47 protein-coding genes (2 of these 47 running past the window's edge) are annotated in these 57,671 nt (G+C 43.7%); 18 read left to right on the top strand and 29 right to left on the bottom strand.

Annotation, left to right across the window (positions count from 1 at the left end; translation table 11 throughout):
* The 4 genes from AB4154_RS07705 to AB4154_RS07690 all read right to left on the bottom strand — a co-directional run.
* Nucleotides 1-1,623, bottom strand: partial view of an error-prone DNA polymerase gene (locus AB4154_RS07705; protein ID WP_372122645.1) — the 5' portion only. 1,470 nt of this gene lie to the left of the window's left edge; only the first 1,623 of its 3,093 coding nucleotides appear in the window; its start codon is at nt 1,621-1,623; its stop codon lies beyond the left edge, outside the window.
* 113 nt (nt 1,624-1,736) lie between these two features.
* Nucleotides 1,737-3,206, bottom strand: a complete 1,470-nt coding sequence (locus AB4154_RS07700; RefSeq protein WP_102398091.1) for a DNA polymerase Y family protein — start codon at nt 3,204-3,206, stop codon at nt 1,737-1,739.
* A gap of 3 nt (nt 3,207-3,209) precedes the next feature.
* On the bottom strand, nt 3,210-3,917 hold the full coding sequence (imuA, locus tag AB4154_RS07695; protein WP_372122644.1) for a translesion DNA synthesis-associated protein ImuA: 708 nt from the start codon (nt 3,915-3,917) through the stop codon (nt 3,210-3,212).
* A 318-nt stretch (nt 3,918-4,235) separates the two neighbouring features.
* A complete protein-coding gene (locus AB4154_RS07690) occupies nt 4,236-4,976 on the bottom strand; it encodes a YciK family oxidoreductase (protein WP_017062135.1) in 741 nt (246 codons plus the stop codon).
* A 137-nt stretch (nt 4,977-5,113) separates the two neighbouring features.
* On the opposite strand from AB4154_RS07690, the gene sohB reads away from it, so the two are divergent.
* Nucleotides 5,114-6,181 carry a protease SohB gene (sohB, locus tag AB4154_RS07685; RefSeq protein ID WP_372122642.1) on the top strand — a complete coding sequence of 356 codons (1,068 nt, stop codon included), beginning with the start codon at nt 5,114-5,116 and terminating at the stop codon, nt 6,179-6,181.
* Between the two features lie 185 nt (nt 6,182-6,366).
* Here sohB and AB4154_RS07680 read toward each other — a convergent pair whose 3' ends face one another.
* From AB4154_RS07680 to AB4154_RS07640, 9 genes are all read right to left on the bottom strand, one after another.
* Nucleotides 6,367-7,929 carry a SpoVR family protein gene (locus AB4154_RS07680; RefSeq protein ID WP_017062134.1) on the bottom strand — a complete coding sequence of 521 codons (1,563 nt, stop codon included), beginning with the start codon at nt 7,927-7,929 and terminating at the stop codon, nt 6,367-6,369.
* Between the two features lie 11 nt (nt 7,930-7,940).
* Complete coding sequence (locus tag AB4154_RS07675; protein ID WP_372058184.1) at nt 7,941-9,212, bottom strand: YeaH/YhbH family protein; 1,272 nt, start codon at nt 9,210-9,212, stop codon at nt 7,941-7,943.
* A gap of 127 nt (nt 9,213-9,339) precedes the next feature.
* Complete coding sequence (locus tag AB4154_RS07670; RefSeq protein ID WP_017062132.1) at nt 9,340-11,274, bottom strand: PrkA family serine protein kinase; 1,935 nt, start codon at nt 11,272-11,274, stop codon at nt 9,340-9,342.
* A gap of 321 nt (nt 11,275-11,595) precedes the next feature.
* Nucleotides 11,596-11,874 carry a hypothetical protein gene (locus tag AB4154_RS07665; RefSeq protein ID WP_372122641.1) on the bottom strand — a complete coding sequence of 93 codons (279 nt, stop codon included), beginning with the start codon at nt 11,872-11,874 and terminating at the stop codon, nt 11,596-11,598.
* Nucleotides 11,875-11,931: 57 nt separating this feature from the next.
* The gene (locus AB4154_RS07660) at nt 11,932-12,432 is read right to left on the bottom strand and encodes a YfbU family protein (RefSeq protein WP_017066932.1); all 501 of its coding nucleotides are present in this window, start codon (nt 12,430-12,432) and stop codon (nt 11,932-11,934) included.
* 224 nt (nt 12,433-12,656) lie between these two features.
* Nucleotides 12,657-13,397: a pyruvate formate lyase 1-activating protein gene (pflA, locus tag AB4154_RS07655; RefSeq protein ID WP_010437353.1), complete on the bottom strand. Its 741-nt coding sequence runs from the start codon at nt 13,395-13,397 to the stop codon at nt 12,657-12,659.
* A 164-nt stretch (nt 13,398-13,561) separates the two neighbouring features.
* Nucleotides 13,562-14,563 carry a lipid A deacylase LpxR family protein gene (locus tag AB4154_RS07650; RefSeq protein WP_136973554.1) on the bottom strand — a complete coding sequence of 334 codons (1,002 nt, stop codon included), beginning with the start codon at nt 14,561-14,563 and terminating at the stop codon, nt 13,562-13,564.
* Between the two features lie 200 nt (nt 14,564-14,763).
* The gene (gene pflB, locus AB4154_RS07645) at nt 14,764-17,040 is read right to left on the bottom strand and encodes a formate C-acetyltransferase (protein ID WP_102427865.1); all 2,277 of its coding nucleotides are present in this window, start codon (nt 17,038-17,040) and stop codon (nt 14,764-14,766) included.
* A gap of 307 nt (nt 17,041-17,347) precedes the next feature.
* On the bottom strand, nt 17,348-18,889 hold the full coding sequence (locus tag AB4154_RS07640) for a DUF3360 family protein (RefSeq protein WP_372122639.1): 1,542 nt from the start codon (nt 18,887-18,889) through the stop codon (nt 17,348-17,350).
* Between the two features lie 791 nt (nt 18,890-19,680).
* Here AB4154_RS07640 and AB4154_RS07635 point away from each other — a divergent pair.
* The 4 genes from AB4154_RS07635 to AB4154_RS07620 all read left to right on the top strand — a co-directional run bounded on the left by AB4154_RS07635 (nt 19,681) and on the right by AB4154_RS07620 (nt 22,859).
* Nucleotides 19,681-20,451 carry an ABC transporter ATP-binding protein gene (locus AB4154_RS07635; protein ID WP_004736532.1) on the top strand — a complete coding sequence of 257 codons (771 nt, stop codon included), beginning with the start codon at nt 19,681-19,683 and terminating at the stop codon, nt 20,449-20,451.
* 137 nt (nt 20,452-20,588) lie between these two features.
* On the top strand, nt 20,589-21,359 hold the full coding sequence (locus AB4154_RS07630) for an ABC transporter substrate-binding protein (RefSeq protein ID WP_017062125.1): 771 nt from the start codon (nt 20,589-20,591) through the stop codon (nt 21,357-21,359).
* Nucleotides 21,360-21,438: 79 nt separating this feature from the next.
* A complete protein-coding gene (locus AB4154_RS07625; protein WP_017062124.1) occupies nt 21,439-22,179 on the top strand; it encodes an ABC transporter permease in 741 nt (246 codons plus the stop codon).
* A 2-nt stretch (nt 22,180-22,181) separates the two neighbouring features.
* Nucleotides 22,182-22,859, top strand: a complete 678-nt coding sequence (locus AB4154_RS07620) for an ABC transporter permease (RefSeq protein WP_017062123.1) — start codon at nt 22,182-22,184, stop codon at nt 22,857-22,859.
* Between the two features lie 71 nt (nt 22,860-22,930).
* Here the strand turns inward: AB4154_RS07620 and xthA are convergent, their stop codons facing one another.
* The 3 genes from xthA to emrD all read right to left on the bottom strand — a co-directional run bounded on the left by xthA (nt 22,931) and on the right by emrD (nt 27,537).
* Nucleotides 22,931-23,737 carry an exodeoxyribonuclease III gene (gene xthA, locus AB4154_RS07615; protein WP_017070028.1) on the bottom strand — a complete coding sequence of 269 codons (807 nt, stop codon included), beginning with the start codon at nt 23,735-23,737 and terminating at the stop codon, nt 22,931-22,933.
* Between the two features lie 169 nt (nt 23,738-23,906).
* On the bottom strand, nt 23,907-25,997 hold the full coding sequence (locus tag AB4154_RS07610; protein ID WP_372122720.1) for a S9 family peptidase: 2,091 nt from the start codon (nt 25,995-25,997) through the stop codon (nt 23,907-23,909).
* Between the two features lie 334 nt (nt 25,998-26,331).
* Nucleotides 26,332-27,537 (bottom strand): multidrug efflux MFS transporter EmrD, encoded by a 1,206-nt coding sequence (emrD, locus tag AB4154_RS07605; RefSeq protein WP_017065927.1) that lies wholly within the window; start codon nt 27,535-27,537, stop codon nt 26,332-26,334.
* Nucleotides 27,538-28,036: 499 nt separating this feature from the next.
* Here emrD and AB4154_RS07600 point away from each other — a divergent pair, with 499 nt between their 5' ends.
* Entirely contained in the window at nt 28,037-30,154 is a 2,118-nt protein-coding gene (locus AB4154_RS07600) for a methyl-accepting chemotaxis protein (protein ID WP_017070026.1), read from the top strand.
* Between the two features lie 112 nt (nt 30,155-30,266).
* Here the strand turns inward: AB4154_RS07600 and AB4154_RS07595 are convergent, their stop codons facing one another.
* From AB4154_RS07595 to dinG, 5 genes are all read right to left on the bottom strand, one after another.
* On the bottom strand, nt 30,267-31,400 hold the full coding sequence (locus AB4154_RS07595; RefSeq protein ID WP_017070025.1) for a cupin domain-containing protein: 1,134 nt from the start codon (nt 31,398-31,400) through the stop codon (nt 30,267-30,269).
* Between the two features lie 50 nt (nt 31,401-31,450).
* Complete coding sequence (rsmS, locus tag AB4154_RS07590) at nt 31,451-31,621, bottom strand: pleiotropic regulatory protein RsmS (protein ID WP_017055021.1); 171 nt, start codon at nt 31,619-31,621, stop codon at nt 31,451-31,453.
* The gene (locus tag AB4154_RS07585; RefSeq protein WP_017070024.1) at nt 31,611-32,159 is read right to left on the bottom strand and encodes a primosomal replication protein; all 549 of its coding nucleotides are present in this window, start codon (nt 32,157-32,159) and stop codon (nt 31,611-31,613) included. The genes rsmS and AB4154_RS07585 overlap by 11 nt, the downstream gene beginning before the upstream one ends.
* A 22-nt stretch (nt 32,160-32,181) precedes the next feature.
* On the bottom strand, nt 32,182-32,961 hold the full coding sequence (locus AB4154_RS07580; RefSeq protein WP_017062114.1) for a TSUP family transporter: 780 nt from the start codon (nt 32,959-32,961) through the stop codon (nt 32,182-32,184).
* 128 nt (nt 32,962-33,089) lie between these two features.
* Nucleotides 33,090-35,165, bottom strand: a complete 2,076-nt coding sequence (gene dinG, locus AB4154_RS07575; RefSeq protein WP_372122637.1) for an ATP-dependent DNA helicase DinG — start codon at nt 35,163-35,165, stop codon at nt 33,090-33,092.
* A 513-nt stretch (nt 35,166-35,678) separates the two neighbouring features.
* Here dinG and AB4154_RS07570 point away from each other — a divergent pair.
* Together AB4154_RS07570 and AB4154_RS07565 are read left to right on the top strand one after the other, a co-directional pair.
* On the top strand, nt 35,679-36,698 hold the full coding sequence (locus AB4154_RS07570; RefSeq protein ID WP_104216125.1) for a porin: 1,020 nt from the start codon (nt 35,679-35,681) through the stop codon (nt 36,696-36,698).
* A gap of 74 nt (nt 36,699-36,772) precedes the next feature.
* Nucleotides 36,773-37,420, top strand: coding sequence for a DUF2057 family protein (locus tag AB4154_RS07565; RefSeq protein WP_102398103.1), 648 nt, complete (start codon nt 36,773-36,775; stop codon nt 37,418-37,420).
* Nucleotides 37,421-37,478: 58 nt separating this feature from the next.
* On the opposite strand, the gene AB4154_RS07560 is transcribed toward AB4154_RS07565, so the two are convergent.
* The gene (locus AB4154_RS07560; protein WP_102319676.1) at nt 37,479-38,207 is read right to left on the bottom strand and encodes a pseudouridine synthase; all 729 of its coding nucleotides are present in this window, start codon (nt 38,205-38,207) and stop codon (nt 37,479-37,481) included.
* A 321-nt stretch (nt 38,208-38,528) separates the two neighbouring features.
* Here AB4154_RS07560 and AB4154_RS07555 point away from each other — a divergent pair, with 321 nt between their 5' ends.
* Nucleotides 38,529-40,754: an NADP-dependent isocitrate dehydrogenase gene (locus AB4154_RS07555; RefSeq protein ID WP_372122635.1), complete on the top strand. Its 2,226-nt coding sequence runs from the start codon at nt 38,529-38,531 to the stop codon at nt 40,752-40,754.
* A gap of 327 nt (nt 40,755-41,081) precedes the next feature.
* Here the strand turns inward: AB4154_RS07555 and cspD are convergent, their stop codons facing one another.
* Entirely contained in the window at nt 41,082-41,303 is a 222-nt protein-coding gene (gene cspD, locus AB4154_RS07550; RefSeq protein ID WP_004736548.1) for a cold shock domain-containing protein CspD, read from the bottom strand.
* A gap of 585 nt (nt 41,304-41,888) precedes the next feature.
* Between cspD and clpS the strand changes: the two genes are divergently transcribed.
* Together clpS and clpA are read left to right on the top strand one after the other, a co-directional pair.
* Nucleotides 41,889-42,209, top strand: coding sequence for an ATP-dependent Clp protease adapter ClpS (clpS, locus tag AB4154_RS07545; RefSeq protein WP_004737430.1), 321 nt, complete (start codon nt 41,889-41,891; stop codon nt 42,207-42,209).
* A gap of 39 nt (nt 42,210-42,248) precedes the next feature.
* On the top strand, nt 42,249-44,522 hold the full coding sequence (gene clpA / locus AB4154_RS07540; protein ID WP_017062108.1) for an ATP-dependent Clp protease ATP-binding subunit ClpA: 2,274 nt from the start codon (nt 42,249-42,251) through the stop codon (nt 44,520-44,522).
* A gap of 201 nt (nt 44,523-44,723) precedes the next feature.
* On the opposite strand, the gene infA is transcribed toward clpA, so the two are convergent.
* From infA to aat, 3 genes are all read right to left on the bottom strand, one after another.
* Complete coding sequence (gene infA, locus AB4154_RS07535; protein ID WP_001040192.1) at nt 44,724-44,942, bottom strand: translation initiation factor IF-1; 219 nt, start codon at nt 44,940-44,942, stop codon at nt 44,724-44,726.
* A gap of 81 nt (nt 44,943-45,023) precedes the next feature.
* On the bottom strand, nt 45,024-45,722 hold the full coding sequence (locus AB4154_RS07530; protein ID WP_017062107.1) for an arginyltransferase: 699 nt from the start codon (nt 45,720-45,722) through the stop codon (nt 45,024-45,026).
* On the bottom strand, nt 45,722-46,432 hold the full coding sequence (aat, locus tag AB4154_RS07525; protein WP_017063504.1) for a leucyl/phenylalanyl-tRNA--protein transferase: 711 nt from the start codon (nt 46,430-46,432) through the stop codon (nt 45,722-45,724). The genes AB4154_RS07530 and aat overlap by 1 nt, the downstream gene beginning before the upstream one ends.
* Nucleotides 46,433-46,485: 53 nt before the next feature.
* Here aat and AB4154_RS07520 point away from each other — a divergent pair, with 53 nt between their 5' ends.
* Entirely contained in the window at nt 46,486-46,941 is a 456-nt protein-coding gene (locus tag AB4154_RS07520) for a glycine zipper 2TM domain-containing protein (RefSeq protein WP_004736438.1), read from the top strand.
* Nucleotides 46,942-47,103: 162 nt separating this feature from the next.
* Nucleotides 47,104-48,384 (top strand): 3-phosphoshikimate 1-carboxyvinyltransferase, encoded by a 1,281-nt coding sequence (gene aroA / locus AB4154_RS07515; protein WP_017062105.1) that lies wholly within the window; start codon nt 47,104-47,106, stop codon nt 48,382-48,384.
* A gap of 61 nt (nt 48,385-48,445) precedes the next feature.
* Here the strand turns inward: aroA and AB4154_RS07510 are convergent, their stop codons facing one another.
* The gene (locus AB4154_RS07510) at nt 48,446-48,691 is read right to left on the bottom strand and encodes a YciN family protein (protein ID WP_017062104.1); all 246 of its coding nucleotides are present in this window, start codon (nt 48,689-48,691) and stop codon (nt 48,446-48,448) included.
* A 439-nt stretch (nt 48,692-49,130) separates the two neighbouring features.
* On the opposite strand from AB4154_RS07510, the gene topA reads away from it, so the two are divergent.
* From topA to AB4154_RS07490, 4 genes are all read left to right on the top strand, one after another.
* Entirely contained in the window at nt 49,131-51,761 is a 2,631-nt protein-coding gene (gene topA, locus AB4154_RS07505; protein ID WP_048612738.1) for a type I DNA topoisomerase, read from the top strand.
* 525 nt (nt 51,762-52,286) lie between these two features.
* Nucleotides 52,287-53,516, top strand: coding sequence for a glucose-1-phosphate adenylyltransferase (gene glgC, locus AB4154_RS07500; protein WP_080582251.1), 1,230 nt, complete (start codon nt 52,287-52,289; stop codon nt 53,514-53,516).
* Nucleotides 53,506-54,960, top strand: a complete 1,455-nt coding sequence (glgA, locus tag AB4154_RS07495) for a glycogen synthase GlgA (protein WP_017070017.1) — start codon at nt 53,506-53,508, stop codon at nt 54,958-54,960. The genes glgC and glgA overlap by 11 nt, the downstream gene beginning before the upstream one ends.
* Before the next feature lie 285 nt (nt 54,961-55,245).
* The gene (locus tag AB4154_RS07490; RefSeq protein ID WP_017062100.1) at nt 55,246-56,043 is read left to right on the top strand and encodes an alpha/beta fold hydrolase; all 798 of its coding nucleotides are present in this window, start codon (nt 55,246-55,248) and stop codon (nt 56,041-56,043) included.
* A gap of 131 nt (nt 56,044-56,174) precedes the next feature.
* On the opposite strand, the gene AB4154_RS07485 is transcribed toward AB4154_RS07490, so the two are convergent.
* Nucleotides 56,175-56,492 (bottom strand): DUF2007 domain-containing protein, encoded by a 318-nt coding sequence (locus AB4154_RS07485; protein ID WP_017062099.1) that lies wholly within the window; start codon nt 56,490-56,492, stop codon nt 56,175-56,177.
* Nucleotides 56,493-56,556: 64 nt separating this feature from the next.
* On the bottom strand, nt 56,557-57,237 hold the full coding sequence (locus AB4154_RS07480; protein WP_017062098.1) for a TVP38/TMEM64 family protein: 681 nt from the start codon (nt 57,235-57,237) through the stop codon (nt 56,557-56,559).
* Nucleotides 57,238-57,616: 379 nt separating this feature from the next.
* Between AB4154_RS07480 and AB4154_RS07475 the strand changes: the two genes are divergently transcribed.
* Nucleotides 57,617-57,671, top strand: the 5' end (the start) of a protein-coding gene (locus AB4154_RS07475; protein ID WP_017067843.1) for a DUF3316 domain-containing protein. 305 nt of this gene lie beyond the right edge of the window; the window shows 55 of its 360 coding nt (coding positions 1-55); the start codon lies at nt 57,617-57,619; its stop codon lies beyond the right edge, outside the window.

Here is a 57,671-nt window from a genome sequence, read left to right as displayed (position 1 = left end):
TTTGATCAGGTCGAAACATTTACGAATCGCAGAGAGCATACCCAACGCGAGCACATCAACTTTCAGCAAGCCTAAGGTTTCTAGATCATCCTTATCCCATTGGATAATGGTTCGATCGTGCATCGCTGCATTTTCGACGGGAACCAGCTCATACAAAGGCCCTGAGGATATGACAAAGCCACCGACATGTTGAGATAAGTGACGTGGGAAGCCGATAATCTCATTAACCAAGTGGATAAACTGCTGCCCCTTCAAATAATCAGGTTGTAGCCCTAATTGAGTGAGCTGAGCCTGCCAACCTAAGCTTTTGTCCCTGCGATTGGTGTTCTTGATGAAGTAGTCGAGCTGAGTTTCTTGTAGCCCTAATGCTTTCCCCACATCTCTCACCGCACTTTTGAAGCGATAAGAGATGACTGTTGCAGCAAGTGCAGCCCGTTCTCTACCGTATTTTTTATAGATGTATTGGATGACTTCTTCACGACGTTCGTGTTCAAAATCGACATCAATATCAGGCGGCTCATCGCGCTCTTTACTGATGAAACGCTCAAACAGCACCGAGATCTGTCTTGGGTCGACAGAGGTGATTTCTAAGCAGTAACAGACCACGGAATTGGCCGCTGAACCTCGACCTTGGTAAAGAATGCCTTGGCTTTTGGCAAACATCACGATGTCATGAATGGTGAGAAAAAAGAAAGGGTAGTCAAGCTCGTCAATTAATCCCAATTCTTTATCTATGATTTGTTGGATGTCGTTAGGTACACCTTGTGGGAAGCGAGTCTGTTTTCCTTTTTCGACCAACATGCGCAGATAACTCATGGGTGTCTCCCCTTGAGGAATCAGCTCACTGGGATATTCGTATCGCAAGCTATTTAAATCAAATTCACACAGCTCAGCGATACGGTTGCTCTCTTCTAGCCACTCCGCTTTGAAGATATGAGAGAGCTTATTGATACTCCGTAAACAGCGCTCGGCATTAGCGAGTAAGTGACTGCCCACTTCGGTAATGGGCTTTTGGTACTTTATCGCAGTGAGTGAGTGCTGTAAGGGTAAGCGGTTAGCATTGTGCATTAGCACGCCACCACAAGCTGTTATCGGCAGTTGATGATGTTGTGACAGCTCAACGCAGTAATCTGTGTACTGCTGGTCGGTTTGCTTTAGGTGTCTTTGTAAGCCGATCCAAAGCCGACCTGAATGGTGCTGGGAGAGCCATTTCCCCCAATGCGCGTCTTCATTTTTCTGTTGAGGAAGCCAAAGAATAAAGCAGTGCTTAGCCGACATGATATCCCACTCAGAGAGCTGATAATGTCCCTTACTGCTACGACGTCTCGCGTTGGTAATTATACGGCACAGCTCGGCGTAGGCTTGTCTGTTTGGGCATATCAAGATCACTTGGCACTCTTCATTTAACCAAAACATGCTCCCGACAATTTGCTTGAGTGACAGTTTATGTTGCTTGATTGCAGAGTGAACCTTAACGATGCCCGCGACTGAGCACTCATCAGTAACCGCGAGTGCTTTGTAACGTAAGAAGTCGGCCTGTAAAACAAGCTCTTCCGCATGCGAAGCTCCCTCTAGAAAGGAGTAATTACTTTGACAGAAAAGCTCTGAGTATTGCTGAGACATAACGTAATCTCACTTAACCATTGCGAGTGAACATGATTGAAAAGGGACGCTGAAATTGAATAAGTAGAACGGAGGAGCTAACAAAGTTTCTTGCTGACTTACGTTCTTACCGACTAGCTAAATAAGCCGTGCAAAAACCACTGTTTATCTGGCGTTTTAAATATCCAGAGCCACCGACCGTTTTCGCTGTGAGCAATAAAGTAGTCACGAATGACCTTCTCTCCGTCCCACCAGCCAGACACAATGCGCTCTGGGCCTTGAGATAAGGTGACGCTTTCGGTTAAGGCTTCGGGCTCTGGCAGTAAAATACTGGGCCTGAGCCGCTGTTGAACGACGCTGAGAGCTGTGGTTTGTTGCTCGCTCCTTGAGGGCGCTTGCCTTTTTGTCACAGACTTACTCAGTGTTGGGAGCGAATACTGATTGGCCTTTTCTGGCCTTGGGTCGTGCTGTATTTTTGGTGTTTGAATACAGGCTTGTCCAAGCTTTGCTTGGAGTAGTGAGAGCAAATCTAACGCGGCAAGTGTTCCGGTATTACCATCAAAAAGATCATGGTAGGCCATTTGGGGTTCTCCATGACGAACCAAGCTGAGGGTCAGTCCTTGAACCGGTGCGGTGAGCTTGAGTGACTCTAAGGTGAGATGAGTAAGGTTCGCCCATTTTTCAGCAAGGTAATCACCTTGTGCCGAATAAAAAGAGACAGGGTGATCGTCTTTATCTCTTAGGTGTAAAGTCAGAGTTAACTCGAAAGCCACTCGATCGCGTAGCTTCAAAAAACATTCGAGTTGATTCAGTAATTTCAGCAACGGCTTTTCGATAAATAGGATGTTTTCAATATCAAACAATAGCTCCAAATATTGCTGGAAATTCTCTGGTGGATGATAGAAATCAATCGGGTGCTTGAACTGGCCGTTAAGGCGACCGACATAATTCACCAAGTCGATATCAAAGCGGCGTGCGACCTCTTGCAAAGGCAGCTTCAATAACTCTTCAATGATATTAATGCCGACACGATTTAAGCGTTCAACTTGTTTAGGCGGCAGTTCGCTAGAACTTAGAGCTTGCTGATTAACCCAAGTCTTCATCTGTTGAACATTGTTTGTTGCTTGGTTGATCGCTTGCTTACCCAAAAGGATCGCAGAAAGCGGTGAATAACCCGTCGCAAAGTTGAACTGAATATTGAGCGTTTCTAAATGGCTTTTGAGTTCATGCCAATAGTTATCTAGCCCGTCGTAAAGTGACAGCATGTTAGAGGCTTTAATCAACAAACCATTAGGTGGCAATAACGCCATATCAGAAGTGACCAGATACGCCCATTGAGCTATCTCTTTCAGCTTACTTTTCTCCAGCTCAATACTGTAAGGGTGGACGTGTAAGTTATGGCAAAGCGCTGCCGCAGACCCTAGACCCATCTCCAGTGTAATGCCTGAGTCCAGTGCTGCTTGATTAGCCTGCAGCACACGATGATCTTTTTCATCCACGATGATAATAGGTTGTTCGCGTGAGTCTTCGCTCGAACCCAATTCATTAGAGTTAAATAAGGTATCCAACTGCAGAGATGGAAAGTGCAGATAAAGCCACAGCATGCGCTAACCTTGTTTCGCAATAGGAAAGGCCAATACAGTATTACCTGATAGACCGTGGTGTGAACTATCGATGTTGATGACTTTCTCTGTCAGTAACGGCCAATTTGGGGTCATGTCGAGAATAAAGCTGCCATACGACCAACTGCCTTTTCTCTTCGTCACTTCAACCTTTAACCCCTGCGCGTGAGAAGAGAGTTTCATGCTTAAAGAAACGGGTAGGGATAATTGATTATGGCTGGTGGCTTTAAAGTGAAATTGCAGGCACTTGCCCGTTTCGCTTGCTGCTTGTAGGCGTTTGGTTTGGTGAATTTCGAGATCGGTTCCCCATAACAATACAGAATGGCAAGCACCACTTTTGAGGCACTGCTCAGCTGCCCACAACGCATCGAGATCGCGTTGAGGCTGGATAACGAGAATGTTTTCTAATTCAATGCCTTGGCTGTTAAAAAACTCAGCACAGATCTTCCCTGGCGGGTTAATGAATATGGCCAGTTTTTGCGAGTTTTGTTGAGATAAATAGGGCGTCAGTAGGCGAAGCTCGCCGATCCCTTGTTGTGATTCAACTTCAATAACGCCGTGCGTCGGGAAGCCGCCATCAAGCTGTTTATCCAGTTGAGGATAGCCTGTTGAAGTGGTGCTTCCTTGCGTTGTTGATTGTAACCCTTTCCAGATTAGCTGGCGGTCTTGTAAGTTTTTTATTAGTTCATGCATAATTAAATACCTGTATATTTATACAGTATATTTAACAATGAAAAAGATGCAAAGCAAAATGACGAAAATTAGAGGAATAATACCAATCACAGTAAGTAAGTGATCATAAATAGCGCAGGAAAAATGCTTGAGAACAAGGCAGAAATTTTCGATAAGTAGTTATTCTACAATCAAAATTTCTAACGCCGTTATCGAGTGTTTTAACAAGCTAGGATGACCAGTTATTTACTACGATTGGTATCAGTGTTAGTTGATTGATTTAGATACAAAAAAAGCCGCTATGGAAGCGACTTTTTACTATTGGTCAATGATATCAAGTTACTTAGGTTGAGCATCGATACATTGGCCATTAATGTCTGTCACACTTGGGTTCATTAAGTGTAGGTACAGTGGGATGATGTCGAGTGGCGTTTTTAGCTTATTCGCATCTTCTCCTGGGTACGCTTTTGCACGCATACGTGTTTGAGTGCCGCCTGGATTGATTGCGTTAACACGGATGTTCGTGTCTTCAAGCTCGTCCGCTAGGATCTGCATCATACCTTCGGTAGCAAACTTAGAAATTGCGTAAGTGCCCCAGAATGCACGGCCAGAGTGACCAACCGTTGAAGAGGTAAATACGATACGACCTGCTTCTGCTTTTTTAAGTGCAGGTAGCAGAGCTTGAGTCATCAAGAACTCAGACTTCACATTGATCTGCATAACATCATCAAAGGTTTCTTCATCAATCTGCTCAAACGGGCTCAGAGTGCCAAGAACGCCAGCATTATGAAGTAGACCGTCTAAACGACCGAACTGTGATTGAATGGTTTCAGCCATATCAACGTAGTTCTGCTTTGTCGCACCTTTTAAATCCAATGGGATAATCGCAGGTTGTGGGTAACCAGCGCTTTCGATTTCATCGTAAATGAATTCAAGGTTTTTAACATTGCGGCCTAACAGAATGACAGTTGCACCATGTTGAGCGAAGCTTAGTGCTGCTTGGCGACCAATGCCAGCACCGGCACCTGTAACCAAAATTACTTTATCTTTGAGGGCATCTGTAGAGATTGGGTAATCCACTGTGCTTATCCTTCTTTCTTTTATTATGTTCGTCATTCCATTGATGTTTAATCACACAGATAACCGCAGGAATGATGAGAAATTCTTGGTAATCGTGACAAGATGGTTACAATACACTAATTCATACAATAGGGGATATGACATTGGAATTTTTGTTGGACTACGGCTTGTTTTTAGCCAAGATTGCGACCGTTGTAATCGCCATCATCGCAATTTTAGTGATTGCTAAATCTGTGGGTGGGAAATCAAGCGCGATTAAAGGTGAGCTGGAAATCACGAACCTATCTGAACATCATAAACAGACGATTGAACAACTAGAGCACCATCTACACGATGATGCTTTCATCAAAGCCCGTGATAAAGCAGAAAAGAAAGCGGAAAAAGAGAAAGTAAAATCACGCGGTAAAGAAGTGAAGAAAGCAGCGAAAGAGGGTGAGCTTGATAGTAAGCGTGAACCACATCTATTCGTTCTTGATTTTAACGGCAGCATTGATGCGAAAGAAGTGGCTTCATTACGTGAAGAGGTAACGGCGGTTCTGGCTGTGGCTCGTGAAGGTGATGAAGTATTGCTGAAACTTGAGTCTGGCGGTGGCATGGTTCACGGCTATGGTTTAGCGTCTTCTCAACTTGATCGTATCAAAGCGGCAGGTTTGCCTCTGACTATATCGGTAGACAAAGTGGCGGCAAGCGGCGGTTACATGATGGCATGTATCGCAGACAAAATTGTATCTACACCGTTTGCTATTGTTGGCTCTATTGGTGTTATCGCTCAACTGCCAAACTTCAACAAACTACTTAAAAAGCACGATATTGAGTTCGAGCAGCTAACGGCGGGTGAGTACAAACGCACGCTTACTATGTTTGGTGAGAACAGCGATAAAGCACGTGAGAAGTTTAAAGAAGAGCTAGAAGAGACACATGGCCTATTCAAAGACTTCATCCGTGACCATCGTCCTGCGTTAGATCTTGAAAAAGTAGCAACGGGTGAACACTGGTTTGGTACACAAGCACATGAACTTGGACTGGTGGATGAGATCAGCACTTCTGATGACTTAGTCGTAGCGGCATGTAAGGACAAAACGGTTCTAGCGATCCACTACGTACAGAAGAAAAAGCTTTCAGACAAACTAGCGGGCGTGGCAGGTAAATCTGCAGACAGCGTGTTGATGAAGCTGATTGAACGCGGTCAAAAGCCGATTGTTTAAGCTTATTGAGTTCTAGTTCTAGGCTTGGTGCCTTACGTTCATTTACAGACGTTTGAGCCTTAAAAAGAAAGCGCATAAGTCATCAGACTTATGCGCTTTTTTATTGCTCCACTTCCGAGCGGGTGACCACTATGTTGTAGGGGGAGCGGAGTTTTATACCAAACACTGACTTACTGTGATTGATATTAAATCTTGGCTCCATAATCATTACGTTTTGGACAAGTAGTCAGAATCTCTCTATGACCCGTATCTTTGAGCTCTTCCAAAATCACATCAAAGCCCCACAAGCGATAGAGATGCTTCATCACTTCGTCGTAGCCTTTATCAAGTGGGATGCGGTCGTGAGGCACATATTGCAGTGTCATTGAGCGGTCACCACGAACATCGACATTAAACACCTGAATGTTTGGTTCAAGGTTACTTAGGTTGTATTGCGCCGCAAGCTTCTCACGAATCAGGCGATAGCCCGGATCATCATGAATAGCACTCACCTCAATGGTATTTTTACGGTCGTCGTCGAGTACAGAGAACAGCTTAAAGTCTCGAATGATTTTTGGAGAAAGGTATTGGCTGATGAAACTTTCATCTTTGAAGTTGTGCATCGCAAAGTGCACCGCTTCTAACCAATCACTTCCGGCTAACTCAGGGAACCACTCTCTATCTTCATCGGTTGGCTCTTCACAGATGCGTCGGATGTCTCTAAACATCGCAAAGCCAAGCGCATAAGGGTTTATCCCGCTGAAATAAGGACTGTTGTAGGCAGGTTGTGCGACGACACTGGTATGGCTGTGTAGGAATTCTAAGATGAACTTATCACTCACCAAGCCTTCGTCGTAAAGGTGGTTAAGAATGGTGTAATGCCAGAAGGTTGCCCAGCCTTCGTTCATCACTTGAGTTTGTTTTTGAGGGTAGAAGTATTGGCTCACTTTGCGAACGATGCGAACACACTCTCGTTGCCAAGGTTCAAGCAGTGGTGCGTTCTTCTCGATAAAGTAGAGAATGTTTTCTTGAGGCTCGCTAGGAAAGCGGATCTTGGTCTCTTCTTCCTTACTTTTATTTTGAGGAACGGTTCGCCATAGCTCATTCACTTGAGATTGCAGATAAGCTTCGCGTTCTTCTTGTCTTGCTGTCTCTTCTGCAATGGAAATCTTCTCAGGGCGTTTGTATCGGTCTACGCCGTAATTCATCAGTGCGTGACAAGAATCAAGGAGCTGCTCGACTTCAGCAACACCATATTTCTCTTCACAACCACTGATGTACTTCTTAGCAAACAACAAGTAATCGATGATGGAACTGGCATCGGTCCATGTTTGGAACAGGTAGTTGCCTTTAAAGAAAGAGTTGTGGCCATAACAAGCGTGAGCCATTACCAGCGCCTGCATTGTGACCGTGTTCTCTTCCATCAGGTAAGCGATACAAGGATCGGAGTTGATTACGATTTCGTATGCCAAGCCCATTTGGCCATGCTTGTAGTTTTGCTCGGTTTGAATGAATTTCTTACCAAAAGACCAGTGGTTGTAATTGATAGGCATACCAATGCTCGAGTAGGCATCCATCATCTGTTCTGAAGTAATCACTTCAATCTGGTTTGGGTAAGTATCTAAACGGTAATGCTGCGCAACACGTTTGATTTCTACGTGGTATTTCTCCAAGAGGTTGAACGTCCAATCTGGACCATCAGGCAGCATCTTGTCGTTTTTCTTTTTTGCAGCTTTGTTTTTCTCTGCAACGTTTGATTTCGCTGTCATGGCAAACTCCCTTACGCTGTCTCTTTCTGGAACAGTTCTCTAAACACAGGAAAAATATCATCCACCGTTTTAATGTTTTTCATGGCGAAGTTGTCAAAGCTGCTCTCGAGTTTTTCGTATTCGTGCCAAAGTGTTTGATGAGAGCGGCGTGTTATTTCGATGTAAGAGTAATATTGGCAAGTTGGCAGAAGCGTATTGACCAGTAACTCTTTACAGCGAGGAGAGTCATCAGCCCAGTTATCGCCATCAGAGGCTTGTGCTGCATAGATGTTCCACTCATTAGCAGGGTAGCGGTCTGCGACAATTTCCTTCATCAGTTTCAGTGCGCTTGAAACAATGGTGCCACCCGTTTCTTGTGAGTAGAAAAACTCATGTTCGTCGACCTCTTTAGCCTGAGTATGGTGACGAATAAACACAACATCGACGTTTTCGTAGGTGCGATTTAGGAACAGATACAGAAGGACATAAAAGCGCTTCGCAATGTCTTTCGTGGCTTGATCCATTGAGCCAGATACATCCATTAGGCAGAACATAACGGCTTGGCTAGATGGAATAGGGCGCTTCTCGTAGTTTTTAAAACGCAGGTCGAAGGTGTCAATAAATGGCACGCTTTCAATTTTTTTACGTAACTCGGCAATCTCTTCTTTTAAACGACTTTCTTCAAAGGGTTGTGCGGGTTCCGTCATTTTAACTTGGTCAAGCTGCTCCATCAGTAGGTTAAGCTCGCGCTTTTTACCTGCTGTCATCGCGGTTCGACGAGCCAGAGATTGCTGCAGTGAACGAACGATAGCTATGTTAGATGGAATCCCGGCGCTTTGGTAACCAGAGCGGTGTGTTTTCCATTCGGTGATTTTGTTGACCTGATTCTTCTCTAGATTAGGCAGAGCTAAATCTTCAAAGAGAATATCAAGATATTCATCTTTTGAAATTTGGAATGTAAATTCATCTTGGCCTTCGCCATCAGGGCTTGCGTCGCCTTGGCCTGAGCCACCACCTTGACCACCACCTTTAGGGCGTTCGATTTTATCGCCAGTGATGAACTGATCATTACCTGGGTGAACGCGCTCTCTTACGCCGCCTTGACCTTGGTGAAAGTTCGGCTCTTTGATGTCTTTATGGGGAATAGTGACGTCTTCACCTGTTTCTGTATTGGTGATTGAGCGTCGGTTAACTGCATCGGCCACAGATTCTTTGATTTGCTCTTTATGGCGTCGTAAGAAACGCTGTCTATTCACAGCACTCTTATTTTTGCCATTGAGCCTCCGATCGATAAATTGTGCCATAAGAACTCCCTCTCAGCTGATGTCGCGATCCTACTTTTTATTCGGGTATAAGAGTTATTGATTTACTAAGGTATAAAAGTTATTGGTTTATACGAGCTGCTCAGTTGAGCAGCTCAATACCGTTTAGTTATGAGGATTTACGAACTCTTAGGTACCACTCAGATAGCAGTCTCACTTGCTTCTCGGTGTAGCCTTTTTCCATCATACGAGCAACGAAGTCGTCATGTTTTTTCTGATCATCCGTTGAGGTCTTAGCATTGAACGAAATAACAGGAAGTAGCTCTTCTGTGTTAGAGAACATTTTCTTCTCAATCACAGTGCGCAGTTTCTCGTAGCTCGTCCACACTGGGTTTTGACCGTTATTGTTGGCTTTGGCACGAAGCACAAAGTTCACAATCTCATTTCGGAAGTCTTTAGGGTTACTGATACCGGCTGTCTTCTCGATTTTCTCTAGTTCACCATTCAGAGAAGCACGGTCAAATAGTTGGCCTGTTTCTGGGTCGCGGTACTCTTGGTCTTGAATCCAGAAATCTGCGTAGGTGACATAGCGGTCGAAGATATTCTGACCGTACTCAGAGTAAGACTCTAGATAAGCGGTTTGAATTTCTTTACCGATGAACTCTACGTAGCGTGGCACTAGGTATCCTTTCAAGAACTCTAGGTACTTCTCGGCGGTCTCTTGAGGGAACTGCTCCCGTTCGATTTGCTGCTCAATAACGTAGAACAGGTGCACTGGGTTCGCGGCCACTTCGGCTTGGTCGAAGTTAAACACACGAGACAGGATCTTAAAGGCGAAACGCGTTGATAGCCCAGACATGCCTTCGTCAACGCCAGCATAATCTCGGTACTCTTGGTAGCTCTTCGCTTTTGGATCGGTGTCTTTTAGAGTCTCACCATCGTAAACACGCATCTTAGAGAATAGAGATGAGTTTTCAGGCTCTTTTAGTCTCGAAAGAATGCTGAATTGCGATAGCAGATCGAGTGTGCTTGGTGAGCAAGGCGCTTGGGATAGCTCACTGTGCTCAAGCAGTTTCTTGTAGATCTTAACTTCTTCAGACACACGCAGACAGTAAGGGACTTTTACAATGTACACACGGTCGAGGAATGCTTCGTTGTTTTTGTTGTTACGGAAGGTCTGCCACTCAGATTCGTTCGAGTGAGCGAGAATCATACCGTCAAATGGCAGTGCAGAAAGCCCTTCGGTACCGTTGAAGTTACCTTCTTGTGTTGCCGTAAGTAGAGGGTGTAATACTTTGATTGGCGCTTTGAACATCTCCACGAATTCCATCACACCTTGGTTGGCTTTACAAAGCGCACCAGAGTAGCTGTAGGCATCAGGATCATCTTGAGAGAAGTGTTCAAGTTTACGAATATCAACTTTACCAACCAGAGACGAGATATCTTGGTTGTTTTCATCACCTGGCTCCGTTTTCGCGATCGCAACTTGATCGAGAATAGAAGGGCGCAGTTTGATGACTTTGAATTTGGAAATATCACCGCCAAAATCGTGCAGACGTTTTGCTGCCCACGGAGACATAATTGAGCGAAGATAGCGTTTCTCAATGCCATATTCATTCTTCAATAAGTCGCCGTCTTCGTTAACGTCGAATAGACAGAATGGGTGATCGTTTACTGGGCTTCGTTCACCGTCAGCAGACAATACATAGATTGGTAGTTTCTGCATCAGGGCTTTGAGTTTTTCAGCGAGAGAAGATTTACCACCGCCCACAGGGCCAAGTAGGTAAAGGATTTGTTTACGTTCTTCTAAACCTTGCGCAGCATGTTTTAAGTAAGAAACAATCTGTTCAATCGCATCTTCCATACCGTAGAAATCTTTAAATTCGCTGTAGCGTGAGATGACACGGTTCGAGAAAATACGACTCAGTTGAGGGTCTTGAGCAGTGTCAATAACCTCTGGTTCGCCAATGGCTAGTAATAAGCGCTCGGCAGCATTAGCGTAAGCACTTTTATCGTCTTTACACAGCCCTAAGAACTCCTGCAATGTCAGCTCTTCTTCCTTGGCTGCTTCATAACGTGATTGATAGTGGTCAAAGATACTCATAGTCACATTCCCCTTGTTAACCAGTCAAAACTGACGAGCGATTGAAAAATAGGCTCTCCCTACATTTTAAGGTTAGACCGCTTCCACAATTTTGCTTAACAATTATGTATTTATTTACAATTTTGCGTGTGAAAAACGTGGCGAGCGCAATAGGCAACTTGAGGCGCGTAGAATCAAATTATTTTACATTCGAGGGGATCTGGCCGTTTGTTTTGAGATTTTAGGTCGCTTAACAATACTCACAATGGATTTATGTGCATTAGATGTATAACTGGGCTCTATTGATTTTTGGAATGGAGTACCATATAATGCGCGAAGTTATCAAAAATTGCTCAATAAATAGGTAGATGTAGTGAAGAATAATGGGTTCAAAATAGTGGCTATCTGCATGTTACGCCAAATGTTCGAGTAACTGGTGGCGTTCGTTATACCAACCTTGAAGGTGATATAGAGAATAGCCCAATACTTGAAGGTGATATAGAGAATAGCCCAATACTTGAAAGTGGTATCAACATGGCCGCGAACGTTGGTGTTGCTTACGTTTTCTAGTTGCTTTGGTTTTTCTCTTTGTGTGCGAACATTAAAAAAAGGGTTACTCATGATGAGTAACCCTTTTTCTTGAAACTTTTTAAAAGTTATCGCTGATCTATTAACGAATTAAGCGCTAAAGATTTGAGATAGCTCTGTCGCACATAGGTGGTACTGACGAGGGCAGTTGCGCCATGTTGTTAGCATGCGACGGTACTTCTCTAGCATTGGCATCTGGCTATTGAAGTGGTGATCGGCTTTGTCGAATTGAGGGTAAAGACCTTCAGAATCAACAAGGAAACGCACGTAGTGTACGATCTGCGCTTCAGAAGCGATATCAAAACCTAAGAACTGCAGGCGACGTTGGTCTACTTCAGCACGCTCTTGTTCTGCAAGCATTTTGTTCGACTCTTGCATTGCATGGTACATCTCCATGATGTCGATAATTTCGCGACATTCTGCTTCAGTCAAACAACCAAACTCTTTGTTAAGCTCACGCATTTGGAGTTCGTAACCACGTTCTACAATCGTTTGTAGACGTTGGTATTTAGCGGAGTTCTCAGGATCCATTTGAGACATTAGGTAGTATTGATTTGATAGAATCAGACGCTGAGCATTGGTCATTTCCATAGGAGGAGCCTCACTAAAAAACTAAATGTTGTATTCTTTTGTTGCAGTAAGAGTAACAGCATTCCTACGAGTGGAAACATGATCTCAACACGGATTTAATATGATTTTTTTAATTGATAAACAAAAGTTGTAAAGAAAAGTGAAAGGATAGTTAGCGCTAGAAAAGAAAACGCCCCAATCGAAATTGAGGCGTTTAAAATAGAGGTTGAGCATCGTCTGCAGTATTAGTATTTTACGTTTGAATGATACTGGCTAAGAACAGCAACAATCTCATCCATTTTCTCTTTGCTTGGCGGATTTGTACCTTCAAGAGGGTAGTCAAAACCAAGTGCTTCCCACTTATGTGCACCAAGCTTATGGTATGGAAGCAGTTCTACTTTCTCGATGTTATCCATGTCTTTGATGAATTCGCCTAGCAGATGAGCATCTTCAGGTGTGTCCGTGTAGCCAGGGACAATCACATAACGAATCCACGTCTTCTTACCGATTTTGTGTAAGTAGCGTGCGAAATCCAGAGTACGTCTGTTTGATACACCAATGAAATCGTGGTGAATCTCATCTCGCATGTGCTTAAGATCGAGCATCACTAGATCAGAGGCTTCTAGTACTTCGTCAACCACTTCAGTGTGCTTACGAATGTAGCCATTAGTATCAAGACAAGTGTGGATGCCTTCAGCTTGAGCTGCGCGGAAAAAATCACGAACAAACTCAGGTTGTAGCATCGCTTCACCACCAGAACAGGTGATACCACCGCCCGATGCTTTCATGAAATGACGGTATGATTTTGCTTCGTTGATGATCTCTTCGACCGTTACTTCCTTTCCGTCATGAAGATCCCATGTATCACGGTTATGACAGTACATACAACGCATTAAGCAGCCTTGAAGAAACACAATAAAGCGGATACCAGGGCCATCGACAGTACCACAAGATTCGAATGAGTGAATGCGACCAGTTGTAGACATGAGCTATTCTCGTAGAGGAATTTATACCGTTTATTTTATTACAAAAACGGTACATAAAATAGGGTCAAATGGTAACGAGACCTTTAAAAATAAAGGCAACCACCTGTGAAGATGATTGCCTTTATTAAACTTGAAAAGTAAAGGACGAAAGCCCTTACTGGTGGCTAGAAGAAAGCAAACATTGTGATACCGCCAGTGGTGTACACTGACTCTTTCGCTTCTTCGTAATCCGGTGTTTTTGCGGTTAGCGCGAAAGAGGCACCAACGTATCGGTTATACCAAGCGACACCCAATACAGCAGTTGCTTGAATGTTCTCTAAAGTCACATCGTAGATCGCTGGATCTTCGTTGTTTTTATTAGCGTACTCATCAACACCTGAGCGATCGCCTTCGATAGTCAGGTCGTTGAATCGGTAGCGACCTTCGAGGCCTGCATAGGTAAACCAACCAGCGTTTGATGCGCCGATCATGCCCGGTTTGAATGGGTTTTCTGTGGTGATGTTAGCTGCACCAAAGTTACCGCCTAAGTCTGTACCCCAACGAAACATGAAGCCCGTTGAAATGTCACTTCTAAAGTTACCGACGTTGATTTCAGAAACGTTAGAGATTTCGTAGTCAGTATTCGCAAGAGCTTGATTACGCATTAGGTTGAAATGGCTTAGGTAACCAACGCTTCCCGCCCATTCATCATCGACTTGGTATTCCCAACCCATCGGCTCATCCGACTTAGTGATTGAGTGAACCAGCTTTTGAGCATCTTCAGACAGTGCACGTTCGCCCGTAGTACCAAACGTGATATTAAAACGCTGGGCTTGCTGTGGGTTTAAGCTGATGTAATTGAATTCAGTGTGAAGGTAACCTGCGTATGGGCGATCATTAGGCGATGGCGTTTCTAACTCAATGTCAGAAGGCGTATACATCTTGTGGCCAATGGTGATTTCCCACTTGTCTAGAGAGCTTGCGCCCCAGTAGGAAAGACTCAATGGTTTTACCCAGTTATATGGCGTAATACTTGATGATGTGTAACCCAGAAATAAGCCGTTGGTATAGTCTTGGTCGACACCAAAAATACCATCATTATCTAAAGCAAAAGTTAACGTAGAACGCTCAGAGGCTAAAGATGAGAAAGAGAGAAGAATCAGGGGTAAACAACGCAGGTATCTCATGGAGCAGTTACTCTTAAATTATGAACCGCGATATTACCGTAATTTGACAGAATTTGTGGAAAAAAAGTGAATGGCAGGGTGCTTTTTTGCTCAACCTAACATTTCGCGGGATAGGTGAGTGTAGTGCGATTTATTTCAGATATAAAAAAGCCCCGCACATTGGCGAGGCTAATATTATTTACTGTCTATTGAGCGTGAGCTTATAGAGACTCAGTAAATGTACGTGCGATTACGTCAGCTTGTTGCTCTGCAGTTAGAGAGTTAAAGCGAACAGCGTAACCAGATACACGGATTGTTAGCTGAGGGTATTTCTCAGGGTGCTTAACTGCGTCTTCAAGAGTTTCGCGGTTAAGAACGTTAACGTTAAGGTGTTGACCACCTTCAATGCCAGCTTCGTGGTGGAAGTAACCATCCATTAGGCCTGCAAGGTTAGCACGTTGGCTGTCTTGTTCTTTACCTAGTGCGTTTGGCACGATAGAGAACGTGTAAGAGATACCATCTTGTGCGTCAGCAAACGGTAGTTTACCTACAGACGTTAGTGAAGCTACAGCGCCTTTCTCATCACGACCGTGCATTGGGTTTGCACCAGGAGCGAAAGGAGCGCCAGCACGACGACCGTCTGGAGTGTTACCTGTTTTCTTACCGTAAACCACGTTAGACGTGATAGTAAGAACTGACTGTGTAGGGATAGAGTTACGGTAAGTCTTAAGCTTACGGATCTTGTTCATGAACGTAGAAACTAGTTCACAAGCAATATCATCTACACGAGAGTCGTTGTTACCGTATTTAGGGTAATCGCCTTCGATTTCGAAGTCAGTTGCGATGCCATCTTCGTCACGGATTGGTTTAACAGTCGCGAACTTGATTGCAGATAGTGAGTCAGCTGCAACAGATAGACCAGCGATACCACAAGCCATAGTACGACGAACGTCACGGTCATGAAGAGCCATTAGAGACGCTTCGTAGCTGTACTTGTCGTGCATGTAGTGAATGCTGTTTAGTGCAGTCACGTATTGCTTAGCTAACCAGTCCATGAATGTGTCTAGGCGACCCATTACGTCATCGTAGTTAAGAACTTCGTCAGTGATCTTGTCTGAAACAGGACCAACTTGCATCTTAAGTTTCTCGTCCACACCGCCGTTGATTGCGTAAAGCATTGTTTTCGCAAGGTTAGCACGAGCACCGAAGAACTGCATTTGCTTACCAACGATCATTGGAGATACACAACAAGCGATAGCGTAATCATCAGACTCTAGGTCAGGACGCATTAGGTCATCATTTTCGTACTGGATAGAAGAAGTATCGATAGATACCTTCGCACAGAAACGCTTGAAGCCGTCAGGTAGTTGCTCAGACCAAAGAACAGTGATGTTTGGCTCTGGAGAAGGACCCATAGTGTATAGAGAGTTTAGGAAACGGAAGTTCGAACGCGTTACTAGCGTACGACCGTCGATACCCATACCACCCATAGACTCTGTTGCCCAGATTGGGTCGCCAGAGAACAGCTCATCGTACTCAGGAGTACGTAGGAAACGAACCATACGCAGTTTCATTACGAAGTGGTCGATCATTTCTTGTGCTTGTTCTTCAGTGATCTTGCCAGCAGCGATATCACGCTCGATGTAGATGTCTAGGAAAGTCGAAGTACGACCTAGAGACATTGCAGCACCGTTTTGAGATTTAACAGCAGCTAGGTAGCCGAAGTAAGTCCACTGGATAGCTTCTTGAGCTGTTTGAGCTGGCTCAGAGATATCGAAACCGTATTTCTCAGCCATTTGCTTGATTTGACCTAGAGCACGATGTTGCTCAGAGATCTCTTCACGCAATTGCATTGTTGCAGAAAGATCTTCGCCGTTCTCGAAACGCTCTTGTAGAGAAGCGAATTGAGCAGCTTTGTCTTTCATTAGGAAATCAATACCGTAAAGTGCAACACGACGGTAGTCACCAATGATACGACCACGGCCGTAAGCATCAGGAAGACCAGTCAGAACACCAGACTTACGACATTTTAGGATATCAGGAGTGTAGATATCGAAAACGCCAGCATTGTGTGTTTTGCGGTATTCTGAGTAGATTTTTGAAACCATTGGGTCAAGAGTTTCACCGTATGCTTTACAAGAACCTTCAACCATACGTACACCACCGTTAGGGATGATTGCACGTTTTAGTGGCTTCTCAGTTTGTAGACCAACGATAGTCTCAAGATCTTTCTCAATGTAACCTGCATCGTGAGCAGTAATGGTAGAGATAACAGAAGTATCGAAATCTACAGGTGCTTTAGTTGCGTTTTCCTGTTTGATACCTTCCATTACCGAAGACCAAAGCTTGTTAGTTGCTTCAGTACCCTCAGAAACTAGGAAAGACTCGTCGCCTTCATACGGCGTGTAGTTCTTTTGAATGAAATCACGAACGTTTACTTCGCTTTGCCACTCACCTGCAGCAAAATCTTCCCAAGCTTTAGCAAATTGCTCTGCCATGACATACCTACCTTTTTAGTAGAAAAAATACGTACATTAACACTGTTGAGCCAGCGCCCCTCGTAAGGGTAGTACACTCTTATTAATAACAATATATATGAGCATATAAGCGTCATATGGTTATATATATTGTCACTACCTTTTATATGTTGTCTTTACTCTATGAATTCAAGACTACGCTAAAAAATTTCTGCAAACCTTAAACTAAATCAATAAATGCCAAAAAAAGTTGAAAAAATTTGAGTGGCAGGGGTTGCCACCCAAACTTTTTTTTAATCCTAATACTACTTTTGTGTAGTAAGGACCATTATAGCCAAGCTTTTAGACCATATTGACTTTCTAGCATACCAACTGCAAGCATTGCTACTAGACAGATAACTAAAACGCCAACTGGGATAACAATCTTATCTACAAATGATAGACGCTTCGCACGCTCTTTATCACCAATTAGACCGTTATTATCTAGAAGCATAGTCAGTGCCCATGCTAATACTGGGTTAACAACCGCTGAACCGAAGATACAGATACCAGCTGCTTGAGAGTCTTTTGAATCTTTAACCATCTGCATACCCGCTTCAAGTAGAGGTAGAGATACACCTACAAGTAGCGCAACACGCATCACTGGTGGCCATACTGCTACGTCCATTGGGAAGCCAAGAATCGCAACAATAATACATAGAGAGCCAAGCAAGATTGCGCCGCCAGGGATTGGACGTTTCGCGATAGCCGCTGGGATCATGTAAGTACCCCAAGATGAAGTGATGTTACCCCCACCAACTGCTGTACCTACCATTTGACGAACTGAACACATAGTCATTGTGTCGTCTACGTCCATCAGTACTTTTTCAGACTTTTTAGGGTAGTTCAGTTCTTGGAAGATACGGTGACCTAGGAAGTCAGGTGACCACATTGCTACTGCTAGGATTGCAAATGGTAGAGAAGCGATGAAGTGCTCAACGTTTGGTAAACCAAGCATCCAACCTTCTTCAGTAGAACCCCACCAGTAGATTGGGTTTAGGTTTGGAATGCCTGTTTCAGTTACGAATTTGATATCGAAACCAGCACCAAGTACTAGAGCAATAGCTAGACCAGTGAAAGCACAAACAGGGATTGCTAACCAACGCTTGTTCACTTTAGCAAGGAATGCATATAGACCGATGGTAACGGCTAGAACAATCAAACCGATGTAACCCATGCTACCAGCAGCGACAGTGTCAGACTGAAGACCAACAGCCCAAGCTTGAATTGAGTTGATTTGGCTCATGGTACCGGTTAGACCCAAGAAGATGAGCAAGCCACCCGCCGTACCTTCAGAGGTAAGGTTAACAAGTTTAGACCCACCTTTTAGGAAGCTTAGGATAAGACCGAAGACACCGATAAGGATTGCCAATGCAAGAGGGTGAGCACCAGCGAGAGCGATGGTACCGATAAGAGGGATCATTGGGCCGTGGTTGCCGGCAAGGTTTGCTTTAGGGTTAAAGAAACCAGAAGCAAGGATACAAAACAGTAGTGCAGGAATAAGCATTTCTACACGAGCGACTTCAATTGCGAAGTCTTTACCTAGGTTTACGTGATCCCAAGCTTGAGTTAGGCCATCAGCCCACGACATCATTACTGCAGAGTACATCGCAATGATACCAATAGTACCAGCAAGTGCAGGAACAAGATCTTCAAGTTCAAAGCGGAAGTCACGACCTGGAAGGTTTAAACCGAAGCGGCGAGGCTTCATGATTTGAAGTTCGTGATCTAGATAATCTGAGCGGCTCTCAAATTCAGAAGCAGGACGGTGCAGCTCTTTATAGCTTTTCTCTTCTACTTCAGAGTTCGCATTATTGACAACGTCTGACATAGATTCCTCATATTTTTTGTTAGTAATTCTAAAATTGAATTCTATAAGTTCGCGTAATTGCGTTATTTCTTAGTTATAACTCATTAACATTATGTTGCACGGTTTTGCTGTGCTTTATGCAGCTAAGTTAAAAGAAATGTTTGGCATTTTTAATGCCTTATTCTTTGCTGAGGAGTCTAACAAGCTTACCCTTTAGGGTGATTGATCTTGATCACTTTATGAGTATATGTGAAAGAAAGCTACAAAACGCAGCGATTCATTAACTTCCCATTGATGAATCGTGTAATTAGTTTTCACAAATTGACGTTTACCTATCTTCTTCGAGCCTTTGTCGTCATGGCTCGAGTTCAATACTCAATTCTTACTGAGTTATTTCACTATTACTTGCTTCCCAACTGTTCCGAGTGAAATGCTTACAATGTAATAACCTTAAAATAATTGTGCCTTACGGTGTGTATGTAGTGTTGAGCGTGCAGATTATATTTTGCAGATCTCGGCGTATCTAAGTTCACAAAACTTGTTTTTCTTGTGAGACATCAAGCTACGTGAATCTCATTTTGATTAACTTTATTTAAACAATGTAAGGGGTGTAATTGCAGCTTATTGATAGAACTCATTCATTAAATTGAGGCGAAAACGCTACCTTTTGCATAATAAGTCAGAGTGAATCGCTATTTATTCCAATTTATCAGGTTAATAATTTGTTGCATGTTGTTTCGTGTGGTGCTAGTTTGTATCGCATGAAAAGGTCGGAGTACCTTGCATTTTCACAAACTTGGGAGAGAAAGCGCATGAAAGATGTACCAGCGCTGGACATAAAGGATCTACACAAAACGTTTGGTCAAAATGAAGTTTTAAAGGGAATTTCACTTTCTGCGCATAAAGGCGATGTTGTATCGATTATCGGATCTTCAGGGTCGGGTAAAAGTACTTTCCTTAGATGTATCAACCTTTTAGAGACACCAACTGCAGGCGAGATTTGGGTTAATGGCGAATTAATTCAAATGAAAAACAACCGCCAAGGCGTATCTGTTCCTGCCAACGAAAAACAAGTACAGCGTATCCGTTCACGCTTAGCGATGGTTTTTCAAGGCTTCAATCTTTGGTCTCACCTGACCGTTCTCGAAAATGTTATCGAAGCACCCGTTCACGTATTAGGTGTACCTAAAGCTCAAGCTATTGAAAATGCAGAACTACTACTTAAAAAAGTAGGCTTGTATGAGCGCAAAGATTACTACCCAGGTCATTTATCCGGTGGACAACAACAACGAGCGGCAATTGCTCGAGCGTTAGCGGTTGATCCGGAAGTGATGCTGTTTGATGAGCCAACATCAGCACTTGACCCTGAGTTAGTAGGGGAAGTACTCGGTGTAATGCGAGATCTAGCAGAAGAAGGAAGAACCATGCTTGTGGTAACACATGAAATGGCTTTTGCTCGTGACGTATCAAACCATGTGATGTTCCTGCACCAAGGTCTAGTGGAAGAACAGGGCGATCCAGCTAAACTGTTTACGGAACCTGAATCTGAACGTTTACAACAATTTATCTCATCGATTTACTAATCAGAATTGAAACGCCGTTGCCAACGGTAAACAGCGACGGTGTGAACAATAAAACACAACAAGTAAGTTAATAAGCAACAACAAACACAATATTAAAACTAGCAAAACATAAAAACCTAAATCACAGGAGTAGGGATATGAAAAAGTGGTTATTAGTCGCGGCACTTGCTGCAACTGCTGCAACGGGCGTAGCTCAAGCAAAAGAATGGAAAACAGTACGCTTTGGTATTGAAGGTGCTTACCCTCCATTTAGCTGGACAGAAGCTGACGGGTCACTGAAAGGCTTCGATGTCGATATGGCTAACGCACTTTGTACTGAAATGCAGGTGCAGTGTAAGATCGTTGCACAAGACTGGGATGGTATCATTCCTTCTCTACTTGCTCGTAAATATGATGCGATCATCGCGGCAATGTCTATCACGGAAGAGCGTAAGAAAAAAATCGACTTCACTGGTAAATACGCACTTATCCCAAACAAGTTCATCGCTAAGAAAGGTGCAGGCCTTAACTTTGATGATCTAAGCGGTCAAAAGATTGCAGTTCAACGTGCAACAACTCACGATAAATACCTAACAGACAACTACGGCGATACAGTAGAGATCGTTCGTTACGGTTCATTCGACGAAGCTTACCTTGATCTAGCAAACGGTCGTGTTGCTGCTGTACTAGGTGATGCATCTGCTCTAGAAGAAGGCGTGCTGAACAAAGCTGGTGGTGAAGACTACGAGTTTGTTGGCCCCTCTCTAACGGATCCTAAGTGGTTCGGTGAAGGTATGGGTATTGCTGTTCGTAAGCAAGACAAAGATCTGACTAAGCAATTAGATGCGGCAATCCTTTCACTACGTGAAAAAGGCATCTACCAAGATATCGCGGCTAAATACTTCAACTACGACGTATACGGTCAGTAATCTTTAGCGTCAATTCTTAAGGGAGAGGTTCTCCTCTCCCTGTCTTACCAACTTTTTCGCAGTTCTGTTGGAATCCATTATGTTTGATTTACAAGGATATGAAGCGTCGATCCTGAAAGGGGCGGTGCTCACAATCGAAGTTGCCTTGCTGTCGCTAATTTTAGCTATGGTTCTTGGTATGCTAGGTGCCTTAGCAAAACTCGCGCCTTATCGCTGGGCTCGTGCTATTGCAACCCTCTACACAACCGTCATTCGAGGCATTCCAGATCTCGTACTGATGATGCTGATTTTCTTTGGTGGACAAATCCTTTTAAACAACAGTTTGTATTCCATCAACGAGTGGCTCAACGAGTGGTTTGCATCCAGTGATCCTAACCACGAATGGACCGCTTACTTACCTGATTATATTGATGTCAGCCCATTTGTTGCTGGTGTCTTAACCATAGGCTTTATTTTCGGTGCCTATATGGCAGAAACGTTCCGTGGTGCCATCATGGCTGTCGACAGCGGTGAAATGGAAGCGGCAAAAGCTTATGGTATGAGCCCTGTAAAGGCGTTTCACCGCATACTGCTACCGCAGATGATTCGTCACGCATTACCGGGTTTTGGGAATAACTGGCTGGTATTACTTAAAACCACTGCGCTGGTTTCGATTATTGGCCTAGAAGACATGGTACGTGTTAGTGCACTGGCGGCGGGTTCAACCAAAATGCCATTCACTTTCTACATGACTGTGGCGATTATCTTCTTATTCTTCACCAGTGTTTCAACGGGCTTACTTAAGCTGGTTGAACGTAAATTCAGTATCCACGCGAGGTAGTTATGGACTTTTCATTGATAATTGAAAGCCTGCCGATTTACCTTGGTGGTTTATGGACAACGGCTTGGATGGTTTGCGTTGCTTTGATCATTGGCTTATTCGTCGCCATACCACTAGCTATCGCTCGTAACAGTCCAAATATGCTGATTAATGCTCCGGCTTGGTCATTCATCTATTTCTTCCGTGGTACGCCATTACTGGTTCAGCTGTACCTGATTTACTACGGTATGGACCAATTCTTCCCAGTGAAAGACACATTATGGGAAAACGCGTGGTTCTGTGCTTTGGTGGCATTCATTCTTAACACGTCAGCTTATACCGCAGAGATCATTCGTGGTGCGATTAACGGCTTACCTAAAGGTGAAGTCGAAGCAGCAAAAGCTTACGGCATGAGTACACCGAAGACTTACCGTCGTATCATTTTACCAAGTGCTCTGCGTCGCGCATTGCCGGCTTACAGTAACGAAGTCATCTTCATGCTTCACGGCTCTGCGGTAGCGGGTATCGTAACCATTATGGACTTAACCGGTGCAGCACGTTTGGTTAACTCACGTTACTACGCTCCATTCGAGTCTTTCCTAACGGCAGGTCTGTTCTACATGGCACTAACGTTCATCATCATCGCGATTTTCAAATTCGCAGAGAAGCGTTTCCTTGCTTATCTAAGACCCCTTAGCTAATTGCATTTTACATAGTTAACAAAACGGCGCTCATTGAGCGCCGTTTTTATTGAAAGTGTCTGTTTAACTCGTTACTTGAACGTCGACCAAATTGGCGCGTGATCAGACGGTTTTTCGATACCACGTAGCTCGTAATCGATGCCAGCTTCAGTACACTTATCGGCAAGCTTTTGAGTCGCTAGGACTACATCAATACGCAGGCCGCGGTTGTCTACGAAGCCTTTTGAGCGGTAATCAAACCACGAGTATTGATCATTCACTTCAGGGTGCAGCAAGCGGAAGCTGTCTACAAAGCCCCAGTCCATCAATGTTTTCAACCATTCTCGCTCTTCTGGTTGGAAAGAGCATTTACCTGTTTTTAACCAACGTTTCGCATTAGGTTCACCAATGCCGATGTCTGCGTCGATAGGGCTGATATTAATGTCGCCCATCACAATCACTTGCTCATCTTTGTTGTGATAATCGTTTAAGTAAGTCATTAAGTCTTTATAGAACTGGCGTTTGTACGGGTATTTTGTTTCATGCTTGATGTTATCCCCTTGAGGGAAGTAGCCATTTAGCACGGTAACCTTTTCACCATCTTCATCTTCAAACGTCGCCATGATCATGCGTTTTTGATGGTCTTCATTATCTGTTGGGAAACCCTTCTGCACAGAAATAGGCTCTTGCTTACACAACATTGCCACACCGTAGTGGGCTTTTTGACCGTGGAAGTAAACCTTATAGCCCATTGCTTCAACATCAGCAATTGGGAAGGCTTCATCGTGCACTTTTATCTCTTGCAGACCAATCACGTCGGGTTGGTGTTTGTCGATAATAGCTTGCAGTTGGTGAAGGCGGGCTCTAAGACCGTTGATGTTGAAGCTAATTACTTTCATTTGTTTTTATACCTCTCGTAAACCTTTGTCACTGCTTGTTTTTAAAGGTTTTTGATTTGGTGGATTTCATGGTTCATCGTATTTAACCATGCTTAATAATTTCTGTCGCCACTTTGTAGAGACAAAATGGCGACATTAAATGATGTGAATACTTACAGTTACGTAGAATCTATTGAGTCTTAAGTAAATCCAAAAAGAACGCGTATTCAAGTGCGTCTTCTTTTAATCGTTTAAATCGGCCAGAAGCGCCACCGTGACCGGCTTCCATATCGGTTTTGAACAGCAATACGTTGTTGTCTGTTTTCATTTCACGCAGCTTCGCAACCCATTTCATTGGCTCAAAGTACTGCACCTGTGAGTCATGCAGGCCTGTCGTTACCAACATGTTCGGGTAGTTTTGTACCTTAATGTTGTCGTACGGTGAGTACCCCAGCATGTAATCGTAGTAGGCTTTATCGTTCGGGTTACCCCATTCGTCATACTCATTGGTGGTTAGAGGGATCGATTCATCGAGCATGGTTGTCACAATGTCTACAAACGGAACATGTGCACCAATACCACGGTACAGTTCTGGTGCTTGGTTGATGATTGCTCCCATCAATAGACCGCCAGCAGACCCCCCAACGGCGAACACTTTATCTTTCGCGCCGTAGCCTTCTTCAACAAGCTCTTTGGTTACATCAATAAAGTCGTTGAACGTGTTTTGTTTGGTCAGTTTTTTGCCATCTTCATACCAAGGGCGACCAAGCATTTCTGAACCGCGGACATGTGCGATGGCATAAACAAAACCTCTATCCAGTAGGCTTAGGCGAGTTGAGCTGAAGGTAGGTTCAATCGTAGAGCCGTAAGACCCATAGCCGTATTGGTAGATTGGGTTAGTGCCGTCTTTCTTAAATAAGTCTTTACGATAAACCAAAGAGACAGGAACTTGCTTACCATCGCGAGCCGTAATCATGATTCGCTCTGATTGGTAGTTATCCGCTTCGAAATCACCTAATACGGGTGTTTGCTTCATGAGTTCGGATTCACCTGTACTTAGGTCGAAATCATAGTAAGTACCTGGCGTGGTTAAGCTGCTGTAATAGATACGAACTTTTGCGTTATCTAATTCATAGTTACTCGTTAGGTAAGCGGCAAATGCGGTGTCGTTAAATTCAAGTGGAAACTCGTGGCCTGTTGAGAGTTGGCGAACTTTCACTGTAGACAAGCCATCCGCGCGTTGCTCGTAGACAAGATGGTCATCAAACAACTCGAAATCTACAAGCTGAGTATTATCGTCCGCTGGGATGACATCGACCCATTTTGAGCGATCATGCATCTCTTCGGTTGTGACTTTCATTAAACGGAAGTTGACCGCTTGGTAGTTGGTGTAGATGTAATACAAATCACCTAGCTTAGCGATGCTGTACTCTATGCCGCTCTCTTTTGGGTAGAAAGCCTCAGCTGTAGCCTTTGGGTTGTTGGCATCGATGACTGAGACACCGCTGGTTTCTGTGCTCGAATGCCAAATGTAGACCTGTTCTCCATCTTTGCTTTTACTCAAAGAGGTGTAGTAAGCGCTATCGGCTTCTTCGTAGATTAACTGATCGCTTGCCTGAGCTGTGCCTAACACGTGGCGGTAAACTTGATAACCCAGCAATGTTTGTGGATTTTTTTTGATGTAGTAGAAGGCTTGGTTGTCGTTTTGCCACGCGATAGCACTTGAAGCGCCTTCAATTTCATCTTTTAGGTATTCACCTGTTGTGAGGTCTTTGATCTTGATGGTGTAAATGCGGCGGCTTAGCGTATCTTCGCCATAGGCCAACAAGTTTTCGTCTGGGCTGATCGTTAAGCCACCAATACTGAAGAATTCATGCTCTTTTGCTAGCTCGTTTACATCTAAGATGACTTGCTTGTCTGTGCCTAAAAAGTTTTTTTCACGCAGGTGAACTGGGTATTCGTTGTCGCCTGTGACCTTATTCGAGTAGTAGTAACTGCCTTTGCGAACCGGTACCGAATTGTCGTCTTTCGCGATTCGGCCTTTGATCTCTTGAAATAATTGTTTTTGTGCTGCTTCTGTATGTTTTAACACTGTATCTGCGTACTGATTCTCTTGCTCAAGCTGTTGCAAAATCTCTGGATCTTGGCGTGCATCATCGCGCATCCAGTAGTAATCATCGATTCGGGAGTCACCATGAATCGTCATTGCGTGAGGGACTTTCTTAGCAACGGGTGCTTGGGTTTGCTGAGCGACGAGCTGTGATTGAGAGTAGTGGTTCATGGTTGATATTCCTTGATTGCTGCATCCGGCGACAAGCGCTATTGATACGACTAATGTGGTTAAAGCGATACGCATCTATATATCCCTAGTGTGCACCTTACTCTTTTTGATGCCAGCATCCTTTGTTGGTTGGGTATCTTCCAGTGATATTATTTATAATTGGATTCTGGATATGCACCTTCATCGTAAGTGTCTGTTATTGTTTTCAAAAAATCAAAGTAATGTTAAATGAAATTACTGATACGTGAGAGTGGAAGGAATAAATGTGCAACAAAAAGGGACACACTTTTCAGTACGTCCCTTTCCTTTGTTTGGGCAGGATTCGAGCTTTACGTTAAATAGCCAATGGCATTTCATTTGAGTGGTCAGGTTTACGATTAACCCAACGTAAACCAAGCATAGCGATGAATGACATTGCAATCATCAAGCAACCGAGTGGCAGTTGGTCTTGAGCTGGGAAGAACGATGCCAATAGTGTTGCGATGCCAGCACCTAGATTTTGCATACCACCTAAAATCGCACCTCCAGTACCAGCGTGGTACGGGAATGGCGAAAGTGCCCCTGTTGTTGCTGCTGGGAATAATATGCCAGCGCCCAAGAAGTAAATTGTGGCACCGCCAATCAAAGTTAATGCTGTTGTTTGACCAAACAGACCCGGTATCAATACCACTGTTGAGCCTACCAATATCGCAACCAGACCAACATTCAATGCACGGCGCTCAGAGCGACGTTGTGCGATGTAACTAGATAAGCCTGCACCGACTAAGTAACCTGGAATAGGCAAGACAAACAGCAAGCTTACTGTGGTTGCCGGTAAGCCAAGTACGCCACCAAGCAACACACCTGCCGCTGCTTCAAATACGGCTACACCAGCAAAGGTTGCGACTAATACCAATAAGAAACCTTGGAAACGTTTATCAGACAGAACGAACTTGTAGCTGTTGGCAACCGATTCATGCTTGCGTCGTTCTTTCGGCAGTGTTTCCATCATGCTCGTCATCATAGTGATCACAACAGCAATACCAAACAGCGCAAGGAATAAGTAGCTAGAACGCCAGCCGAAAACTTCTGTTAGGTAACCACCCAGTACAGGAGCCATCAATGGTGAGAAAATCACACACATGCTAATCAAGCTGTTTGCACGGTGCAGCTCTGCGCCTTCAAAACAGTCGCGAGTCAATGTACGAGACATCGCACCACCACAACCGATGCCCAAACCTTGGATAAAGCTGCCCGCTAAGAACCATTCATATTCGTGAGCGAACAATGCTACCAAAGTACCGATGATGTAGATGATCAAACCAATCACGATGATCGGTTTACGACCTAGGCGATCTGAAAGTGGGCCGTAAACAAATTGCGACAGACCATAAGGGATCAAGTAACACGCCATCACTGCCTGCAGTGAAGATGCCGAAACTAAGAACTCACCTGCCATATGACCGATAGAAGGCACGTACATCGTTTGAGTCATTTGACCTACGGCAGTCAGAATAGCGATTAAAAAGGTAAGTTTCGCTAATGGAAACGAGGCGGACATTTGCGTATCTCTCCAAAAATTAAGACGTAAAAAGCCTTAGCGCTCCATTAAAGGAGAGCCAAATGAATAAAGTGTTCAGGGAATCTAGGCGTGAGATATTAGAGCTTGATTGCGGGCTTAGCAATCAAAAAGTGTGAAGTTGATCAAGATAAAAATCTATAACTTGGATTATAAAAACTAATCCGAAGTTGCTGCATTTTAAAGAGGGAGAGGGTGGAGTGGGCTTCCTTTAAATATCGATGTTCTGGCTATGTCCAAAGCGCTAAAACCTAAGCAACACAGCTAATGATTATATGAGTACATCATTTGAAATCACAGAAAAAAGGAAGAAAACACGCTCTATTAACATTTGTATAAACTTTCGTTTTATATGTAAGCAATTTGTGCTGTAATTATCCGCTAAGCTATTCGTCTAACTCATTTACATTGTGTACAGCAATTCGTTGTCGATGTGATAGTTATGGTTATGGAAGTCTTTTGGCTTAAATAAGGATATTAAATGCGCTCTCTATCGGTACAGTGGAAAATAACCCTCTTAGCAGGTTGTTGTTTAATCATTACGTCACTGTCTCTTATTGGTTTCTCGATCTACAACGCGACGAGCAATCAACAAGTCATCAAATCTCAAAGTTCAGAATCAGTTATCAATAAAACTCAGCAGTTGCTGGCGTCTGTTTCTCAGCTAAACGCTCAAGAAACTCAACGTTATGTAGACGAAGCTATTTACCGCGCAGAGATGCTTGCGGCCAGTGCTCAGTTTCTAAAAAACAATGCAGACGAAAACTTTACACCAAGTGAAGAGCTTCGCACCGCCTTGGATGAAATGGTTCGTCGCTCGGTTTTAAACTTCGACTCTATTCAAGGAGCGTATCTAGTTTTCAAGCCTGACTTGCTCGATAGTGAAGATGCGAATTATGTCGATGCTGATTATGTTGGTTCTAACGAAAAAGGTCGTTTTGCTCCTTACTGGAAGGTGGCAGATAACGGTGAAAATGTTCTAGCGAACGTTCTTTCAGAATCTATCTTGAATGATGACAGCAATAGCGAACGTTTTTACTGTCCTTTGTCTTCAGGGCAAACGTGTATTAGTACGCCGAGAGTCGTGAACAGCGGTGGTGTAGCACTACTTACGTCCTCTATTTCAGTCCCTATTTTGGTTGACGACGTTGCTATTGGTTTTCTTGGTATTGATCTAAGACTTGATGGTTTAACCAGTGTGATTACTCAATCTGACCAGAGCTTGTTTAACGGTGCGGGTAAAGCTTACGTGGTTAGTCTAGATGGTTCGGTCATCGCTTCTGATGATTCAAGCATTGCAGTCGGTTCAACTTTCCAAAGTGGCAATACAAACAGTGATTTAATGACCGACTTTATCTTTGGTGGTGAAGTGACAACGCAATGGAGCGAGAACGGTGAGTGGTTACTTGCCTTTGCACCTGTTGTTGCAGCTAACCAAACTTGGGGGGTGTTGTTTGAGATCCCAAGAGACAGTGTCGTCGCTGACGCAAATAAATTGGATTCCATCATTAGCACTAAGCTAAGTGAAGGCATCAAAACAGAAGTGATCGCCGGTACAGTGTTTATTATCTTTGGCTTAGCCATTATCGCGTTTGCCTCGTTGTCTATTGTGAAGCCGATTCGTCAGGTTGTGGAAAGGTTGAATGACATCGCTTCAGGTGAAGGTGATTTGACGCAGCGCTTGGAAGTGAAGTCTCAAGATGAAATCGGTCAGTTGTCAAAAGGATTTAACCTGTTCCTAGATAAGCTGCAACACACAATCAAAGAAGTCATCCACACCACAGAACAAGTGGCAAATACTACCAGCCAAGCGAAAGCATCAGCATCAAGTACTCGTGAAAGCAGCGAGTCTCAATTTAAAGAAGTGGATCTAGTCGCGACAGCGGCCGAAGAGATGACTCAAACTGCGGGCTTAGTGGTACAAAATGCAGAAGTGGCCGTTGATGCAGCGTGCGAAGCGAATCGTTCTGCTCAACAAGGGCAACAAGTCATCGAACTTTCAGCCGGTGAAATGAGAAAGCTGGTGGAGCGTATGTCGAGTGCTGTTCCTATTGTTGAAGAATTGGCAAAAAATAACGGAAACATCACCGAGATCTTAAGTGTGATTGAAGGGATCTCTGAGCAAACTAACTTACTGGCATTGAACGCGGCGATTGAAGCGGCTCGTGCTGGCGAACAAGGTCGAGGTTTTGCTGTTGTTGCGGATGAGGTAAGAAACCTCGCAAGTCGCACCCAGTCATCGGTTGGTGAGATCAGAGCGGTGATCGACAAGGTTCATGCTGGAACTCAAGATGTCGTTGAAGCGATACAAGAAGGCAATATCCTAGCTAACGATACAGCACTACACGTTCAGAAAGCAGTTGAAGATCTGGGGTCGATCTTTACTTCTATTGAGGCGATCAGTGATATGAACAGTCAGATCGTTCGAGCAGCCGAAGAGCAACAATCGGTTTCCGGTGAAGTAAATCAAAGCGTGGTTAATATTCGCGATTTGAGTGCGAAGATCTTGGAGCAAGCCGCGGCTTCTGAGCAAGTCGGCAATGAAATTGACCAACTGTCTCAACAACAACAGAAGTTGGTCAATCAGTTCAAGGTATAAGCATTAAGCCTTAACCAGTTCTTGAATAGAAAAAGGGACAAATGAAGATTTCATTTGTCCCTTTTTTAATTGTTTATTTAGAGGCTAGGCAATAACCAGCGGTTGACGCTGCTTACTCTTCGATAAACCAGTAGCCTTTGTTGACCAATTCAGTCACGACAGTTATGCCCGAAGGAGATAGGGCAGTAGCCGAGGTAATCATGGTCTCATCGCAAAGTATGTTGAGTAACGAAGAATCCGCTTCATCAACCTTAACCACTTCGCCATTGATGTAAGCAGTGTTGCTTTCATTTTCGTGGTAGAGCGCCTTTAAGCCTGATACTCGGTGAATCTCACCTTCAGACTCTAAGTGTTGAGCGATCTCTTCTTGAGTCCATAGTGGCTCTGGAGCAACGATATCAAGCTGGTGGCGTGATTGGCTTAGCAGACAACCCATGAATTCACTGATGGTTTCAGGTTGCTCTAGTGCAGATTTCAACATGTCTGTGAGATTGCTTAAATCCGATGAACGAATTTTTCCGTAGCCTTCTTGCATTTTGAATTCTGGATCGTGCAGGTGTACGTCACCCATATCATGAGCAAGCACAAAATCGGCAAAGTTGCTGATCAGTTCTTGTTCTTTAGGCGAGCGGTAGCCAATAGAGTAGCTCATTGACGGCTCTAACGTGCTCCCTTCATGTGGGAAACCTGGTGGGATATAAAGGATATCGCCCGGCTCTAAAGTTTCATCAATGATTGGGTCAAAACCTTCAATTTGACGAAGTGCAGACGCTTGAACAGTCTCTTTGTATTGGCCAACATCTTTAGCGCCAACCTTCCATTGACGTTTGCCTTGACCTTGAATGATGAAGACATCGTATTGATCAATATGTGGGCCTACGCCGCCTTCAGGTGCTGAGTAGCAGATCATGAGATCGTCGAATAACCAGTTTGGTAACGCTTGGAACGCCTCAGTCAGCTGATTTGCGCCTTGGTGCCAGTGGTTCGCTGCTTGAACGATCAGTTGCCAATGAGTTTCGGTTAATTCGCCAAACTTTTCTTCAGAGAATGGGCCGTGTTCTGCAGTCCACTGATTGTCGAGGTTAGAGACAAAGCGAGAATCCACTTCTTCTTCCATCGATAAACCAGCAAGTTCTTCCGGCGAAATTGGGTCGACGAAGTTTTGGAAGCCACCCTTTAAGATGGTTGGTTTTTTATGCCAGTAGTTTTCAAGAAACTCGGGCATAGAAAAGCTGAGTTGGTACATGTGAATCCTGTATATTTTTATGCTAGATGCTAGATGCTAGATGCTAGATGCTAGATGCTAGATGCTAGTTTGGCTTGTAAATCTTGCTGGACAATTTTGATTGCTTCTAACGCGACTTTTGGATCGATTTCGTTGCTTTCGAGCAGATAGATCAGGTCGACAGCTAACTTAACTTCTTCTGGTGCGTTATCCAGTGGTGATGGTGTGTTATCAGTGTTCATTTCGCTTAGGGTTCTCTAAGTTAATCAGTCTCTCAATATTTTTCATTGAGTCTTCACAGCGTTCTAATCGCTCTTTTGCTAACTGCCAAGCCTCTTCCGCTTTTTTCTTACTGTGGCGAGGCGCAGAATCAAACGCTAACTTTCGTACTCGTACTAAATCGACCAATCGCTTTTGCCAGTCTTGGTGCTGGGCGAGTTCGTTGTATAGGTCGTTCAGGGTTTTCCCTGACTTGCTTTTTCGGTCCAAGCGTAAATCGTGGTTGGCTAACTCTCTTTGGATTGCTGCAATCTGATTGGTCAGCTTTTCTGTCAGGTAGTTGGCTCTGGACGCGGTCAGTTGATTTGAGGTTTGTTCACGTACAATGGTGCGGTACGTTGCCTGAGTTTCAAGTGCATAGGGAAGCAAAACAGAGGCGCCGCATTTAAATAAGGCTCGGTCAAACAAGGCTTGATGATAAGCCCCTCGAGATTTGTCAACCTGCGAGCAATGGCCAATCAAGGTATCAATAACACTTTTTAGCTTTGAAAATTGATTCATTTCACTTCCCGTTGGCTACTGCCTATAAGTTCACAAACCAAGCTTCGTATGCCAGTTTAATTGCAAGTACGCTTACAACTGTAACAAACACAGGTCTTATAAATGTAGCACCGAACCGAATAGCAGAGTGAGCGCCAACAAATGCACCGGCCATCAAACAAAGGCCCATGGTTAAACCTAGAACCCAATCAATATGACCAAGAATCGCGAAGGTCACCAAAGAGGTAAAGTTACTGGTAAAGTTCATGGCTTTGGATAGACCAGAGGCAAGTAAGATGTTTAAGCGATAAAGCGCCATAGAGCTTACCGTCCAAAACGCGCCAGTTCCTGGGCCAGCAACCCCATCATAAAAGCCAAGAATGAATCCTTGGTACTTTTGTTTTCTCTTAAGCACAGGGCATGGCTTAGGAGACACATTATGGCTCACATCTGGAGTCTTATGAAAAATGGTATAGACCGCTGCGGCAAGAATGACTAACGGCAATACCTTCTCTAACCACTCGGTGCTAATGGCATCAACAGTGAGTGTGCCGATGGTCGCACCTATTAAAGTAGATATGAATGCATTGACCCAACACTCAGGCTTGAACAGCTTTTTACGGTAGTAAGTGAATGCAGCTGTAGATGAAGCGAAGGTTGCTGCAAGCTTGTTAGTACCCAATGCGATGTGTGGCGGTAAACCAAGTGACAGTAAAGCTGGAACGGTTAACATCCCTCCGCCACCTGCGACAGCATCAATAAAGCCTGCTGCAAATGCAACCAGAGCAAGTATGACCAACATGGTTGGCTCAATCATTTCCATAAATAGCTAGTGTTCTCGTTATCGGCTGATAGGGCAGCCACATGAAAAATCTATGGATTAGTCATGTTGGGTTGTGAATGCAAGGGCCTAGCGATGAAGGCCCATAACTACCTCAAGGGCAGGGGATATTAGTATTTTATTGTTCTTTTAAAAGGCGGTAGTGAATCGAGTAGGGACTTTCCGTATCGCTTCGTTACTATGCGTCTATCAAGGATCGTGACTTTACCAGAATCTCTTTCCTTACGCAGTAGTCTACCCACAGATTGAATAAGCTTTTTACTCGCATCTGGAACAGTAATCTGCATAAAAGGGTTACCACCGCGTGATTCAATATATTCTGAATGTGCTTGCTCTACGGGAGAGGTAGGAACACCAAAAGGAATCTTGGTAATAACGAGGTTTTCAAGAAGCTCACCCGGTAGATCAAGACCTTCAGAAAAGCTGCCAGTTCCAAAAAGAACGCTGGTTTTACCTTGGTCTATTAGCTTTTTATGTTTTTTTAGAATTTCAGTTCGTGAAGTATCGCCTTGAACCTGCAATGCCCACGACTTTTTAACGAAATCTGTTGTTAAAGCCTCTGCAACTTTGTTCATTTGCCAGTAAGAAGAGAATAGAACGAGATTGGCTTTTTTGTCTTCTATTACCTTAGGCAAAATTTCAATAAGATATTCGGTAAACTGAGGTGCTTGTGGTTCGTACTTCATTGCCGGAACGATCAACTCAGCTTGATTCTGGTAATCAAACGGTGATGCCAAAGCCAAAAATTGTACGCCATCTTCTGCTTTTTGGCTGATACCTGCTTGATGACAGAAAAAGCTGAAAGAGTTGAGCGCCCTCATGGTCGCAGATACTAATACGGCACCCACACAGCGGCTCCAGATTTGTTGATCCAGTTGCCAACCTACCTCTAGTGGCGAAACATTCACAACGAAATCGCCTTCGCTTTCTTTGTTAAGTTCGAGCCAACGAGCCAAAGGAGCACCTTTTTCTCTCTTCGGTTCAGCCATTAAGCGCCAAACTTGAGCAAGGTTCTCTGTTCTTTGTATATAGAAGCCAATTTCTGCCAGTGCCGGCTCTGCAAGCTTTGCTGAAAGCTCGCCGTCTTTAACTCGTTCCGCAATCAGGTCTGCAATCTTCGCAACTGTTTGGCTCGCCTTTTGTGTGAGTTGCTTGAGGTCTTTTGATTCATTCTCAAGCCACTCAGGTAAGTCGCCATGTTCGAAGCGATACAAGCCGTCTTCAAAGTGGTTAGCGTCAAACTGTTTACTCATTTGAGTCAGGGTAGGGATCAGCTGTTGCACTGAGTCTTGCAGCTCATTTCGAAATCGATGGACACGTTTCTCGTCAGCGAGGCCTGAAAGCTTAGTGATTGATTGATTCAAACGCTCCAACCACGATGCTGCGCCTTTTAAGCTCGCAGCCGCAGAAGAGTGATCTCTGGCTACATGCGGTAAATGGTGAGCTTCATCGAATATATAGATGCTATTTTCTGGTTCAGGCAGTATCACGCCGCCGCCTAAGTCTGCATCAGCCATCACTAAACTGTGATTGGCGATAATCACGTCTGCTTTATCTAGCTCTGAGCGAGCTTTCTGGAAAGGGCAGTCTCTATGCGTAGGCATACTGTTGTTACAGCTGTGTTTATCGCTGACAATCATCTGCCAAATCATGTTGTCGATGGGTTTTGGCCACGAATCACGGTCACCATCCCATTTACCTTGGGTTAGGCTACGATACATGGTTTGAAGTTGGTCGATATCCTTCTTCTTTGGCTTAGATTCGAACATGGCTATTTGTCCGCCATCAACCCCGCAGGCAGCGGCTAGCTTTTCGGAACAACAATAACGCTGTCTGCCCTTCGCTAATATGAAAGAAAACTCTCGATCAGTCAGTCTTCTATATAGAGGGAGATCTTTATTGACGAGCTGTTCTTGTAGCGCAACCGTCGCCGTTGATATGACTATTTTTCGGTTATTGAGCACAGCGACAGGAATAGTTGCCATTAAATAAGCCAGTGATTTCCCGATCCCGGTTCCCGCTTCTGCAACAATCATGCGATTACTTTTGTGGTATTGACCACAAAGTGTCTTCGCTATTTCTGCAACAAGGTAATTTTGAGCACGTCGAGGTACAAAGTTGTCCAACTGATCTTGGAGGTTTTGATAACTGGTGCGAATAGATTTTTGAATTTTAGTAGTTAGCATACTGTGACCTACGTAACGGAGCGAGGATAGTAGCACATATCACTAGTCGGTACATTTACGGTGAAATAGCTTGCTTTTGAATCAAAGGTAGATCTTGTTCACAAAAAAAAACTGAACCATCAGGAACTTAACTATTTTATTTATGTTGCGAAATATAAATATTAAAAAAGACTTGCTTGTAGGTGTTAAATCCTGAGATGTGGCGTTTTTACAAGTTGTTTGTGGTGTTAAATGCTGTTTTGTTCTTTTTTTGGATTATTATATTTCCTGGTAAAACTAAGGATAAGCTGCTCGTAAAACTATGAAAAAAAATGTAAGTAGTTGATTTTGATTGCTTTGTGTTTTTTTTAGGTTTGTTTTTAGTTTATTTGACACGCAGGATAATCTTTTGCAATCTAGACCTCGAAATTTAGTGACGGTGATTAACCAACAAAGAGTGGTAATGACCAGTCATAAAAATAAAAGGGAACCGGGCAAGGATCTCCCATTCTTAGAAAAGGCAGTGGATTTATTATGAAAAAGACTCTATTAGCGCTAGCTATCGCAGCTACAGCAACTTCTGTAAACGCAGCAGAAATTTACTCTAACGACGATACTAAAGTTGGCCTAAAAGGCGAGGTAGATATCTACCTATCTCAATCTGAAGTAGACAAAAACCTAACTGAAACAACTAAGAACGAAGCTGACGTTTCTACTTGGGCTAAAATTCAACTAGACGCTGAGCAGAAGCTTAACGACCAGTTCACAGCATTCGCATCTTTCGAAATCGAAACTGACGGCAGCAACGCTAAGTTCGATGACGTTCTAGCTGGTTTTAAAACTGACACTTGGGGTATGGCTTTCGGTGAAACTGGCGACCTAGCAGAATCTGCTGACGCTATCCAGAAAGATGATATCACAAACGAAGGTAACTACATGGGCTCTACTGGTGGTCACCACCGCGAGTCTTCTGGCCACGGCGCTGTATTCAAAGGTCAATTCGTTGAAGGTTTCACAATCGTAGCTGACGTTAACACTGATTCTACTGAAGACGTTGACAACACTTACGGTATCTCTGCAGATTACGCATTCAGCAACTTCTCTATCGGTGCTTCTTACATCACTGGTGACGCTGCTAAAGACGTAGATTACTCTCTTGCTGGTGTTTCTGCTTCTGCTGAATTTGGTGGTTTTTACTTAGCGCTTACTTACGCACAGTTTGAAGGCAACCAAGGTTACGGTTACTGGGACCTATCTGACATCGCTGCTGATTCTTACGGCAACGGTGAAACTATGGGTATCGCAGCTGCTTACCAAATCGACGCTGTTCGTCTATACGCTACATACTCTGTAGCAACAACTGACGAAATCGCTACAGCAGCGGGTACTTCTAAGATCTCTGATATCGACTCTACTAACCTAGTTGTTGGTGTTGATTACGCATTCCGTGACAACATCCTATTCCTAGCTGAATACCAAACTGCTGATTTCGAATACGCATCACAAACTCTAGATGCTGACGGCGTTATCGCTGGTGTTTACTACACATTCTAATCTGTAGTTAACTATGCTATACAAAAGCCAGCTATTAGCTGGCTTTTTTACATTTATTGATTAAGGAATCGTACATGAACAAGTGGTATTTGAGTTTTGTCTGTCTATTCTCTGCACCATACGCAACGGCTGCTCTTGATTTGGCTTCTGGTATTTCGCTAAATACTTTGAACGGTGAGGTTGTTGAAAGTGTGGAAGACGCTGTATTCACCTCAGGTGAAAACCAACTCGTTTTAGATTACACAGGGTATTTGAGCGATAAAGGCAAACGCGAGTTTATCAGTACAGTTCCTTACATTATGGTAGTTAATGTTCCCGAAAATGCTGATGTTGATATTGATCTTCTAAGTAGAAAGTACGCTAAAATCGAAAAAAATGTAGACAGAGAACTTCCTATATTCAGTATCTCTGTAAACGGTGATGATGCAGAAGTCGTGCAAGAAGTTTTGCCTCCATCTCAAGGTGCACTGCCTTACAGCGATATCCCTCAGTTGGTTAAAGACTACAACCAAGAAAGAGGCTTAGTTTTTGATTCAGGCAAGATTCGTTCGTTGAAAGAAGAGCTAGCGGCGGTACAAACTGGTGCAGTAGTTGGAGCAACGGTAGCTGGCGACAGTACTGTGCAAGAGTCTGAAAATACGCTTCAACTTAAGCTATGGTATTCAAGAGCAAATGAAGAAGAGCGTAAAGCATTCCAAAAATGGTTAATTGACCAAAAGTAATCAATCTTCACGTACAAAAAAGCGAGACGTAAATCTCGCTTTAATATATTGCTATGAGTTAAATCTCTTTCCACTCACCAGGCTGCAGCTGCCCCACATTCATATTACCCATTGAGTAACGGATAAGACGCAGGGTAGGGAAGCCGATATTGGCTGTCATTCGTCTTACCTGACGGTTACGTCCTTCAATGATTGTAATAGCCAACCATGTTGTCGGTATCGCGGCTCTGAAGCGTACTGGAGGATTTCTATCCCACACAACAGGTTCAGACATCACCTCAACCTGAGCGGGCAGTGTCATGCCGTCTTTTAGTTCGACACCTTTTCTCAATTTATCTAAATCTTCCTCAGAAGGTGCGCCTTCAACCTGTACCCAGTAAGTCTTTGGGGATTTTGAGTTTGGTTGAGTTAGCTTAGCTTGAAAAATACCATCGTTGGTCAAGACCATTAACCCTTCGCTGTCGCGGTCAAGGCGACCTGCAGCATAAACGTCTTTCACTGGAATAAAGTCCGCTAGCGTTTTTCTCCCTTCGCCATCTGTAAATTGGCTTAGAGTATCGAAAGGCTTGTTGAACAGAATTACTTTGCGATCTTCGAGCGCAACCTTATGTTTTGCATTGGTAGGCTTGCCTTTATATCGGTGCTTGCTTGAGTGAGATTTGTTGTGCGAATTGCCAGTGTTATTCTTATCACTGCTTCGGCTTTGTCTATTACCGCTTTGTTTTAATGTTGCACCAGAACGAGCCGGTTTGTCTGAACGAGATGCGCTGCGTGAGCGAGTAGACATGTTAACTACCTTGCAAAAATGTAAACGAAGTGTGCTGAAAAGTTTTCACTGAAACGGAATTGAGCTATCATTTGCGCGCCTAAAAGACACAAAATAGAACAAGTTGATGGACTCTTAAGCCTGATTTGTTTAATTATACCTTCGTGTTTTATTATAACAACGCACTCACGGATTTGGTTCATGCTGTCATCAAGATTGTATGAAAAATAAGATAGAGTAAGACTATCGAGTAAGCAGTTTTCACTCTTAGAGTGGCTTACTGGTCAATTTATAACACGCTCACTACTTTAAATGAGCTTGTAAGAACTATAGGGAAATTTCATGCCTACTGAAAAACCAACGATCATCTATACCATTACAGACGAAGCTCCGGCGCTAGCAACATACTCTCTGCTGCCTATCATTCAATCTTTTACAGCTTCTTCTGGTATTAACGTTGATACTCGCGACATTTCACTTGCAGGGCGTATTATTGCCAACTTCCCTGACTATTTGAACGAAGAGCAACGTATTGGTGATGCATTAGCAGAACTAGGTGAATTGGCTAAGACACCAGAAGCAAACATTATCAAGCTTCCAAACATCTCTGCATCTGTACCTCAGCTTCAAGCAACAATCAAAGAGCTACAGTCAAAAGGTTACGCACTTCCTAATTACCCAGAAGAAGCAAACACTGACGAAGAGAAAGCAGTAAAAGCGACTTACGACAAAATCAAAGGCAGTGCAGTAAATCCAGTATTGCGTGAAGGTAACTCGGATCGCCGCGCTCCACTTTCTGTTAAAAACTACGCGAAGAAGAACCCACACTCAATGGGTGCTTGGTCTGCAGATTCTAAGTCGCACGTTTCAAGTATGGACGACAAAGACTTCTTCGGTAGCGAAAAGTCAGTAACCATTGAAGGTGCTACAGAAGTTAGCATTGAATTCGTTGGCAAAGATGGTGCGAAGAAAACATTGAAGCCAGCTTTTGCACTGCAAGATAAAGAGATCATTGATGCGTCAGTGATGAATAAGGCCGCTTTGGTTGCATTCTTCGAAAAAGAAATCGCATCGGCTAAAGAGCAAGGTGTACTGCTTTCTCTTCACTTGAAAGCGACGATGATGAAAGTATCTGACCCAGTGATCTTTGGTCACGCGGTTAAGGTTTACTACAAAGGCGTATTTGCTAAACACGGTCAGCTGTTTGAAGAGCTAGGCGTTGATGTAAATAACGGCATCGGTGATGTCTACGCGAAGATTGATGCGCTTCCTCAAGAGCAGAAAGAAGCAATCGAAGCTGACCTGCAAGCGGTATACGAGACTCAGCCACCACTAGCGATGGTTGATTCGGACCGTGGCATTACTAACCTACACGTACCAAGCGATATCATTGTGGATGCATCTATGCCTGCAATGCTGCGTTCTTCTGGTCAAATGTGGGATCCAGAAGGTAAGCAAAAAGATACCAAAGCAATGATCCCAGATCGTAGCTACGCGAGCATTTACCAAGCGGTTATTGATTTCTGTAAAGAGAACGGCGCGTTCGATCCAACAACGATGGGTAGCGTACCAAACGTTGGCTTGATGGCTCAAAAAGCGGAAGAGTACGGTTCTCATGATAAGACTTTCATCCTTGAAGCTGCTGGTCAGGTTCAAGTTGTTGACGCTTCAGGCGCTGTGCTTCTTGAGCAAGACGTAGAGGAAGGCGATATCTTCCGTATGTGTCAGGTTAAAGATGCACCAATCCAAGACTGGGTTAAGCTTGCGGTAACGCGTGCTCGTGCATCGGGTGTTCCAGCGGTATTTTGGCTAGATGCGTCACGCGCACATGATGCTCAGCTTATCAAGAAAGTTGAAGCATACCTTCCTGAATACGATACCGATGGTCTTGAAATTAAGATCCTTGCTCCACTTGAAGCGACTCAATACTCACTGGTTCGTATCAAAGAAGGCCTAGATACTATTTCGGTTACTGGTAACGTATTACGTGATTACCTAACTGACTTGTTCCCGATTTTAGAGCTTGGTACATCAGCTAAGATGCTATCGATTGTTCCACTAATGAACGGTGGTGGTCTGTTTGAAACAGGTGCTGGCGGCTCTGCTCCTAAACATGTTCAACAAGTAGAGAAAGAAAACCACCTGCGTTGGGATTCTCTAGGTGAATTCTTGGCACTAGCGGCATCTCTAGAGCACCTGAGCGCAGTAACAGGTAACGCTAAAGCACAAGTTCTAGCTGATGCGCTTGATAAAGCGACGGGTGAGTTCCTTGATAACAACAAGTCTCCTTCACGTCGAGTAGGTGAGCTTGATAACCGTGGTAGCCACTACTATCTAGCGGCATACTGGGCTAAGGCGCTTGCTGAGCAAACGGCTGACGCTGATCTTGCTGCTGAGTTTGCAGGTGTGGCAAGTCAACTGGCTGAAAGTGAAGAAGCGATCGTTGCAGAGCTGAACAACGCTCAAGGTGTGGCTGGCGACTTAGGTGGTTACTACCTACTTGACGATGCATTGGTTTCAACACTAATGCGCCCAAGCTCAACGCTAAACGCGTTTATTGATGCATAGTGATTGGACTCATCGTTAGTCACTCATGAACGTGATTTGCTAACGAGTTGCTTAGGCTGATAGCTAAGTTATAGATAAAGTCAAAACGAAAGACGCTTTAACGATAATGTTAAAGCGTCTTTTTTCTGTCTAATACTTCTTAAGACCTAGCTTAAGGGGAGTAGCTCTTCGAGCTCATTGTCCAGTGAGCAACTTTAGAGCCCCCAAAACGAAAAAAACCGCTCACGTAATCCTGTGTTACAGGTATTAAATGAGCGGTTTCAATATTCTGTTTACCTGTCAGCCGTTAATGACGACTGATGGAGGTTAACATGAGTTTGCATTCGCCTATTTTGCGGCGCTGCCTTCTACAGGAACAACGGAGCTAGCATGCGAGCCTTTAGGTCCACTTTCTACTTCATAGTCGACCTGCTGACCAGCCTTTAAGGTTCGATAACCTTCCATTTGTATTGTGGAGTAGTGCGCGAAAATGTCGCCGTCTTCACCTTCTGGACAAATAAAGCCAAACCCTTTGGCATTGTTAAACCATTTTACTGTACCTGTAGCCATGCTATACATCCCTCATGCATTTTGTTACTAACGTTGTTATATCAATTGTTGTAAGTGCGATTGATATCATTCCTACCAGCTAAAGAATTTCAGCTAATAGCTTGAATCTCGTACATTGCTTACGGAAATTAACGCTACCCTGCGTAATTATTCCTTATTGTTAATTTTTGAAGCGTGTTACTGATTTTAATTCATGTTGCAAAAGTGTATTAAAAAACCTTTTAGCTCCAATGTAGCTAATGATTGAGCACAGTCAATAGTAAATTGGTATAAAAGTGATCAATTTTAATAACAAATCACATTCGAGATTAACCGCAAACTATTAATCAAATGGTAACTTAGCGGTAATCTTATCGTTAGTATCAATAGTTATGGCGTCTTTTTAATCAATCACATATGTTAATCTTGTTAATCGAGATCTTTTATTTGCAGCGATGGAAATGGTGGATTAGGCTCAGTATAGAGGAATATTTTTTGGTACTGTTTCTAGGTGCAGTTTCTTAGTACACGGTAAAGCGTGAATGTGGTAAATTTGAGTTAGGTAAACACTCACGACTTCCGAAAAATAACCCTTAGCAAAGCGATATGAGCAGAAACTTTGAATGGGCATCTCCAGGCTCAGATTTACTGGAGAAAGAAGCAACAAAAGTAAAGCCACCGGCGATGTATAACGTTGTGTTGAATAACGATGACTACACGCCCATGGACTTTGTAATCGAGATCCTAGAGCGATTCTTCTCACTAGATATCGAAAAAGCAACGGAAGTGATGCTCAAGGTTCATTATGAAGGTAAAGCTATATGCGGCACATACAGTGCTGAAATAGCGGAAACAAAGGTAGCGCAGGTCACGATGTACTCAAAGGAAAATGAGCATCCGCTACTATGTACAATGGAGCAAGTATAAATTGCTCGAACAACACTGTTGTTCCCTTAGGAGGTACTTATGCTAAATAAAGAATTAGAGACGAGTTTAAATGGCGCATTTGCTCGTGCGCGAGACAAGCGACATGAATTCATGACTGTCGAACACCTCCTACTAGCATTATTAGAAAATGATGCGGCCAAGGAAGCGCTCCAAGCTTGTCAGGCTGATCTCGATGCTCTTCGCAATGAGCTCGATATTTTTATCGATCAAACGACCCCACTTATCCCTGAAAGCGACGAAACTCGCGAAACTCAGCCTACGTTGAGCTTCCAACGAGTACTTCAACGCGCTGTTTTTCATGTTCAATCTTCAGGTCGCAGCGAAGTAACAGGTGCTAACGTACTTGTGGCTATTTTTAGTGAGCAAGAATCTCACGCGGCATATCTTCTTAAGAAAAACGACATTAGTCGCTTAGATATTGTTAACTTCATCTCACACGGTATTACCAAAGCGAGCAACGAAGGCGACAGTCCTTCATCATCCGATTCATTTGGTGGTGCAGAAAATGCTGAAGAAGCTAACTCTGAAGACCGTTTAGAAAATTTTGCTACTAACCTTAACGAAGTCGCAAAGCAGGGCAATATTGACCCACTAATCGGTCGTGACAAAGAGCTAGAACGCACTATCCAAGTTCTGTGTCGTCGTCGTAAGAACAACCCTCTGTTAGTGGGTGAAGCGGGGGTAGGTAAAACTGCCATCGCGGAAGGTCTTGCATGGCGCATCGTTGAAGGACAAGTGCCTGAAATCATTCAGAGCAGCGTAATTTATTCTCTAGATATCGGTTCACTGTTAGCCGGAACCAAATATCGTGGTGACTTTGAGAAACGTTTTAAAGCGATTCTTAAGCAACTGGAGAAAGAAGAAGACGCGATTCTGTTCATCGATGAGATCCACACCATTATCGGTGCCGGGGCTGCATCGGGTGGTCAGGTTGATGCGGCAAACTTAATTAAACCACTACTAAGCAGTGGCAAATTACGTTGCATCGGTTCAACAACGTACCAAGAGTACAGCAGTATTTTTGAGAAGGAGCGTGCTTTAGCTCGTCGCTTCCAGAAAATAGATATTATTGAACCATCGCTAGACGATACGACCAAGATCCTGATTGGATTGAAGCCAAAATACGAAGCTCACCACGAAGTGCGCTACACCAACAAAGCGTTGCGTGCCGCTGTGGAACTGTCAGCTAAATACATTAATGAACGCCACCTTCCTGATAAGGCCATTGACGTAATCGATGAAGCGGGCGCTCGTAGTCGTTTGGCACCTGCAAGCCGTCGTAAGAAAACGGTAAGCGTGGCTGATATTGAGTCAATGGTTGCGAAAATGGCGCGTATTCCTGAAAAGTCAGTATCGTCTTCAGACAAAGATACACTCCAGAAACTGGATGAGCGCATGAAAATGTTGGTATTCGGACAAGACCCTGCAATCGATGTATTGAGTGAAGCGATTAAGCTGACCCGTGCTGGATTGGGTGCAGACAATAAACCTGTTGGTTCATTCTTGTTTGCTGGTCCTACTGGTGTCGGTAAAACAGAGGTGACTGTTCAGCTGTCTAAGTTGATGGGTATTGAGCTTCTGCGCTTTGATATGTCTGAGTACGGTGAGCGACACTCAGTGAGCCGCTTGATTGGTGCGCCTCCTGGTTATGTTGGTTACGACCAAGGTGGTTTGCTAACGGATGCCGTAATCAAGAACCCGCACTCTGTTGTGTTACTGGATGAAATCGAGAAAGCTCACCCAGATATCTTTAACTTGCTACTGCAGGTAATGGATAACGGCACGCTAACTGACAACAATGGTCGCAAAGCGGACTTCCGTAATGTGATTCTAGTGATGACGACCAACGCAGGTGTGGCTGAAACCGAGAAGAAATCGATCGGCCTGATCCAACAAGATCATGCGCCAGATGCGATGGGCGAAATCAAGAAGGTATTTACTCCTGAGTTCCGTAACCGTCTTGATAATATCATTTGGTTCAACAGCCTTGACCCAAGTGTGATTAGCCAAGTAGTTGATAAGTTCATTGTCGAGCTTCAGGTTCAACTGGACGCTCGTGGCGTGTCTTTAGAGGTTTCTGAGGATGCTCGTCACTGGTTAGCTGATAAAGGCTATGACAAGACCATGGGTGCTCGTCCAATGGGACGTGTTATTCAAGAGAAGCTTAAGAAACCACTTGCTAACGAGTTACTGTTCGGTAGCTTGGTTGATGGCGGTACGGTTAAAGTATCCCTGAAAAAAGACGAATTGGATTTCATCTATGTTGGTGCTAAAGAAGAGGTCATGCACTAACGAAGTGATTGATAAATCAAAGGCTTAAATATAAAACGCATGACTTAGGTTGTGCGTTTTTTTATGCTTGCGAGATGCGAGATGCGAGATGCGAGATGCGAGATGCGAGATGCGAGATTGATGTGCTTGTGTAGTAAAAAGCTCAGGCAATAAAAAACGGAGCCTTAAGCTCCGCTTCTTATTGTATTCGCTAATTAAAAATTAACGAGCACGGAAGACGATGCGGCCTTTAGAAAGGTCGTATGGAGTCATCTCAACAGTTACTTTATCACCAGTAAGAATACGGATGTAGTTCTTACGCATTTTACCAGAGATGTGTGCTGTCACTACGTGACCGTTTTCAAGCTCAACACGGAACATTGTGTTTGGTAGAGTATCAAGGACAGTGCCTTGCATCTCGATTACGTCTTCTTTAGCCATCTAATCCTCTTTCGAAATTTGGCGGTTTTCAACGGCTTGATTGTGCCGTTAAAATCAAAATATGTAAAGTTGTCGCGTATTCTACCCTTGCCACCGCTGATTTACTAGCCTTTGATGACGTTGAAATCGTACTTTATAGTTCATCGCAGGGCATTCATCGATTTGATAACCCAAATATAACCATTGTTTTTGTTCTTTCTGGGCATGTTGGATCTGAAATAGAACGCCAAGTGTTCCCATCGAAATGTCTATATCAGGAGCGAAGAAGGTATAAAACGCGCTCGTACAGTGAGCCATGATGTCGGTTACGGCGATACCAACCAACTTGTTCTCATCATAGATGTGCATGAACTTTGTAGTAAGCCACTCATTTTTAGAGAATTGTAGAAACTCTTCTTTCTTGGGTGGGTACATGGTTCCCGAACGGTGACGAGCGGTGATATAGCGACTGTATAAGTCAAACCAGTTGTCATCCATCTCATCTTTCAGTTCCCAACGTAGTGATTTTCCTTTGTTAAGGATCCGTCGTTGGCTTTTGGAAAGCTTAACCTCAGGAATTGAAAGCCGAATCGCTTGGCATGCTGAGCAATTATCGCAATGTGGCTTATAAATGGTTGAACCACTGCGGCGAAATCCATTCGCAAGCAGAACTTCATAGTTATCTGAGGTGTGCATGTGTTCGTCAAGCGTGACCGCCACTCTCTCTTCGAAGTGAGGTAAGTAGCTGCAAGCGTGATTGTCTGTTAATCCAATTCTGATTTGTTGTAAATCTGGATTCATTAAGGCATTTCCTTTAGCCATTGGGTTTTAAAGCATGCATCGTCAACGGAGAACTCTTTGAGTAATTGCAGAGAGCCTAGGAATTCATCCCTATCAACCTCGATAGCGCCCAAGGATTCCAAGTGAGGGTTCATGACTTGGCAATCAATCAGTTGTCCGCCGAATCGGGTAAAGTGTTTACAAAAGTACCACAGCGCAATTTTAGAGGCATTGGTCTTTAGGCTGAACATCGATTCACCGCAAAAGACTTGGCCTCTTTGTAAGCCGTAAAGTCCACCGATCAGTTCATCATCTTGCCAAACCTCAACCGAGTGGCAGAAACCTAATGAAGCGAGTTTGCGGTAGGCTGACTGCATGTCGCTGTTTAGCCAGGTTTCTTCTTCGGGTCTTAGTGAAGAGCAATAACCAATTACTCTGTCCGTCGCTTGGTTGATGCTGACTCGGTAATTGTGCTTTCTTTGAAACTTTTTAAGACTTTTTGACGGTTCGAATGTCTTAGGATTAAATACCGCTCGCGGTGCTGGGCTCCACCAAAGTATAGGCTCACCTGGGCCATACCATGGAAATATACCTTGGCTATAAGCGTTTAAAATTCGCATTGGTGATAAATCACCACCGAAGGCGAGCAGACCGTTGGGGTCATCAAGCGCGTCGAAAGGCGAAGGAAACTCTATACTAGTAGTATCAAGTTCGGTTAGGTATATAGTCATAAGTACCGCATTACAGATTAATCACTGACCAAGAGGTCTTTAGGAGTTTTACCATGAAGAAGTTGCTTTGGATTTTACTTGTTTTGCCCATGTTGGCAAATGCAGCTTACAACAGAAACCAAGCTCGACCAGTAAACGAGGTGGTTTATGGTGAGATTGATACGGTCAGATACATCACTCAGCAAGAGATCGTTGAGTCGAAAGCGAATGGTTGGGAAACCTTGTTAGGTGCGGCGATTGGTGGCTTGATTGGTAACCAGTTTGGCGGCGGCACTGGTAAAGAAGTGGCGACAGCTGTAGGTGCAGTAGCAGGTGCGGGTATTGCTCGTAACCGAGGTAACACACAATATAAAGTAGAGTACAAACTGGTCGAGTTATTGGTCAAAACCAAAGACGACAAGTTGGTCAACATTATCCAAGATGTCGATAACTCGATGCTGTTCAACCGAGGCGATGATGTACGAATTCTCTATTTTTCAGATGGTGTTCGAGTTGATCTCGTGTACTAGTATATAAATACGATTGATTGGCTAATTAATCACCGGTTTGGGCCGGATTAGCTCTGGAGTTCGTTGGAAAAGTTCGTTAGTCTGCAAGTACGAAGAATTATTCATCACCCGAAAATAAATACGCGCCAGTGACTTCGGGTGGTACAAGGACTATAAGATTTAATGGAAAGCCTTACGTTACAACCAATTCAAAAAGTGAACGGGGAAGTTAACCTACCTGGTTCAAAAAGCGTTTCCAACCGTGCACTTCTTTTGGCTGCACTTTCTACGGGAACCACTCGCCTAACAAACTTGCTAGACAGTGATGATATTCGTCATATGTTGAATGCATTAACTCAGTTAGGTGTTGATTATCAGTTGTCTGCAGACAAAACCGTTTGTGAAGTGACAGGTGTTGGTGGTGCATTTTCAAGTGACAAAGCCCTAGAGCTTTTCTTAGGTAATGCGGGTACGGCGATGCGTCCGTTGGCGGCTGCACTATGTTTAGGTCGCGGTGAATACGTTCTTACTGGTGAGCCTCGTATGAAAGAGCGCCCAATTGGCCACTTGGTAACAGCACTGCGAGAAGCCGGTGCCGATGTTGAATACTTAGAGAACGAAAACTACCCACCATTGAAGATCACAGGTACAGGTCTGAAGAGCGGTACAGTTTCTATCGACGGTTCTATCTCTAGTCAATTCTTGACGGCATTTTTGATGGCTGCGCCCTTAGCTGAAGGTGAAGTGACCATTAAAATTGACGGTGAATTGGTTTCTAAACCTTACATCGATATTACGCTGCACATCATGAAGCAATTTGGTGTGGACGTGATCAATAATGATTACCAAGAGTTTGTGATTCCTACCGGGCAATCTTACTCGGCACCGGGTGATTTCTTGGTTGAAGGTGATGCATCATCTGCGTCATATTTCCTTGCAGCCGCTGCTATCAAAGGTGGTGAGATTAAGGTCACTGGTATTGGTAAAAACAGTATCCAAGGTGATATCCAATTCGCTGATGCGCTTGAGAAAATGGGTGCGGAAATCGAATGGGGTGACGACTACGTTATTTCTCGTTGTGGCGAGCTGAAAGGCATTGATATGGACTATAACCATATCCCAGATGCTGCGATGACTATCGCGACAACCGCATTGTTTGCGAAAGGCACAACGGCAATCCGTAATGTCTACAACTGGCGTGTGAAAGAGACAGACCGCTTGGCTGCAATGGCAACAGAGCTACGCAAAGTCGGCGCTGAAGTGGAAGAGGGTGAAGATTACATTATTGTTAACCCTGTGGCTGAACTGACTCATGCGGCGATTGATACTTACGATGATCACCGTATGGCGATGTGTTTCTCGCTGGTTGCTTTGAGCGATACGCCTGTGACGATTAATGATCCAGGTTGTACGTCAAAGACATTCCCTGATTACTTCGACAAGCTGAAAATGCTAAGTCTATAAAAATGCTTAGTATGTAAAGGTTTAGGAACAAAAAAGCTTGCCTAAGTGGCAAGCTTTTTAATTATTGCTGAATTGTAAATTCTTTCGAAAGGTGGTGCGCTAAGTATTTAAACATGTTAAATACCGCGGTTGTATTCTCGGTCGGCATTCCATTGCTGTCTAAGAAGTATTCACCTTTGAAGACGAGTACATCGTCTTTTTCTACTACGCTGTTTGCGCGCATGCCTTCAATGTAGTCATCATGTGATTGGATAATTTGGTTTGCGATAAGCAGTAAATCAAATTCTGCTATTACTTTCTTTGTCATGAGTTTATCTCTGATAACTGAATATAACGTTGAGTTTATGGTGTCGAACTAGAAATTCAATGATTTCACAACCGATTAAGAGAGTCTTTTCAAACATCCACAATTTATTTTGTGATTTACGGCAAAAATAATTGAATGGGGCTCGCGTTAGATTCGCGGACAAGCTTAGTATGAGCCCGTTTAGACGTAATGCCTGATGAATAGGCTCTTGCAAGTATTCTTAGTGAGTACTTTATAGCTTCTTTATATTGTGCCCCTTTTCTCTATGAGTCGTCGAATTGTCGAGCGATCAGATCCAATTTTGAAAAAAGCGGTTGATCTTCTAGTAATCTCGCACAATAGTAAAAAAAGAAGCAATGAATTTAGAATATCATGCGTAAAAGCCCACAAGCTAAATTGTTGGTGCTGAAGCATCGTGATTAAGGACGTTAGAGTCAATATGGGTAAATCGCTCGTTATAGTGGAGTCGCCAGCCAAGGCTAAAACTATCAATAAATATCTTGGCAAAGACTTTGTCGTTAAGTCGAGTGTAGGTCACGTACGTGATTTACCAACGGCAGGTCAAAGTACTGGTCAAAAGGCTGCAGCAGTTTCAACCAAGGGTATGAGCCCAGAAGACAAAGCTCGTATCAAAAAAGAAAAAGATCGCAAAGCTCTTATCAAAAAGATGGGTATCAACCCATATAAAGAGTGGGAAGCGAACTATCAAATCCTACCTGGTAAAGAGAAAGTCGTCGCTGAATTGCAAAAACTGGCTGAGAACGCAGACCATGTTTATCTCGCAACCGATTTGGACCGCGAAGGAGAAGCTATCGCATGGCACCTTCGTGAGATCATCGGTGGCGATGAAACGCGATACAAGCGAGTGGTTTTTAACGAAATCACCAAGAATGCTATTCAACAAGCTTTCGAAACTCCAGGTGAGCTAAATATTGATGGCGTAAACGCACAACAAGCACGACGTTTTATGGACCGTGTTGTTGGCTTTATGGTGTCACCTCTGCTTTGGAAAAAAGTAGCACGAGGCCTGTCCGCTGGCCGTGTTCAATCAGTAGCGGTAAAACTACTGGTAGAGCGTGAGCGCGAGATCAACGCCTTTATCCCTGAAGAGTTCTGGGATGTGCATGCTGATACTAAAACAGCAGAGAAAACCGACTTTAGACTGCAAGTTGCACAGAAAGACGGTGTTGCGTTTAAACCTGAAAATGAAGCGCAAACACAAGCTGCTGTTAGCGTTTTAGAAAAAGCGCAATACGAAGTATGTAAACGTGAAGACCGCCCAACAAAGAGTAAGCCGTCTGCACCTTACATCACGTCGACGCTGCAACAAGCGGCGAGTACGCGTCTTGGTTATGGCGTAAAGAAAACCATGATGCTGGCTCAACGCCTGTATGAAGCGGGTTACATCACTTATATGCGTACTGACTCAACTAACTTGAGCTCAGAAGCTGTAGAAGCCGCTCGTGAATACATTGGTTCTGAGTACGGCGCGCAATACCTTCCACCTAAAGCACTTGTATACGGCAGCAAAGAGGGCGCTCAAGAGGCCCACGAAGCGATTCGTCCTTCAAGTGTAGATGTTAAGTCGGAAGATCTAAACGGCGTAGACGCAGACGCACACAAGCTTTACTCGCTAATTTGGAATCAATTCGTAGCGTGTCAAATGACGCCAGCTCAATACGATTCAACGACAGTAAGCGTTAAAGCAGATGAGTACACGTTGAAAGCGAAAGGTCGTATCCTTAAATTTGATGGTTGGACTCGTGTTCAGCGTCCAATGGGCAAGAACGAAGATACGATCCTTCCAGCAGTACAGATCGGCGATAAGCTTGATCTGATTGCGCTAGACCCTAAACAGCACTTCACTAAGCCACCGGCTCGTTTCACTGAAGCGGCGCTAGTTAAAGAGCTTGAGAAGCGTGGTATTGGTCGTCCTTCAACATACGCATCAATCATCTCGACGATCCAAGATCGTGGTTATGTAAAAGTTGAACAGCGTCGTTTCTATGCTGAGAAGATGGGTGAAATTGTTACTGACCGTCTAGACGGCAGCTTCAACGACCTAATGAACTACGACTTCACTGCTCGTATGGAGCAGAAGTTGGACCAAATCGCAGAAGGCGAAGCAAGCTGGAAAGGCGTGCTAGATAACTTCTTCGAAGACTTTACTGGCGATTTGGAAAAAGCAGATTTAGACGAAGACGCTGGTGGCATGAAGCCAAATCATATCGTGGAAACCGATATTGAGTGTCCGACTTGTAGCCGTAAAATGGGTATTCGTACTGCTTCGACAGGCGTATTCCTTGGTTGTTCTGGCTATGCACTTCCACCAAAAGAGCGTTGTAAGACAACAATCAACCTTGGTGATGAAGAAGGCATTATCAACGTGCTTGAAGAAGACGTTGAAACAGCGGCACTTCGAGCTAAAAAGCGTTGTCCTATTTGTGAAACGGCAATGGATGCTTATCTAATCGATGATAAGCGTAAGATGCACGTGTGTGGTAACAACCCGAACTGTGAAGGTTATGTGGTTGAGCACGGCGAATTTAAAGTGAAAGGCTACGATGGTCCACTTGTTGAGTGTGACAAATGTGGCTCTGACATGGTTCTGAAAAACGGTCGTTTTGGTAAATACATGGATTGTACCAATGACGATTGTAAGAACACTCGTAAGATTCTGAAAAATGGCGAAGTTGCGCCACCGAAAGAAGATCCGGTACATTTCCCTGAACTTCCATGTGAAAATTCAGACGCGTACTTTGTTCTTCGTGATGGTGCTTCTGGTCTATTTATGGCTGCGAGCAACTTCCCTAAATCACGTGAAACACGTGCACCATTAGTGGAAGAGTTGGTTCGTTTTAAAGACCGTATCTCACCTAAGTTCCAATACCTAGCATCAGCGCCAGTTGCTGACCCTGATGGTAAGCCGACAGTGGTTCGTTTTAGTCGTAAGACTAAAGAAAACTACGTTCGTACTGAAGTAGATGGAAAACCGTCCGGTTGGACTGCGTTGTACATCGACGGTAAGTGGGAAGTTACGGATAAGCGTAAAAAGCCTAAAGAGAAGTAACTGAACGTTATTGATGAAAAAGCAGCCTAATGGCTGCTTTTTTTTTGATCTCAATATGACTAACTATGCAACTTGTTGACTTAGTGTTTCGTCGGCCGGAATTTATTAAATTCACACCGCGAAATTAATGGCGGTAATTAATCATATCTTCTTATGCAACTTTAACGAGAATGTAACTTAATTAAAATATTGTAACTCACAGATCAGCGTTTAGTTGTATACCTGATGTGTGTCGGGTGTTAATGTAATGTTTCGTCTGGACGGTGTAGTGTGAGCTGCTTTAAGTCTTAGGAAAGCAATCAGCTTACGTACCACAGAATGGCGTATTAAAAATTGAATTCGGCCGAAAAGTCGATAACGTATATAAAACCAAGTGCAAAGAATAGTGCACACATAACAACGTTTGGCTTAGGATATTGTCACTGTATGTGAATGGATATTCGCTAAATACCGAAATAAGTGTTGGTGCTCATCCCCCAGAGGAAGATACCTCTACGAGTACTAACATCGACAAGCTATAGATATATGGAGAATAAAATGGCTGGTGTATTGGGAATGATTCTTGCTGGTGGTGAAGGCTCTCGCTTAAGACCTTTAACTGAATCTCGCAGCAAACCCTCGGTTCCTTTCGGTGGTAGTTACCGCTTAATTGATTTCGCTTTGAACAACTTCGTTAATGCTGATCTAATGAAGATCTACGTATTAACACAATTTAAGTCACAGTCACTGTTCCACCATATGAAAAAAGGCTGGAATATCAGTGGTATAACAGACCGTTTTATCGACCCAATTCCTGCGCAAATGCGTAAAGGAAAGCGTTGGTATGAAGGCACAGCAGATGCTATCTACCAAAACATGGGCTTTATGGAGTTGGAAGAACCTGATCAAGTATGTATTTTTGGTTCAGACCATATCTATAAGATGGACATCAAACAGATGCTTGATTTCCATAAAGAGAAGAAAGCGGCTCTAACAGTATCAGCATTGCGCATGCCGCTTGCTGAAGCATCAGAATTCGGTGTTATTGAGGTTGATGCTGACGGCCGTATGATTGGCTTTGAAGAGAAACCTGCAAATCCGAAGTCGATCCCGGGCGATCCAGAATCAGCGCTCGTTTCAATGGGCAACTACGTGTTCGAAGCGAAAGAGCTTTTTGCCGAACTAACGGAAGATGCTGATAGAGAAGGTTCGACACACGATTTCGGCAAAGACATTATTCCAAACATGTTCCCACGTGGTGATGTGTTTGTTTATGATTTCAGCACCAACCGTATTACTGGTGAGAAAGAAGAAGTTTACTGGCGCGATGTAGGTACGATTGACGCGTACTGGCAAGCGCACATGGACCTTCTTAAGAAAGATGCGCCATTCTCGCTATACAACCGTAAATGGCCTCTACACACTTATTACCCGCCACTACCACCAGCTACGTTTACTGATTCGGCAAATGGTCGAATTCAGATCATTGATAGCCTTGTGTGTAGCGGTAGTTATGTACGTGGTTCGCGTATTGAAAAGAGTGTACTGGGCTTCCGCAGCAATATCGCATCAGCGTGTGATATTAGCGAAAGCATCTTACTCGGTGATGTAAAAGTGGGTGAGGGTTGTATCTTGCGCCGCGTTATCATTGATAAAGACGCAGATATCGCACCGGGTACACAGATTGGTGTAAATCTGACAGAAGACAAAAAGCATTACCACGTATCTGACGATGGTGTCGTAGTGATTTCTAAAGGAGCACGAGTTGGTTACTAAGACTCTCTCGGTACTTTTTGTAGCGTCTGAAGTTGAAGGCTTGATTAAAAGTGGTGGCTTGGCTGATGTAGCCAAGGCACTGCCGAAAGCGTTGCAAACACTCGAACAGGACGTTCGAGTGACTATCCCCGCATATAGAAACATTCCAAACATTGATTCAGCAGAAGTTATTTTATCGACTGAACTCGATCATTGGCCTCATACGGCTTATCAAGTTAAAAAACTGAGCGTAGAAGGCGTTCCAGTTTTTGGTATTGAATGTGCCAAGTATTTCGACCGCCCGGAAATGTACGCAGAAAACAATCAAGCTTATGCTGATAACGGAGAGCGCTTCTCGTTCTTTAGTGCAGCCTGTCTTGATATGCTTCCTAAGCTTGGTTTCCAACCGGATATCATTCATGCAAATGACTGGCATACTGGTTTCGTTCCTTTCTTGCTTAAATCGCGTTATCAACAACACGATTTCTTTGAAAATACGCGCAGTGTTATTTCGATTCACAATGCGGTTTTCAAAGGTGTGTTCGCCTACGATGAACTTCAATTCCTGCCAGAGATGCACAGTTACCATGCGCCTGAAGCTTCAGTGAGTGACACTCATGTGACTATGCTAAGAGCTGGAGTGATGTGTGCGGATAAAGTGAACGCAGTAAGTCCTACCTATGCAGAAGAGTTGAAAACGGAATTAGGTAGCCACGGTATGGCTGCAGAATTCCAACACAGATCTGCTGATCTGTTCGGCATTTTGAATGGGTGTGATTATGGGGCTTGGAATCCGGAAACTGATGCTTTCCTTCCTCGTAAATACAAAGCGACCAAGCACAGCATGGCTCGCGGAAAATCAGCTTGTAAGCAAAAACTGCAACAAGATGTAGGTTTACCCGTTGCCGATTGCGCGGTTTATGGCATGGTTTGTCGCTTGACGAATCAAAAAGGTGTTCATTACTTACTGCCTATCATCGAACAGTTTTTGAAAAATGATCTTCAGATCGTGATTGTCGGTACTGGCGATCCGGTTTTGGCGAGTCAATTGAAAGAGCTATCAGCGCTTCACTCAGATAAGTTCTCGTTCGTAGAAGCGTACAATAATGAACTTGCGCACTTGGTTGAAGCAGGCTCTGATTTCTTCTTGATGCCTTCGGAATTTGAACCGTGTGGCTTAAACCAAATCTACAGCATGGCTTACGGTACTTTGCCGATTGTTCGTTCTGTGGGAGGTTTAAAAGACAGCGTGAATGATTACGATGAAGATCCTGAAGTCGCGACTGGGTTTGCTTTTGAAGAGCCAACACCGCAGGCGTTATTGGCTGTGTTACATCGTTCATTACTGCTTTATGCACAAAACCCATCTGAAATTAAGCGTGCTCAGCTTTATGCGATGCAGCAAGATTTTAGTTGGGAAGATGCGGCTAAAGAATACCTAGCTATGTATCATTCAGCATTTTAACTTGTTGACTTAGCTTTAAAATTAGCGTGCGGGCAACAACAGCTCGTAATAAATGAAGGCGCTCTAATTGTTGAGTGCCTTTTTGTTTCCTGGTCAGAGCACATCACGTTTACGAAGACAAAGCTTGCAAACTCATTTTTGTCAGGTAGAAAAGGTGAGGTAGGTATTCACATGACTAATGATAGGTTTGACACTATTATCACTTAAATTTCTTGATTGCGTGATATCCTTAGCCATCGCCTTGTGATGAGGCAGAGCACCATTCCAATAATTAAAGCGATAGGTATGTCTGAGAGTTTACTATTTCATAAAACATTTACTCACCCTACGAGCGATGAGTGGGTTGTATTTGTGCATGGCGCAGGAGGCAGTTCCTCCATCTGGTTCAAGCAGATCAAAGCGTATAAACAGCATTTCAACTTACTTCTCATTGATCTGAGAGGGCACGGTAAATCAGACAATATACTTAAAGGGCTGATTTCGAATCGTTATACGTTCAAATCGGTGACGCTTGATATTCTTAAAGTGTTAGACCATCTTAAGATCCGTTCTGCACATTTCGTTGGCATGTCTTTGGGCACGATTATTGTGCGTAACGTTGCCGAACTGGCGGCTGGCCGTGTACGTTCAATGGTACTGGGTGGCGCTGTCACCAAGCTAAACACTCGCTCTCAAGTGTTAATCAAGTTGGGTAACCTCAGCAAGCACATCATTCCTTACATGTGGTTATACAGCCTTTTTGCTTATGTTGTGATGCCACAAAAAAGCCAAAAAGAGTCTCGTCACCTTTTTATCCGCGAAGCCAAAAAACTGTGCCAGAAAGAATTTAAACGCTGGTTTATCTTAACGGCTGATGTAAACCCCTTGATGAAATATTTTAAAGATAGAGAGCTACCAATACCGACTCTTTATTTGATGGGTGAACGTGACTACATGTTTATTAAGCCTGTAAAAGAAATGGTTGCAGCGCATGAATCGAGTGAGCTAGTAGAAATCCCGAATTGTGGACACGTGTGTAACGTGGAAAACCCTGAAGAGTTTAATCAGCGTTCGATTGCGTTTATTCAAAAACAAATTCAGTGATTTTCTAGGCGTGAAATCAAAGATGATGAGTTAATCGAATTGAAATAAAAACGGGAAGCTAACTTTAGCTTCCCGTTTTTAATTGGAGGAGGTATCTGACCGAATCGTTCTATCAGGTCACTGAAACCCTGCTATTCAGGTGAGGCAGCACCGCACTGCCAGCAAGAGCCGAATTGCGCTTCGTTGACTTCATGACACTCACCACAACGCCACTCTTCATAGATGATCGAATCTTGCTGCTTTTGGTAGTCATTGACGAGCATGCGAGCTTTACTGGCCAATTCTGGCTCATATAACCATACGTAAGGGTCAGTTTCTTCAGTGAATGGGATTTCCCCCTTTAATCCGAACAACCCCTCACCACGGACTTCACAGGCAATATTCTCGCTTTCTAACAATCCACAGATGATATGAGCTTCTGTCGGATTCGATGCACTGAAGATTTTCATTGAAATAGAACCTTATTCGGCTATCTGTGTTGTTTAGATATTATAAACTATTCTGCTATATACATTATTCAGCTACGGGTGCTGAGCGAAACTTACCCATCAACCATTTAGCCACTATTGGGAATATCCCCAATAATGCAAATGACAATAGTACTGAAGGGGAGACGATGCCCGAAAGTGAATCAATTTCTGCGAGCTGAGTACCAGCATTCAAGAAAACCGCCGTCCCCGGTAACATCCCGATTTGGCTCGTAATGTAGTAACGACTCACTGACATCGGTGTTAGACCCATCAATAGGTTGATAAGGAAAAATGGGAATACAGGAATCAGACGCAGAGAAAACAGGTAAAATGCGCCGTCTTTTTCAACCCCCTTGTTAATCGTCGCCAATTTGTCACCAAACTTGGTTTGAATCCAGTCACGCAACAGGTAACGGCTACTTAAGAAAGCTAAGGTCGCACCGATCGCACTTGCGAAAGATACCAGTAGCAAGCTGTTCCAGAAGCCGAATAGCGCGGCCCCTAATAAGGTTACAACAGCGGCACCAGGAATGGAGAAAGCCGTAATCATGACATACGCGACAAAATAGATAGCGGCAGCCGCAATAAAGTTGCTGTCAATGTAGTCATTTAACACAGCTTGTTGGGCCTTAGCATTTTCAAGCGTTAAGTACTGGCCGAAATTGATGCCTAACAGCACGATGGTTATGACCAACACAATACCCAATATCATTTTCTTACTCATTGATACTTCCTCTAAATTTTCAATGCATACCGATAGTATAGATAGACAGGCAAAGCATAGATTAACTTTCACCAGTTAATAAAAAACTATTTGTTCTAGACGATGGATCGGGGGCAAAAAGCTAGCCTAATTGCTTAGTCTTATGTTAGCGACAAGTATTGGCGGAATAGAGGTGGAAAAAGATTCGTTGATTAGAAGGTTGTGACTCTCTGCTAGGGACTTGTTTTGTATGCATTATTTTATTAGCGATAATTTGTACCACGTAAAAAGTAACAAAAATTTGAAAGAGTTTTGGTCTTGGCTCGTTCTATATACGTAACAATCGTGGCATGAAGATTGTTTTAGATAATTATTCAGGCAGACAACTAAGGAGCTAGCTATGAAATTATTATCAATGATTACGGTTATTGCTACAACGGGCCTATTCTCTTTCC

This window comes from Vibrio sp. 10N.286.51.B11 (assembly GCF_041469245.1).
GTDB lineage: Bacteria > Pseudomonadota > Gammaproteobacteria > Enterobacterales > Vibrionaceae > Vibrio > Vibrio crassostreae_C.
The sequence above is the reverse complement of the archived record's forward strand: the minus strand, read 5'-3'. Positions and strand labels throughout refer to the sequence as shown.

Coding starts and splice junctions, on each gene's coding strand:
- topA (WP_048612738.1), top strand. CDS start 49,131: ATGGGTAAATCGCTCGTTATAGTGGAGTCGCCAGCCAAGGCTAAAACT.
- pflA (WP_010437353.1), bottom strand. CDS start 13,397: ATGTCTACAACTGGTCGCATTCACTCATTCGAATCTTGTGGTACTGTC.
- AB4154_RS07620 (WP_017062123.1), top strand. CDS start 22,182: ATGGACTTTTCATTGATAATTGAAAGCCTGCCGATTTACCTTGGTGGT.
- pflB (WP_102427865.1), bottom strand. CDS start 17,040: ATGGCAGAGCAATTTGCTAAAGCTTGGGAAGATTTTGCTGCAGGTGAG.
- sohB (WP_372122642.1), top strand. CDS start 5,114: ATGACATTGGAATTTTTGTTGGACTACGGCTTGTTTTTAGCCAAGATT.
- AB4154_RS07565 (WP_102398103.1), top strand. CDS start 36,773: ATGAACAAGTGGTATTTGAGTTTTGTCTGTCTATTCTCTGCACCATAC.
- AB4154_RS07665 (WP_372122641.1), bottom strand. CDS start 11,874: ATGAGTAACCCTTTTTTTAATGTTCGCACACAAAGAGAAAAACCAAAG.
- AB4154_RS07610 (WP_372122720.1), bottom strand. CDS start 25,997: ATGAACCACTACTCTCAATCACAGCTCGTCGCTCAGCAAACCCAAGCA.
- AB4154_RS07660 (WP_017066932.1), bottom strand. CDS start 12,432: ATGGAAATGACCAATGCTCAGCGTCTGATTCTATCAAATCAATACTAC.
- AB4154_RS07640 (WP_372122639.1), bottom strand. CDS start 18,889: ATGTCAGACGTTGTCAATAATGCGAACTCTGAAGTAGAAGAGAAAAGC.
- AB4154_RS07585 (WP_017070024.1), bottom strand. CDS start 32,159: ATGAATCAATTTTCAAAGCTAAAAAGTGTTATTGATACCTTGATTGGC.
- AB4154_RS07675 (WP_372058184.1), bottom strand. CDS start 9,212: ATGGCACAATTTATCGATCGGAGGCTCAATGGCAAAAATAAGAGTGCT.
- xthA (WP_017070028.1), bottom strand. CDS start 23,737: ATGAAAGTAATTAGCTTCAACATCAACGGTCTTAGAGCCCGCCTTCAC.
- AB4154_RS07600 (WP_017070026.1), top strand. CDS start 28,037: ATGCGCTCTCTATCGGTACAGTGGAAAATAACCCTCTTAGCAGGTTGT.
- AB4154_RS07490 (WP_017062100.1), top strand. CDS start 55,246: ATGTCTGAGAGTTTACTATTTCATAAAACATTTACTCACCCTACGAGC.
- infA (WP_001040192.1), bottom strand. CDS start 44,942: ATGGCTAAAGAAGACGTAATCGAGATGCAAGGCACTGTCCTTGATACT.
- AB4154_RS07485 (WP_017062099.1), bottom strand. CDS start 56,492: ATGAAAATCTTCAGTGCATCGAATCCGACAGAAGCTCATATCATCTGT.
- rsmS (WP_017055021.1), bottom strand. CDS start 31,621: ATGAACACTGATAACACACCATCACCACTGGATAACGCACCAGAAGAA.
- aat (WP_017063504.1), bottom strand. CDS start 46,432: ATGACTATATACCTAACCGAACTTGATACTACTAGTATAGAGTTTCCT.
- AB4154_RS07530 (WP_017062107.1), bottom strand. CDS start 45,722: ATGAATCCAGATTTACAACAAATCAGAATTGGATTAACAGACAATCAC.
- glgC (WP_080582251.1), top strand. CDS start 52,287: ATGGAGAATAAAATGGCTGGTGTATTGGGAATGATTCTTGCTGGTGGT.
- AB4154_RS07595 (WP_017070025.1), bottom strand. CDS start 31,400: ATGTACCAACTCAGCTTTTCTATGCCCGAGTTTCTTGAAAACTACTGG.
- AB4154_RS07560 (WP_102319676.1), bottom strand. CDS start 38,207: ATGTCTACTCGCTCACGCAGCGCATCTCGTTCAGACAAACCGGCTCGT.
- imuA (WP_372122644.1), bottom strand. CDS start 3,917: ATGCATGAACTAATAAAAAACTTACAAGACCGCCAGCTAATCTGGAAA.
- AB4154_RS07700 (WP_102398091.1), bottom strand. CDS start 3,206: ATGCTGTGGCTTTATCTGCACTTTCCATCTCTGCAGTTGGATACCTTA.
- AB4154_RS07670 (WP_017062132.1), bottom strand. CDS start 11,274: ATGAGTATCTTTGACCACTATCAATCACGTTATGAAGCAGCCAAGGAA.
- AB4154_RS07680 (WP_017062134.1), bottom strand. CDS start 7,929: ATGACAGCGAAATCAAACGTTGCAGAGAAAAACAAAGCTGCAAAAAAG.
- AB4154_RS07510 (WP_017062104.1), bottom strand. CDS start 48,691: ATGACAAAGAAAGTAATAGCAGAATTTGATTTACTGCTTATCGCAAAC.
- clpA (WP_017062108.1), top strand. CDS start 42,249: ATGCTAAATAAAGAATTAGAGACGAGTTTAAATGGCGCATTTGCTCGT.
- AB4154_RS07635 (WP_004736532.1), top strand. CDS start 19,681: ATGAAAGATGTACCAGCGCTGGACATAAAGGATCTACACAAAACGTTT.
- AB4154_RS07580 (WP_017062114.1), bottom strand. CDS start 32,961: ATGGAAATGATTGAGCCAACCATGTTGGTCATACTTGCTCTGGTTGCA.
- AB4154_RS07520 (WP_004736438.1), top strand. CDS start 46,486: ATGAAGAAGTTGCTTTGGATTTTACTTGTTTTGCCCATGTTGGCAAAT.
- AB4154_RS07625 (WP_017062124.1), top strand. CDS start 21,439: ATGTTTGATTTACAAGGATATGAAGCGTCGATCCTGAAAGGGGCGGTG.
- dinG (WP_372122637.1), bottom strand. CDS start 35,165: ATGCTAACTACTAAAATTCAAAAATCTATTCGCACCAGTTATCAAAAC.
- AB4154_RS07650 (WP_136973554.1), bottom strand. CDS start 14,563: ATGAGATACCTGCGTTGTTTACCCCTGATTCTTCTCTCTTTCTCATCT.
- AB4154_RS07555 (WP_372122635.1), top strand. CDS start 38,529: ATGCCTACTGAAAAACCAACGATCATCTATACCATTACAGACGAAGCT.
- cspD (WP_004736548.1), bottom strand. CDS start 41,303: ATGGCTACAGGTACAGTAAAATGGTTTAACAATGCCAAAGGGTTTGGC.
- AB4154_RS07480 (WP_017062098.1), bottom strand. CDS start 57,237: ATGAGTAAGAAAATGATATTGGGTATTGTGTTGGTCATAACCATCGTG.
- aroA (WP_017062105.1), top strand. CDS start 47,104: ATGGAAAGCCTTACGTTACAACCAATTCAAAAAGTGAACGGGGAAGTT.
- AB4154_RS07630 (WP_017062125.1), top strand. CDS start 20,589: ATGAAAAAGTGGTTATTAGTCGCGGCACTTGCTGCAACTGCTGCAACG.
- AB4154_RS07570 (WP_104216125.1), top strand. CDS start 35,679: ATGAAAAAGACTCTATTAGCGCTAGCTATCGCAGCTACAGCAACTTCT.
- emrD (WP_017065927.1), bottom strand. CDS start 27,537: ATGTCCGCCTCGTTTCCATTAGCGAAACTTACCTTTTTAATCGCTATT.
- clpS (WP_004737430.1), top strand. CDS start 41,889: ATGAGCAGAAACTTTGAATGGGCATCTCCAGGCTCAGATTTACTGGAG.